Here is a 57,015-nt window from a genome sequence, read left to right as displayed (position 1 = left end):
TTCTGAAACACGCGCCCGACCATCAGAAAGAACGACAGCGGTGCGGCCAGAAGGAACCACCACTGCATGATATTGTCTGTACCCAGAACGATCTGAAAGTTTGATGCCGACAATGCCACCAGCCGTGTTGTGGTCACGATGACGATCACCGCAAAGATGAACCACAATATCGCGTCGAGTATCAGGCAAGCCAATTGCCCAGCCCTCGGCATTGCAGTGCGGAATTCGCTGAAGCTCAAATGCGTGCGCAGGCGGACATTGTACGACGCCCCAAACCACGCCATGACCATGAACAGCAGCGGGGGAATGGTGGTCGACCAGGGCTCCTGATCGTTGAACACAAACCGGTCGATCACGCCCCAGAAGATGATTAATGCGATCGCAAGGTAGGAATACACCATCACCGACCGTTCCAGATGGCGTTCGACAAAGGGCACTGCCCGGTAAATCAGCATGATCACGAACCCGCCAATTGCCGAGACTACTGCGCCCAACACCCAAGTGGCGTCGGATTCGAGTGCAGATTGAATCTCGAACGAATCCTGGCTGAGAAAGGCGCTGAAAATCGCGCCGATGTCTGCCCAAAACGACATGAACTCCGTCCTCCCAGTCGGTGTGTATTGGAACCGGCCCGCTTGAGGCCGGTTCGTCTTTTGTATCAGGCTTCGCCCTTCCACCAACGACGCGGTTCAACGTTTTCTGGCAGGGTGTTAGCCGGAATCTCGCGCGCGATGTCGTAGATTTCCTGATAGGTATCGATACCGCCCGCCCATTTGTTCAGACGTTCGCGCCACTGGGCCCAAGGTTCTGGGTTGTAGTTCGGGGCGCACATCTCTTCGGCCAGCTTGATCTGATCGTCAGCCAGGAAGGCCGGACGTACTCCATTTTCGGCAAAGATAGTATCAGGCAGCTGCGGCTCCGAGAAACCGACCGTGTTCAGCAATGCGGCTTCATTTGCACCCTGAATCAACGCCTGAGTGAAGTAGGAAGACTCCATCACAGCGTCCTGCAGCTCACCACCGAGGCTGTCGAAGACCTTTGCAGACATTGAGGTATGTTCTGTGCCGCAGAAGAACTTCAGGTTGACCGACTGTGAAACCACGGGCGCCATATTGGCGTATGCAACGGCCGACGCCCATGTTTCGGCACCGTCGATCAGGCCAGTTTTTAGCGCATCCAGCGTTTCCTCCCATGCCACCGGCACCGGATTCAGGTTCAGTAACTGCATCGCAATCCGGCCCAGTTGCGTGCCTGTCACGCGGTTCTTGGTGCCAAACAGCTCTTCTAGCTTGGTCACGGTCGGTTTGTCTGCAAAGGTCGAACCCATCTGCAGCCCGCGCAATTCGCAGTGCGTGAACAGGAACTTCAGACCATGACGTTTCTCCAACGGATCACGCAGGATGCGCTGGCTCGCGGGACTATAAAAGAAGTGATATTGCGCTGCCCGGCTAGGGAACATGTAAGCATAGTCCAGCACGTTCAGGTAGGGTGCGCCACCCGCCGAGTTCTGGGTCGAGGCCGCGTAAATGTCGACGATTCCCTGTTGGGTTTTTTCCACGCAGCTTAGCTGACCACATATCTGATTGTCGCCGATGAACTCGATCCGAATCTCGCCATCAGTGCGTTCTTCCAGATCCCGAGCGAATTCGATCGCGCCGGCGCGTTCGATCAGCAGATTGCGTGTATTAAAACCCGAAGCACCAAATTTAAGCGTGTGCTTTGGCTCTTTCGAGAAGCGCTTTTCATAGGTCGATTCGGCCGCCTGCGCCAGATTCGCCAGGCTCATCGCGCCACCAAACCCACCTGCAGCCAGCAGTGTCGAACTCATGCCATAACGCCCAGCCACGCGGAAAAAATCTCGCCGGGAAATGCCACTTAGTTTCTTACCGATCTCCATTGCTTACCTCCCTGATCGCAATTATTGAGACGTTTTGTATCAAAAAAGGCTAGTATATTTCTTGCATCTTGCATAGAGTTTTTTTCAGAGACGTTGGAAGGAGGCGGTCATGGAGGTGGATTATGCGGTTGTCGGCGCGGGGTCTTCGGGCTGTGTCATTGCTAATCGACTAAGTGCTGATCCCAATACATCGGTCGCGCTTCTTGAAGCCGGCGGTCGCGATACGAACCCATGGATTCACATCCCTGTCGGTTATTTCAAAACGATGCATAATCCGTCGGTCGATTGGTGCTATCGGACCGAGCCCGACCCAGGCCTGAATGGCCGGTCCATCGACTGGCCACGAGGCAAAGTGCTGGGCGGCTCCTCCTCGCTGAACGGGTTGCTTTATGTACGTGGCCAGAAAGAAGATTACGACCGCTGGCGGCAAATGGGCAACGAAGGTTGGGGGTGGGACGATGTCTTGCCCCTGTTCAAACGCTGCGAAGATCAAGAGCGCGGTGAAGATGAGTTTCACGGCGTTGGTGGGCCTTTGTCGGTGTCAAACATGCGCATTCAACGCCCAATCTGCGACGCTTGGGTAGCGGCAGCACAGGCCGCAGGCTACCCGTACAACCCCGACTATAATGGCGCTGAACAAGAAGGCGTGGGTTATTTTCAATTAACCACCCGCAACGGCCGTCGCTGCAGCGCTGCTGTGGCATATCTCAAACCTATTCGAAATCGTCAGAATTTGAACATCATCACCAAAGCATTGGTGGCACGCGTGGTATTGGACGGAAAAAAGGTGACTGGGTTGGTTTACCGGGACAGGTCGGGGGTTGAGCAAACTCTGAAGGTCCGGCGTGAGATCATCCTGTCTGGCGGCGCGATCAATTCGCCCCAGATCCTGATGTTGTCGGGGATCGGAGACGCGGACCATCTCAAAGAAAACGGAATAGAACCGCTTCATGTCCTGCCTGGCGTCGGTAAGGGTTTGCAGGATCACTTGCAGGCACGACTGGTGTTCAAATGCAATGAACCAACACTGAATGATGAAGTCCGAAGCCTGCTCAATCAAGCCCGCATCGCGTTGAAGTATGCGTTGTTCCGCGCAGGTCCAATGACCATGGCTGCAAGCCTAGCCACAGGATTCATGAAAACCCGGCCCGATGTTGAAACGCCGGACATTCAGTTCCACGTGCAACCCTGGTCCGCCGACAGCCCTGGTGAAGGTGTGCATCCGTTTTCTGCCTTCACGATGTCGGTCTGTCAGCTGCGCCCGGAAAGTCGAGGTGAGCTGCGCCTGAACGGTCCGGATCCGTCCAAACATGTTAAAATCATTCCGAACTACCTTTCTACGGAAACAGATTGCCGAACCATCGTCGACGGTGTGAACATCGCGCGCAGAATTGCTAAACAAAATCCTCTCGCCTCGAAGATTTCAGAGGAGTTTCGACCTACGGCAGAACTTAGCATCGACGATTACGAAGGCACACTGGATTGGGCCAGATCAAACTCCACCTCAATCTATCACCCCACCGGCACCTGCGCGATGGGACAATCAGAGAAGTCTGTAGTGGACGCGAAACTGAAAGTCCACGGCATAGCTAACCTACGGGTGGCAGATTGTTCGATCATGCCGGAAATCGTCAGTGGCAACACCAATGCGCCTGCGATCATGATCGGCGAAAAGGCAAGCGATCTAATAATCTCGGATGCTTGACACATTGCGCCGCGGTCTGAACGCCAATTAGATCTGCGAATTCTACTGCCAACCATATTCCGGTGCGCACGCAATACCGGGCTTGAATTGGTCGACTTTGAACGATGGCTAAGCCTTCGATATTGAGCCATTCAATTTTTCATAGCCGCACAGGTTTTGCCAGTTGCGACCCAAAGATTTTCCACTCAGCTATCGCTTCCGCAGCTTCAGTCCTATTCTGGCAGAAAGTAAACTAGTCTGGAACCCAGCGACTGGCAGCGCGGCGTGCAAAGCTGTCTATTTATGTAAGACCAGGAAAACATGGCGCTTGAAGAACCTTTCACAGACCTCAAAATAAGGACTCAGCGGACTGGCTTTTACAAAGGGTATAGCCTGCCGATTGCGCTGGTAAGCAAACTCTCGGTTTCGCTGCTCGTTCTCTGGGCGCTGGTTTGGCCACTATCAGCAAACGATACACTGCGATCTTGGAAGTCAGGAGTGCTGTCTGAGTTCAATGCATTCTACAACCTTTCTGTTGGATTATTTGTGCTTTTCCTTTTCCTTATCGCGCTCATTCCTTCAACTGGCCGAATGAAGCTGGGTTTAGAAGATGAGAAACCCGAATTTTCGAACTTCTCTTGGTTTTCGATGATGTTTGGGGCGGGTCTAGGCGTGGGCTTAATGGTCTACGCAACCGCTGAACCACTTGGCCTTTGGGAAACCAATGCATTGACTGTTTCCGGGGAAGTCACACCCAAAAGCGAGGACGCGATTGAAGGAGCCTACCGCTATACTTTTTTGCACACCGGATTTCACGCCTGGGCAATTTACGTCGTCACTGGCCTTAGCCTTGCCTATTACGCGTTTACAAGAGGCATGCCGCTAACAATCCGCACCGCACTGACCCCATTGCTCGGAGAATACTCAAACGGTATTGCAGGCCATGTGATCGATATACTCGGCGTCGTTGCGACAATACTCGGCGTGGCGGTAACGATCGGTTATGGCGTTTCTCAATTGGTGGATGGTGCGTTTCTAATTACCGGTGCGAAGTGGCTTGTGGAAAAAGAAGCAACCAAAGTGATCCCGTCGACCGCCGGCCTGATTGCGGCGTCGATCGTTGTTATGATGATGTCGACACTGTCTGCCGTCTCTGGCGTGGGGCGTGGTGTCAAATACTTGTCAAATATTAATCTTCTCTTTTCACTAGTATTGCTGGCGGTATTCATTGTTTTTGGCTCATTCGCGTTTGCAGCGAAAACCTATGCTACAGCGCTGGTTGACTATATCAAAAACTTTGTACCTCTGAGTTTCCAAGCTTTTCGACCGGTTTCCGAAGTCGATTTTGCCTCCGTATTGCCTGCAGAGGCGGCGCCCTTTGTCGGCGAGCTCTTTGCGGGTGCAACTGATCCATGGGGAACAAAAGCAACCTTTCTTGAGGGTTTGACCAGCGATACAGCCGGTCTTTCTGATGCGACCAAGACTGCAGTTTATGACGCGGGCACACGAGGTAGGTTGTTCGGATGGCAGGCCGGATGGACTACATTTTATTGGGCCTGGTGGATCGCGTTTTCACCTTTTGTGGGTCTCTTCTTAGCGCGTATCTCCAGGGGGCGAACCGTGCGAGAATTCATACTTGGGGCGGTCATTGCACCGTCCCTCGTTTGTTTCGCATGGATGGCCCTTCTGGGTGGGACCGCCATCGATTTGGAACTAAATGGGAATGCAAATGGATCTATCCTCGACGCATCAACGACGGCAACCCTGTTCGCCACTTTGGGGGAAATGGTATCGGGCAACTTTCTAACGATCGTGAGCATCATGTGTGTGCTGTTAACCATGACATTTCTTGTTACATCTGCCGACTCAGGCATCCTTGTGATGAACACGATCATGTCCGGTGGGTCTGAAGACACCGGCCTGCTTCATCGCATCCTCTGGGGCGTTCTTCTGACCCTTGTAATTGGAACTCTGCTTATCGCTGGCGGCGGCGGATTAGAGGCATTGACCAATTCGATGATCATCGGGGCATTGCCGTTTAGCGTCGTTTTGCTGCTCATGTGCATCTCTTTAGCCAAAGCAATGATCAACGACTTGCGCCGATTGAACCATGAAACACGGACGGGTTCGTGATTGCCCATGGTTAGTACCTAGTCACTTAGTCACCTCCACCCGCGGATCGACTAAGTGCTAAAGTGTCTAGGAAACACTGACTGCAGCACAAACAGGCAGATCTTCAAAGCCTCCGAGGGTTCGAAGATCTTTGAGTGCAAATGGTAGTCGGTCCAAAGTCCTTCCAACAAAGCAACCAACGCGTCTGTTGCAAGTTTGGCGTCTACATCATCGTACTCGCCTTCGACCTTTATTTGCTCCAACAGCTCCAGGATCACCGCGCGGAAACCTTTGTCTCGCGAGTCGATGAAAGGAAATATGTGTGGGTTCGAGAGCGCCTCAGCCCGAAAGGAAAACCAGATCGAGACGTCCCTTGCATTAAGGACCAAGGGGTCGAAATCTGCCTTTATGATAGAGATTAGTTTGTCTGCGGGGGCTAACTCTGGATTGAATGCAATGGCCTTCCACTGCCCCGCGTAGCGGACTGATAGATCCTCAGCCACCGCAAGCAGCAGCTTTTCCTTGGAACCAAAGTGTAGGTTTACCATCCCTTGCGACAATCCCGACAACTCCTGGATTCTTGCCGCGGTTGTGCCGCGAATTCCGTATTTATAGATGGCGTCCGCAGCCGATTGGATCAGCTGATTTCGGTTCTGCAACCTGCTGAGTTCCCGTGCGTTGGCTGGGGTATCGGGCTCGAGAGTAATTTTGCTTGTCCTTCGCTGGGGTGCTCTTTCTTGACCTTTTCGCACTTAACAGAGCAGAGGTTCAAGGATTGACATTGAATGAATGTTTGTTCATTTTGTGATATATGTTACATAACGGTGCCCTATGACCCTTTCGAACTCCGTCTTTCAATCCATACGCAATTGGGACAACGAGAACTTTCTGCACCCGTGGGAAGGCATGGCATATCTTGGCCAAAACGAACGGACCTTCGCCGAAAGTGGGCTTGGCGTTCACGTCGTGACAGAGGACGGAAAGCGCCTGATAGACGGCCCCGCTGGCATGTGGTGCATTCAATTGGGCTATGGAAACACCGAGATCGCCGATGCGATGGCTCAGCAGGCAAAAGAGATGGCGTATTTTTCGCCCTTCAACAACGCCAACTCAACTCCGGCCCGGTTGGCTCATGAAATCGCCAAGAGAACGCCGGGCGATTTGAACCATGTGTTCTTCACGACAGGTGGTTCAACGGCCGTGGACAGCGCACTGCGGTTTGTACAGTTTCGCAATAACCTGCTGGGAAAACCTGAAAAGAAAATCGTGATATCGCGACAGAAAGCTTATCACGGATCGACTTATTTGGCGGCCTCAGTTTCCGGAAAAGAGCGCGACAAGGGGTGGTTGGACCAGGCAAGCCACCTGACGCGCTTCCTACCGAATGTGAATCCGTATACGCGTCGCACCGATCAGACGGTCGACGACTTTCTGGACGAAAAAATAGCGGATCTGGAAAACATGATCCTACAGGCCGGCGCAGACAAGGTCGCTGCTTTTATCGCCGAACCGATATTGTGCTCTGGTGGCGTCATTGTGCCTCCGCTAGGATATCATCAGCGCTGTCTGGAAATTTGCCGGAAATACGATGTCCTATATATTTCAGACGAAGTCGTGACCGGTTTCGGGAGGCTTGGACATTGGTTTGCCTCCGAAGACGTCTTTGGAATTCAACCTGATATCATCACCTGCGCCAAGGGCATGACGTCTGGGTATATACCCATGGGAGCCTGCATCATCTCAGAACGGTTGATTGCAGATGTGAGCGGAGACAACGCACAGAACGCTACGTTTTCAAACGGCTTCACCTATTCCGGCCATCCGGTGAGTGCGGCAGCAGGTTTGAAAACCATCGAAATCATGGAGCGCGACGGCATTCTGGAACATGTCCGCGCGATCACACCGTTGTTCGAAGAGCGTCTCCAGGCTCTGGCAGACTTGCCGCTCGTCGGTGATGCGCGCGGTATGGGGTTGGTTGGCTGCGTTGAGTGCGTTGCGGATACCGAAGCTGACAATCTATTGGATCTAGACAAGTCCGTTGGTGCGATGATTGATCACCACTGTCAGGAAAATGGGCTGATCCTGCGGCCCATCATCAACATGTGTGTGTTCTCCCCTCCGCTGATCATCACGGAGGGCGAGTTAAACGAGATGTTTGACATCCTTGAAAAAGGAATCCGGCTGGCAACCGACGACCTGACGCGCCAAGGCGTATTCAATGCTTAGGCACAACCGCGAAGCCTGCCCTTCCTTTAGCAGCGCTTACCCAGCGCGCATTACCTCACGTGGCAATTTGATCGGGAACCTAGACCGAACCTCTTCATCCGCCTTGCTACCAAAGTAATTCGGGTAGTGATTGGACAGAATGTCATCCACAACGGATCGGCTACGTTCGAACATGTCCTGACGACCTGCTTTCTCCCAGGTATCAGTCAGCTCTCGGTCCAACAGGGACGGGTAGACATACTCGGTTTCCATGTACTGTAAGGTTTGAGCGTTGCCGAGGAAATGCCCGGGGTCGATTGCACATTCATGGATGACGTCGACCGAAAGCGTGTCGTCGCTCACCTCGATCCCGCGAAGCGTTCGTGAGATCATTCCAGCCGCCTCGTTGTCGATGACCATTGACTCAAAGCTACAGCCCATCAAGCTGCCGAGCATTCCGCCAAATTCGCAGAGCCGGTTGGCCCCGGCATGGGCCGCCAAAGCGAAGGTCAGCGCTTTTTCTAGACCGTATTGTGCATCGGGGATCTTGGAATCCGTCATACCACATCCGACGCTGGTCGGCAGGTTGTAGAAATTGCCCATCTGAATAGCAGCGGCTGAAATCAACGCCTGTTCGCCACTGCCGCCTGTAAACGATCCAGTGCGCAGATCAGTGATAAACGGCCAGGCTGCAAAGACCACCGGGGTCCCCGGATTGATCAAATTGGCGATGGCCACACATGACAAGGTCTCTGCCACCGCCTGTGCCAGCGTGCCAGCCAAAGGTGCAGGAGACGTAGCCCCAGCTTGCGGCGGGACCGCAAGATCGCAGACAAGCCCCATCTTCGCCGTATCAATCAGTATTTCCAGATTTTCCCGCCCGAATCTGAGTGGTGAAACGATAGGACACCCACCAAAAATCACCGAGGGTTTTTCAAGGAATTTGCCCTCCCCGCCAGACGCCAGATCGAACAGATGGATCGCGTCCTGAATATGCTCGCGCGTACGGAACGTCAGGCAAGATGGCTTCTCGCTACCCGCCAAGATGGCGTAGAGCATGCTCATATCGTGCTCGTAGTCTTGCGGCACATCCGTTGCCAGAACCGTATCACCAGTCATGTGGATGTTGTCGAGCCGGTCAACCAATCGGGTAAAGTCGTAAATGTCCTTGAGCGTTGACGGCCGGTAACTGCGAGTCTCCGCGTCGAAAGTTGTAACGGCAGTCCCGGAGTTTGCGTAATACACCTTGTCCTTGGTGCAGTGCATATCGTCCTTACCGGCCCGAGATCCGCGCGCATGGACATAAAACTCGCTGGCCGCCCTGGCCAGAAGGTCTTCCATCAACGCGCGAGGGAAGCACAGCCTACCATGCTCGTTCACCACCGCCCCTTTAGGCAGCACGAGATCAAGAACTTCCTGCGTTGGATCACCGACACCCGTACGCTCCAGAATGCCGAGGGCGGCTTCATGAATGCGCGACATGTCAGCGTCTGAAAGGGGCTTGTAGCGACCACCCGAAATGCCCGGCCAGATCGCTTGCGAAGCGACGTTGCTGGTTCGCACGGCGGCTCGTGCTTCACGTCCACCCGCGCGCCGTCTTGATCTGCGCTTCGTTAACTCTGTCATGGTATTTCTCCGAATTCTGAGCGTGTCAGATCATGCTGAAGTAATTGCGATAGAAGCCTGGAATGCTCCATTCCATCTCGGACAGCGGTCCCGGCACGAATTGGTGGGAGTTCACGCCTTCCTGATTGTGCCGTATGATCCGCTCATCATCGAGCGAAGTGACATGCCAGAGCCATGTCAACGCGTCCTTATCGTAGTCACGACCCTCTTGAGCGTCGCCGCGCACATACCAGACGATCTGAATATCCGTTTCCTGCAGGGCGCGCGGGACGAACCGGTAGCCAACAACGTGATCTGCATAAACAAGGAAATAGTTCAGTGTCCCGATCCCCAGATCAGTGGCACCACCATCGTGACCTTTCAGTTCACCCAAAGGCGGCGCCAGCGGCGCTCCATCTTTGCTGCCGGTCACATAGCCGGGAAACAGCGGATAGCGGCGCCAATAGACATCTGCACCCGGCGCGAGCGCGTTTTCTCCGGTCAGGTCTAGTTCCTCCAAGGGAACTCCGACTTCTCCCATTCGTTCATGAAGAGCCCCACCGAACTCCAGAACCTGAGCAGGATCCTTCAACGAATGACTGCGCGAATAGTCCTGATGAGACGGGGCGCAGTGATAGCATTCCAGATAATTCTCCAACGCCAGTTTCCAATTTGCTGGAACCGGGTATGAGGCTTCATGAGCGACCTTCAGGTTTTCAAAGTCGAACGGTTTTGACAGTGGGGCCAACCGCTCCAATGCAGCATCTAGCGGCGGGGCGTCTTCAGCTGCACAGACAAATATCAGGCCCTGAAATATCTGCACCTGAACCGGGAACAATCCGTATTGGCCCGGGTCGAAATCCGACCCCATTGATCGCCCGTTTCGTAGCTTGCCGTTCAAGTCAAAAGTCCACGCATGATAGGGGCATATGAAGTTGCGGGCTTTGCCTTTCTGTTCAATGCAAACCCTCGACCCCCGGTGGCGGCAAACGTTCAGATGCGCGCGCACCTCGCCCTCGCGATCCCGAACGATGATGATGGACTCGGGCCCATAGTCGAACAGGAAATAATCGCCCAGTTCAGCGACCTGACTAACATGACCGACCCAGATCCAGTTACGATTCCAGAACGTACTGATATCGTTCTCGTATACTGCCTGAGACGTATAGAAGTGACGAGGCAGGGCGAACCCTTTCCGCTGCGCGTCCATCAAGTCGCGCATTACTTGCAAGTCATCTTTTGGCATGGCGCACCTCACACAGGTTCAAGGGAAACGAGTTCCCGGCGGAAAAATTCGCGGTCGATGTCGTCTGCGTTGCGTTCGAAATTTCGAGCAGCCATGTGACCCGAATACACAGCATCCGCGATCAAGCCAGGGTTGGCGGCATCTCCGATTAATTCCAACGTATTCAGCAAACCCGCATTCGTACCGCACAGCTCGTCGTAAAGGGTGGTTTCTCGCATTCGCTGCGTCACCAGCACGACGGAGCTGCATTCAATGGAATTCTCTCGTCCCGTGTAGACGCACTGCAATGTCACCTGACCGGACGCGACATTGGCCAAGGTCTGGGACAGGTTCAGGTGAACGCCTTTTTCCAACAGACTTCGTTGCACTTTAGTCTGCTCCAACGTCAATTCGGTAAACGGCGAAACTAGTGAGGCCGGTGTTACAAAGAAAACCTCTCGCCCGGCTTGAGCTAAATGATCGGCCAAGACTCCACCGAGATAGGCTTGATCATCATCGTAGACCACAACCGGGCCGTCCTCCGGCACGACCCCGGTCATAATGTCATCTGGAGTAAAAACCCGAGAACCTAAACCGATTGATACACCGTGAAATGCAGATTTCCCGCGCCCGTCTCGTCGCCATTTTGCGCCAGTTGAAACAAAAACGTTCGGAATACCCAGCTCGACGACTTCACTGGCTGACAAAGGGCTGTCGGTGAACAGCTGAACGTTTCCGCGTTGTTGCAGGTCGTAGATTCTGTGATCTGTCACGCGCTTCCAAGCGGACAGCCCGGTCAGGCCAGCTTCCTGCAGCACACGGCCGCCAAGCTCTTGCTTTGCCTCAGCCAGAGTTACCTCGTAGCCTCGCCGCGCCAATTGCATGGCGCATTCAAGTCCGGCTGGTCCGCTGCCGACAACAAGAGCAGCTTCTTCTTTCACCCGACGCTCAATGATCTCAGGATGCCATTTCCTCCGCCACTCTTCGCCCATAGTAGGGTTTTGAGTACAGCGTATGGGGACGCCGAGAGAGTCAGATGAAACACAGATGTTACAACCAATGCATTCGCGGATTTCTTCGATGCGACCTTCCTTGATCTTGTTGGGCAGAAACGGATCAGCGATGGACGGTCGTGCCGCGCCGATAAAATCAAGGATGCCCTTCCTGACCAGTGACGCCATCAAGTCCGGAGACGTTAGACGCCCGACGCCCACAACAGGCTTGGAGGTCACTTGTTTCACAAACTCGATATATGAAGTCTGAAAGCCGTCGCGGGGCTCGAACCGGGTCGTCGCAGAATCGTTGCTCCAATCCGCCACGTTAACATCCCAAAGGTCTGGAAGCTCGGCCAACATTTCGACTACAGCACGGCCTTCTTCCTGCGCTTGCATCCCCTCTGACCCGAGCATTTCATCAACCGCAAACCGAAGGGCAATGGCGCAATCATCTCCAACCTCTTCCTTGGTTTCTTCCAGAATCTCCCGGGTCAGACGCACCCGGTTCTCCAACGAACCTCCATATTCATCCATTCGATCATTGAACTGTGGCAGCAGAAAATGATGCGGCAGGGTCATGTGATGCCCGGCATAAACATACACAATATCGAATCCTGCTTCGCGCGAACGACGAGCCGCAGCGCGATGCCACTTGCGGAATTCGCGAATGTCCGCTTTGTCCATCGCCCTGGCCTGCTTGGGATAGGCGGTTTGCAAGGCTAGTTCTGACGGCGCCAACAAAGGTGCCCGGCTCAAATGGTTTTGCGCATGATGGCCATTGTGAGCCAATTCAATGGCCGCCAAGGAGCCCTTTCCATGCACCGCATCGGTCATAAGACGTAGCGCCGGGATATCCCGTTCATCCCAAAGTCGGTTTTCGGCAAAGGGGGACAGGTCGGAAGTCGGGTGAATTTCCGTCTCTTGATTAGAAACAACAGCCCAACCACCCTCGGCCTTCATTGCCCGCATGGCGGCTTCGGCCTGCGGTCGCAGGTGCCCCATGCCGTTGCAGTGGGGCACCTGATAGAACCGGTTTCGAGCCGTCACTGGCCCAATTTGAACCGGTTCGAAGAGTACAGAGCATCCTTCAGCGCTTGACATTGCCGCGCTTCCTCCAAGAAATTCGGAAATAGTTTGGTGGGAATGGAAGGGTTCCTACGTCCCCACCATTCCCGCTATGTTGTATAGGCGTCCTTAGAAGCCAGCTTTGATGCGCTCGAACTCCTTCAACATCTTGGCTTCCAGCTCAGGGTTTACCGCGTCAAAAAACAGGCTGCCTTCAAAGAAGCTGTCCACATCCGAGAACCCGTAGGTTTCGATCAGTTCCGGGTCAGCTTGGGCAAACGCGTCCTCGTTGGCGTGGGCGTATCCCCAGCTTTCGATAATGTATTTACCGCTTGCGGCAGAGCTAAGCGCGTTCAGCATGTCATAGACTTGCTCATCCGACTGCTTGGCAGATTTCAGATGCACATAACCGCAGACCCAAGTTGCGATGCCTTTGTCCACATCACGCATCATGACCGCTGGGGTTTCGTTCCAGATCAGGTTCAGTTCCGATTGGTTCCATCCCCAACCCAGCGTGACCTCCCCGCTGGCAATTGCCTGATCCAGTTGGCCGGCGTCAGACCAATAAAAGCGCACATTCGGATGAATCGCCCGCAGATAGTCCCCTGCTTTTTGAAACTCCTCGTCACTCATATCGGTATAGCTGGAAGCGCCAGTTGCTAATGCCGCCATTGCAAAGGCACTGGAAGCGGCGTCCGGAATGGCGACTTTGCCCTGATAGGCGGGATCGGCAAGCAATTGCAGCGAAACATCGTCAGCCGAAATCATATCGGTTCGATAGATAAGGCCAGTATTGCCCCATTCGAAAGGCACCATGTAGGTCTGCCCGTCGATGGTGATGCCGTCGACCTCTTTGATCTTGGGCATCAGTTTGTCCCAATTCTCCAGCTTACTGGTGTCGATCGGCTTGATCATGTCTGCCGCTACCCATTTTCTCAGGGCGTCTGTGCAGGGGTGTGCCAAATCGGCTTCAAACCCAGACTGAAGCTTGGTGAACGCTTCTTCCACGCTGCCAAAATAGGTGTAGCTGGGCGCGCCGCCGTACTTTTCGACATAGTCGCCGTAGAAACCCTGATCCTCATATCCGGACCAGTCAAAAACGGTCAGATCAGCGGCATTGGCGAGAGCTTGACTGGCCGTAAAGGTGGCAACCAATGCTGCCGTAAGTGAAGCTGTTTTACTCATTTCTCTCCTCCCAAAGATTCACGTTTACCCAAGTCGATCACCGAAGCGCTTTGAACGCCCAGCCAGACGGTATCGCCCCGGCTGTGATCGACTGTGTGAAAGTAATTCGGTACGGCGACGGCTATGCTGTCCTTCAAACCATCGACCCGCACATAATAGTGGACGCTCTCACCATAGAAGGCGACGTCGGACACCTCGCCCTGAACAAGAGCATCGTAACCATCCGGTTTTTCCGCGCTGATCTCCAATTGCTCGGGCCGTACGCCGACCAGAAGCTCTTTATCGTGCACCTGAACGTTGGGGTTCACCCCGATTGTCATCTGCCCAAATCCTTGAACATTAACCTCCAGCGATTCAGAGTTCTCAGCTGTCACCTCGGCATCCAGAAAGTTCATTCCACCGATGAAAGACGCCACCTCCCGGTTACAGGGTTGGGAATACAGAACCTCTGGCCTATCCACCTGTTTGAGCTGCCCGGCGAACATGACGCCGATGCGGTCGGACATGGTCATCGCCTCGTACTGGTCATGCGTGACCATGACGAAAGTAATTCCAAGCTTTTGCTGCAGACGGCGCATTTCCAATTGCATCGCTTCCCGCAGATTCTTGTCCAACGCGGACAAAGGCTCATCTAGTAATAACACCTTGGGCCGCATGACGAGTGCCCGGGCGAGCGCCACTCGTTGCCGCTGACCGCCCGACAATTCGTTGGCCTTGCGGTCCTGCAAACCGCCAAGTTCAACCATCTCAAGTGCCTCGGCAACGCGTTCCTTGATTTCGTTTCGCGAGAGCTTTGTCTTGCGCAATCCGAAGCCAACATTGTCGCCGACATTCAGGTGCGGAAAGATCGCATAGCTTTGGAACACCATATTAGTGGGACGCTTGTTGGCAGGCACCTCTCCCATCGTTCGACCATTGATCCGGATCTCGCCTTCTTCGTGATCTTGAAAACCCGCGATGATGCGCAAGGCTGTTGTCTTTCCGCAGCCTGAAGGGCCAAGCAGCGAAAAGAACTCTCCCTCTTTCAAGGTCAGGTTCAGATCGGACACAGCCACAAAGGAACCAAAGCGTTTTTCGACGCCCTTGATCTCGATGATGTTCTGTTCGCTCATCTTACTTGTTTCCTTTGGCTTCAATCGGAGGATTGGATGGAACGGCGGCGGAAGTATTCGGCAATCAACAACAGCAGAACGGAAGACAGCAAAAGCAGAGATCCCAGCGCCAACGTGTTGGGCAGCTTTGCCGGAAAGCGAATTTGGCTCCAGATATAGACCGGCAATGTCGGGCTGTTCCCGGATAGGAAAAAGGCCAGGACGAACTCGTCAAAAGACACGGTAAACGTGACCAAAAGGCTGGCGATGATGCCTGGTGCGACAATTGGCAGAGTGACGCGCCGAAACGTTCCCACGACGCTTTCACCAAGATCGAATGCAGCCTCCTCCAAGGATTGGTCGAAATCGTCAAATGCAGACTTCATGATAGATACGGAAAAGGGCAACGCCACGAACACATGCCCGAGGATCACGGTGGTCAGCGATGGTTTCAAGCCGATGCTGATGAACAGAACCAACATCGAACTGGCCACGATGATGCCGGGAATGACCAGTGGAAGCATGACCAGTCCCTCAGACAACTCACGCCCCGCGAAACGATACCGAACATAGGCGCGAGCTGCGAAGAGGCCCAGAGATGTTGCCATCAGGGCAGTCACGCTGCCGACGATCAGAGAATTCACCATAGCCTGTAGCAGCGTGTCCTGCTGACCCAACTGCGCGTACCATTTCAGCGTAAAACCCTTCAGAGGGAAAGCCACGATGGTTCCGTCATTGAACGAAAACAGCGGCAAGAGCAGAACTGGCAGATACAGAAACACCAGATAGGCGATCGCGTAAACAGCCAACCATGGGATACGAATGACCTTGGTCATCTGATCCTCCGGCCCAATGCGGTGACGGCCACCACGAACACGATTGCAACGCAGCCAACCGAAAGCATGGCAAGCAGAGACAGGGTTGCACCCAACGGCCAGTTGTTGGCGGCGCCAAACTGCACCTGGATCAAGTTCGCTACCATTTTGCCCTGCGAACCTCCGACCAAGGCTGGAGTGACGTAATCGCCCACCGTGGGAATGAAAATGATCAGGCAGGCCGCGATGATACCCGGAACTGTGAGGGGCAGAGTCACGCGGACAAACCTTTCGAGTTTGCTGCAACCTAGATCCGTTGCAGCCTCCAACAGGCTGCGATCGATCTTTTGCAGCGACACATAAATCGGCAGGATCGCAAATGGCGCCCAAGCGTGGGCGAGAGTCAGGACGACGGCGAACTCGTTGTAGAGCAGGAATGTCAGTGGCTCTTGTATCAAACCAAGTGAAATCAGCGCTGAGTTCAGCACCCCGTTGAAGCCAAGAATTAGCTTCCAGCTGAACACGCGCAGAAGGTAACTGCTCCAAAAGGGAATTGTGATCAGCAACAGCCAGAGGGTCTTCTTCTGTGTCCGAAACGCGATGAAGTAGGCAATCGGATAGGCCAGACAAACCGTCGCCAATGTCACCGCACCCGCAATTGCGACCGAACGGATCATCAGATGCCGAACCAGCGGGTCGGTAAACGCCTCTTGGTAATTCGCCCACGTCAGTTTGCGGTCAATCTCGACATAGGTCTGGGTCCAAAAGCTGTAGGCGACAAGAATGCAAAGCGGAACAGCCACAAGCAGGCCGACATAAAGCGTCGCAGGCGCGCTCAGTGCCAGGCCCTTGCCCGTTTCACTTCTTAGTACTCCGGCCATGCTTCCCTGCTGAACTTCGTTTTCGGTGGCGCGACATGTCGATAACAAAATGGACAATCGTCCATTTAAATCTGGAATTTTTGGACTAGTTGTGTCAACTGATAATTTCGCCACCGGGGCTGGCCAATTTCACACCGGCCACTAAAGAACACCGCAAGAGACTGAAAACAAACAGAGACACCTGATCAAATGACTGGAAGACGACAAGAAATACGCGAACGAAATCGCCTTTCCCTGATCGAGGCAGTACTCGACTCGGTCGCAGAGAAAGGGATTTCCGAGACCTCAGTCAGCGAAATTATTCAACGTGCCGAGCTATCCCGTGGCATGATTCACCTTCATTTTGGCGGCAAGGATAACTTGGTTGACGAAGCCGCCCGCCACTCTTCCGAACAATACTACAATGGAATTTATGACTTGTTGGAAACGACCGGGCAAACCGGGCAGGAGCATATCGAGATGATTGTTCGGGGCGACTTGAGTGAGGCCATTCTCAATAAGAAAACCGTTTCCATTTGGTACGCGTTTCGTGGCGAGGCCCGAAACAGAGCAGCAATCGCTGCGTTTTCAGATACCCGCGATGCTAAGCTTCGTAATCTGGTTTTCAACGCTTTCGCTCGAATTGCGAAAGAAGCTGGAACCGAACACCCTAATCAAGTTGCTAGGGATGCCACGCACGGCACACTCGCAATGCTGGAAGGCATGTGGACCGATTACCTACTCCACCCGGATTCATTTGATCGCGACGAAGCAATGAGAATTGTTTTTCGATTTCTGCGCGCAATGTTCCCGATGCATTTTGACCTAAACGGCGCTTTGTTGTTTGAGTAGAGCTTGCGACAGGTTTCCTATCTGACTGCTTTAGAAGTGGGCAATCCTCATCTTTCAGTCAACATGATTGAAGCACAGTACGGACGCAAAAAGTTCAATTGAATCACCTGCTATCCGCAACCCAAAGCTGAGGAATGTGCCATAGCAATCCGCGAACATCGCAGTAGCGGTTTTATGTGAAGCCATCTCCGGTTGAGTGATGGCCGTTCATTGGAACGAGTGCGAAAGGCTGCCTCGCGGACATTGCCGACAAAAAAGACAAAACTAAAACTCTGGTTTGCGATAGGATAAACCGTTGCTTAGGCGGCCAGTTTTTTGATTTCAACCTCGTTCAAGCGCTCTTGGTTTTTTGCGCTACCAACTAAGTCTTCAGGGATACTTGAACCGAAGAGCTCGAACTTTCGAGTGCTACCCACTGTGATCGGTTTCTCGTTAGCAAAAAGACTGCTATCAAATGAGAACGAATTATCGGTTCCGATCATCTGAATGTGAGAATAAATGCGCTTAGCTCTTTTCATTCTCTTTCCGATTATGTTTATCGGGTTGCTTGTTTTTCTAATCTTTGGCTTGAAACCGCCCACCAGTATTAAGCTGGCTGCTGGCATAAGCGGCGGCGGATATTGGCAAGTTGGACAACTCTACAAAGCAGAACTTGCACGTGACGGCATTCAGGTAATTTTAGTTGAAACCGAGGGGGCCGTTGAGAACATTCAGAAACTTGTTTCTGGCGAAGTGGATGCCGCATTTGTTCAGGGTGGCCTGAAAATTCCTCAGGACGAAAACTTACAGTCTTTGGGCGCCATTTTTCTTGAACCTATGGTGGTGTTCCGCGGAAAGTCTAGTCCAGTCGGGGCCAATGCAGGAGAATGGGGAGACATTCGCTTAGCTGCAGGAACCAAGGCGTCCGGTACTCGCGCCGCCGCTTTAGCGCTAATTGAGGCCGCCGAGTTGCAAAATGTCGGCATAAACCTCGTCGATGTCGGGGGCAATGATGCGATAAAGGCGTTATATGCCAACGAAGCGGATGCGGCGTTGTTTGTCGCTCCACTAGATGCACCTTACCTTATGGATGCAATTTTTGATCCAGAAATCATATTCGTCCCTATGGCTTTGGTCGATGCCCTTGCATTGAAACTTTCCGGAGCGAATTCGGTAACTGTACCGGCAGGATCAATCACACTTGACCCTCCGAGACCACCAGAGGACGTCAAGATCTTAGCATTGCGAGCTTCACTTATCGCCGCATCCGATCTGCACCCTGCAGTAACCGATAGGTTAGTGAATGCAGCAAAGAACATTCACAGCGAACCTAATATTTTGCAAAGTGCGCGCGAGTATCCGAACACGGCTTCACCGCCTGTACCACTGAACAAAATTGCCACAGAACTCATAAACTCGGGGCCAAACTTTTTGCATGGCGTCTTGCCATATTGGATCGCAGCGCAGTTTGGCAGCGTACTGTTATTGCTGTTGCCTTTGTTGTTCTTAGTACCGTTTTTACGGATCGTCCCGTCCAGTTACGTGTAGTTTCAAAAGCGCCGGGTCTGGCGTTTTTATCAGCGTATCACGGCGCTTGAGGAGGAACTCAGCAAGGCACAGACCTCAACTGAGGTTGAAGAAGTCGCCAAAAATATCGAAAACGTGGACACCGCCCTTGCAAATCTGAATCTGCCGCTCGCATACCGTCAGGGAGCATATGATGCACGTTTGCACATAGACCTAATTCGACAGGAGATTGCGCGTCGTCAAACTGCAAAAAGTTGATCAAACCTCAACGTTCGCAAGCAAACCACGCTAAAATACCTTTTCAATTTGAGACTTCGATACAGGTGTGTGCTTTAGTTGTTGCGTGTACGCCGCTTTGGGGTCGCAGCCATCGTTCGCAGAGATTTATTGAGCGGCGGCCGTGCTGGACGAATAGAGTTCAGATTATGCGTCATAGTTACTTGTATTGAGCGTTGTAAGGTTTGAACAAAATATGAGGTTACGAAATGTTCCGTTTAGCATCTATTTTGACTGTTGCGTTTACTGCTGCCGCGTATGCCGAGGACGTCCCAAGCACTCAACCCGGCGAAAGAGAGTATTCCCCATACCCACAACAAAACTTCCCTAATCAGGTCTTTTTCGGCGACACCCATTTGCATACATCATACTCTGCCGATGCCGGTATGATCGGGAATGTACTTGGCCCTGATGAAGCGTACAGGTTTGCCAAAGGCGAAGTCGTTACATCCAGCACCGGTATCGAAGCGAGGTTGCGCCGACCATTGGATTTTCTGGTTATTGCCGATCACGCCGAGAACCTTGGTCTTGCGCCGCTGCTCTCAGCCAAAGACGCCACGCTGCTCTCCACGGAGTTTGGCCAGCAACTGAACGCGGCTGTCGAGGCCGGTGATCCCGTTGGCGCATGGTCGATTTGGAGCCAAGCCAAGTCCACTGGCACAGACCCATTGGCGGATTATCAGGAGATTTACCAAACAGCGTGGAGCAACATTTCCACCGCCGCTGAGGCACACAATCAACCGGGTTTGTTTACTGCGCTTATCGGGTTCGAGTGGACCTCAAACCCACAGCGGAACAACCTGCACAGGAATGTCATATTCAACGGTGGCAAAGAGGGCGCTGACAAGATCATCCCGTTCTCGAACTTTGATAGCTTCGACCCCGAAGACCTTTGGGCATGGATGGAACAAGCCGAAGAGACAACAGGCCAAAAGCTGCTCGCGATCCCGCACAATGGCAATTTGTCCAACGGGTTGATGTTTGACGAAGTGCGCTTGTCCGGCGAACCGTTCGATGTTGAGTATTTCAAACAGCGTGCCAAGTGGGAACCGATCTACGAAATCACGCAAATGAAAGGTGACGGCGAAGCACATCCCATGCTGTCGCCAGACGATGAATTTGCTGACTTCGAAACGTGGGACAAAGGACAACTTGGACCGGAGCCCAAGACACCGGAGATGCTTCCGCGCGAGTATGCACGGGCAGCATTGCGGCGGGGGCTTGGATACGAGGCGGAAACAGGGACAAACCCGTTCAAGTTTGGCGTGATCGGCTCAACTGATGCTCATACATCGCTGTCCACGGTTGGCGAGGACAATTTCTTCGGGAAAGTCGCGGCTGTTGAACCTACTGCTGACCCGATCCGATTTGAAGAGGTCGTCGGCGGTATTGGTGGTGACGAGAGTGTTGCCCAATATGCATGGCAGACTTCGGCGTCCGGTTTGGCGGCCGTTTGGGCAAGGGAAAACACCCGCGAGGCCATTTGGGATGCTTTTGCTCGGAAAGAAGTCTATGCAACCACGGGGCCGCACATGCGTATTCGCGTTTTTGCCGGATTTGAATTCGACGAAACAGACCTGCCACGTGCGGATTTTGCCGCGTATGGATATGAAAATGGCGTACCGATGGGGGCGGATTTGCCAGCGGATAGTGACGGTCGGTCTCCGCGCCTTCTCATCCGTGCGCTCCGTGACCCCGATGGGGCCAACCTCGACCGTATTCAGGTTGTCAAAGGCTGGCTGAACAGTGACGGCACAACGTCGGAACGTGTTTATGATGTTGCCTGTGGCGGGCGTGAACTTCTAAACGCGGCGTGTGACGGCCCGGTTGGCAATACGGTGGATGTAGAAAACGCGTCTTGGACAAATGACATCGGCCAGGCAATTCTCGCCGGATATTGGGAAGACCCGAACTTCGACCCGACGCAAAGCGCGTTTTACTATGTCAGAGTGCTGGCAATACCAACGCCGCGTTGGACGACATACGATGCAAAGGTGTTCGGAACGGAGACCCCAGACGAAGCACCGCGCTCGATACAGGAGCGGGCCTACACATCACCAATTTGGTACACTCCTCAGGGATGAGTGATATTAGGTTAAGACTAAATATCACTTAGTCTGCTCTGGGCTCCTTCGAGACATTCGCGGCGTCCCGGCTAAATGTCAGGTTTTGAGTTCTCAGAGGGAAGGCCTCAGATAAAAGCCATTGGACATTGCTGAACGGTTGTTACGTGAACAACTTTCTGGTTGCTTCGTCACCCATCTGGGTCCTCATCACTCCAGCGTCCAATTTCGTAAAAACTAGGCGACGCGATTGTGACTGCCGCTACTGCGAGTGACTTGATTGGTTTCATAGTCTTTCTCCTTTCTCGGATCAGCGGGGTTCATCTGATCGTGAGTACTTGCCCTTCAAGGCAGGAGACATCGAACGACGGGATTTCGGAAGAAAATATAGTTTCAATTGAACGTGTTCAAAGGATCAAACCATATCCCGAGCCTAAATTAAGCCAAGTTTTGCGTTTCATTCTTCAACCCTGAAACAAATTTCGGGTATCAGCGCTAGACTGTTACGGCTTGCAACAACCTATCGCGTGTCACGTTTTCCCTGGTGCCGTTGATTAGGACTTCTCCGCGTCGCAACGCGATAAATCTGTCGGCAAGGTCATAGGCAAAGTCAAAGTATTGCTCCACTAGAATGATTGCCATTCCGCTCTTGGTTCTGAGGTGCCGGATGACTTCGCCTATCTGTTGGATGATGTTGGGCTGAATACCTTCGGTCGGCTCGTCCAACAGCAGTAGGCGTGGTCGCGTTATCAGTGCCCGCGCGATTGCCAATTGTTGTTGCTGACCACCAGAAAGGTCACCTCCGCGCCGGTTTTGCATCTGCTTGAGAACCGGGAACATGTCAAAAATTTCATTTGGAATGAAATGCTCGCTGGCTGGCAGACAGGCGTACCCCGTTTCAAGGTTTTCGCGAACTGTGAGCAAAGGAAATATCTCGCGACCTTGTGGAACATAGGTCACACCTTTCCATGCCATTTGATGAGCAGGCAGAACGCCCAAAGTTTCCCCGTCCAGTTCCAGATTGCCAGCCGAACGCGGATGCGTACCTGATATTGCCTTCATCAGGCTGGTTTTCCCGACACCATTGGTCCCCATGACGCAAGTCACTTCACCTTGTCTGGCTTCCATGGAAACTCCGTTGAGGATTTGCGAATGCCCATAATGTAGAGTCAGATCAGTCAGCTTCAGCATTGTTTAGCGCCCTAGATATACGTCGATGACGTCCTGGTTCGATGTCACGTGATCAAGACTGCCTTCAGCCAAGACGGACCCTTCGTGTAAAACCGTGACTTTGCAATTCAGGCGCCGGACAAATTCCATATCGTGTTCCACCACGACAACGGCACGGGTTCTGGCGGCTTGTAACAACAAGTCGGTGGTGTGTTCGCGCTCCTGCGGTGTCATGCCGGCGGCAGGTTCGTCCACCAGCAAGAGTCGTGGCTCTTGGGCCAGCAACATGCCAATTTCCAGCCATTGTTTTTGACCGTGGCTCAGTTCACCAGCCTTGCGGCTTAGGTCATGATGCAGGCCGATTTCGACGGCCAGATCTTCAACTTTCTGCAAATCGTCAGTGGAGGTTCGATAGAAAAGCACACGAAGCCAGCCACGTTTGTTCTGAAGCGCCATCAGCAGATTTTCGTGCACGGTCTGGTCTTCGAAAACCGTTGGTTTCTGAAACTTCCGCCCGATCCCAGCCTGCGCAATTTTTGCTTCGGAAAGTCCCAATAAAGATAGGGATTTCTCTCCCCAAATGACACGCCCTTCATCGGGCCGGGTTTTACCTGTGATGATATCCATGAATGTGGTCTTGCCTGCCCCGTTTGGGCCGATCACGACGCGAAGCTCGGCCTCGCCGATCTGGAACGACAAGTTGTTGATAGCACGAAAACCGTCGAAAGTGACCGAAACGCCGCTAACTTCAAGCAAAGTGCTCATTCGATGGCCTCCTTCTCTCGCAGGGCTCCGTCATCCGGTCCCAGATTCGCTCCATGCCTGTCCGGGTGGCGGCGGTCGGTCCACAAGTCGAACAATCCTCCGATGCCCTGCGGGGCGAATAGCGTAACCAACACGAAAGTTACGCCCAATAGCACCTGCCACCAGTCGACCCATTTGATCGTGTAAAATCCAAGCGGAATATCCGGGGCCTGCCCGCCCGTGAACCACGTACTCAGAAGGCTGACAAAAGCTGCTCCAATCACCGCGCCGTACAAGCGGCCCCGTCCACCGATGGCGACCCAGACGGCCAGATAGATCGAGGCGATCGGGGCCATTTCCTCGGGGTTGATGATGCCTGCTTGCGGGTAATAGAGCGCACCTGCAATGGCCGCGATGCAGGCGGTAAGAGTGAAGACAGCCAGTTTGTAGACCTCGACCGAGTAGCCAAGGAACCGCACTCGCGCCTCGTTATCGCGGATGCCACGGATAACCGATCCGAACTTGCCCGACACAAGCCACACGACCAGCATATAGCCCAGCCCCAAGGCCAGCGCCGAGGCCCAGAGGAACCAGATCGACACCACGTCCTGCGAGGTGGTGACACCTGGCAGGTTCTGCAGGCCGGACAAGCCGTTATTACCGCGCAATCCGCTGTCGTTCTGGAACAGGTACAGGGCCAGTGCCAACGTCATCGCCTGTGTCAAGATCGATAGGTACACACCGGTGACGCGGCTCCGGAAGGCCAACCATCCGAAGATCAGCGCCAGAAGACCGGGGACTAGCACAATCAGGATCAGTTGCAGTGTCAGGCTATGGGAAAACGCCCAGATCAACGGAAATTCCGACGATCCGACAACGCCAAAGATTTGTATGCCGATGGCGTCCACCACCTCGGCTGAAGTCGGTGGAATTTCGGCCTGTCCCAGCGAGTCGACCACGATCAGGCGGGTGCGTTCGTACATCAACCACATGCCGATCATGTAGCCCCCCAGCCCGAAGAAGGCGAAGTGACCTAGCGACAGGATGCCGGTGAAGCCCCAGACCAGATCCATCGCCACTGCGATCAGGCAGAGGCACAGGGTCTTGCCCAGCGTTTTGACGAAACTGGTCGAAATTACGCCGATCCCGAACCCTTCGGACAGGATCGTCACGCCCAGGGTAAACAGAGACAGGATCGCCAGAAAGACCAGCACCGAGGGGTTCTTGGCGACAAAGCTACGATCCATGGCTCAATCCCCCGCGGCGCGACCTTTGAGGGCGATGATGCCCCGCGGCCGGAATTGGATGAAAATGATGATGAAGATGATTATGTAGGTTTGGGCCGCGAGAGTGTTCGACGGGTTCATCCACTCGATCCCTTTTTGCAGAAAGCCGATCATTCCGGCACCCGCCAGCGCACCCCAAATATTGCCGACGCCGCCGACAACCACGGTCATGAAGCTTTGAACGATATAGTCGCTGCCCAAGTCCGAGGTGACCTTAGCGAACAGACCAATCGCAACCCCGGCGATCCCGGCGATACCCGAGCCCAATCCGAAGGTCAGCATATTCACGCGCCCCGGATTGATCCCCATCGACCCCGCCATACGCGGGTTCTGCGTCACCGCGCGCATCTCAAGCCCCAACCGGGTGCGTTTCATGATGTACAAAAACAGCCCCAGAAAGATCATCGCCAGCACAAAGATCGCGATGCGAATGTAGCTTATCGAGACCACATCGTTCAGCACCCACGCCCCATCCAACCATCCGGGTGCGGTCAGTGGGCGGGCCTGCGTTCCAAAGATGTTCTTGGCCAGTTGTTGCAGCGCAATCGAGATACCGAACGTCGCCAGCAGCGTCTCGAGAGGACGGGCATAAAGCCAGCGGATCACCAGCCGCTCCATCGCGACGCCCATGGCGAAGGTTACGGCAAAGGCCATCGGAATGGCGACGATGACCGACAGCGTATGGTTGGGAATGAACTGCTGCACCACGTAGCCGGTATATGCGCCCATCATGATGAACTCACCATGGGCCATGTTGATGACGCCCATCACGCCGAAGGTGATCGCCAGGCCGATGGCGGCGAGGAAATAGATCGACGCCAGAGAAATCGCGTCCAGCGTCAGGTCGAGGGTCTGGTTCAGGCCGACCTTCAACTCAATCTGCTCCAATGCATGCGCGGCGGCGGCGGTCACGTCGGGCGAAGGCTCCGCGTAGGTATCAAAGAACACATGCGCGGCAAGTGCTGCATCGATGTCGGCTTCCGTGATCAAGGCCGGGACGGCCCCGGCCTCAGCCAATGCCTCATACGCCTGCGCGCGGGCAGCGGCGGAGCTCAGTTGCGCAACCGGAACACCCTCCACGCGACCTCGGTCGATATTGGCGGCCAGAGCGGCGCGAATGTCGTCTGCCGAAACACGCGGTGCGACCAGATCGCTGGCAACCAGCAGATCATAAGCCGCGTCGCGCGACAGGTCATCCGAGTCGGGTTGCAGCACGGCGGCGATATTCATGTCCGAGGGCAGCGTGGCAGCGGCCTGTCGGTTGGTCACTACCAAAGGGTTCAGGGCCGCGCGAACATCGACGCCCAGATCGTCGGACATCTCTTCAATCGCAGCCACACGCGCGCCGGTATCGGTGTCATACCCAATGGTCAACAACCGTTCCAACCGCTGCTTCTGCGCCTTCAAATCCGCATCGGGTTCGTCGTCAATTGACGCGCGAAGTGGATCCAACAATTCCCCCTCGGGATCGCGTTGGATGGATTGCAACGCAGCCTGTCGCCGAGCGCGGTCTGGATCGGTCAACTGGAACTGCACCAAAGCCGTTCCGATCATCGCGCGGATACCGCTGTTGGGTTTCAACTGCTTAAGCTCGGTTTTCTCGAACGTGCCGACGACTTCTCCGGTGTCGAAGTCGGTCAATTCATACGACCGCCCCTCACCTTTCTGGCCAGAAAAGAACAGACCGTCAGACTTGCGCATCCACATATTCTTGGCGGCCCACGTCTCAAGCATCACTTGCGCCTGAGGCAAGCCGCTCGATGCAATTGCATCGATCGCTGGTTTGATCGTCTTGCGCGAGCTTTTGGCGATGATCTCCTGATGTTCTTGCAGGATCGGTTGCAGATCGGCCTCTTGCGCGTTGGCGGTCAGGCAGGCGCACAGAATTGCGAGGCCCGCAAGGAATAGTCGTACCATGTGGTGAAACCCGAATGTCTCTTGTGGCAAGGCGGGCGAACAAACCCGCCTTGCGTGTCGGTTAGTAGTTCGACAGGGTCTGAACGCAGGTTTTGGTCTCGGTGTTGTACATACCGCAACCCAGCTCTTTCCAATCCGAGACCAGCACCGCCGACTCCGGCAGGAAGTCGGTCCAGGCGTCACCAGGCACGACGTCGGTTTCGCTGACTATATCGAACTGGCCGTCTTCCTGAATCTCGCCGATCAGAACCGGTTTGGCGAGGTGGTGGTTCGGCAACATCACAGCAGTGCCACCGGTCAGGTTCGGGAACTCCTGCCCGTACATCGCCGCGCGTACAGCATCGACTTCGGTCGTGCCGGCCTCGGTCGCGGCGTTTACCCACATGTTGAAGCCGATGTAATGCGCTTCCATCGGATCGTTGGTCACGCGTTCATCACCCATGGTGGCTTTCCATGTCTCAACGAACTCTGCGTTGACGTCAGTGTCGGCCGATTGGAAGTAGTTCCAAGCGGCAAGGTGACCGACGAGGTTCGTGGTATCCAGACCGGACAGTTCTTCCTCACCGACCGAGAAGGCCACGACCGGAATGTCATCTGCCGATACACCAGCCGCTGCCAGTTCCTTGTAAAACCCGATATTGGCGTCACCATTGATGGTCGAGATCACACCGACTTTTTTGCCATCCGCGCCCAGCGCGACCACGTCAGCCACGATCTTGGACCAGTCGGAATGGCCGAAAGGCGTGTAGTTGACGAAGATATCGTCATCAGCAATACCCTTCTGCTTCAGATAGCTTTCAAGGATATTGTTGGTAGTCCTGGGGTAGACATAGTCCGTGCCGAGCAGAGCGAATTTCTCGACCCCCAGTTCCTCCAGGAAATAGTCGGTCGCAGGGATCGCCTGCTGGTTCGGGGCCGCTCCGGTGTAGAAGACGTTTTTCGAGCTTTCTTCACCCTCATACTGTACCGGATAGAATAGAAGGCCGTTCAGTTCTTCGATCACCGGCAGGACTGACTTACGACTGACCGAAGTCCAGTTGCCAAAAATCACATCAACTTCATGCACAGTCAGAAGCTCACGCGCTTTTTCCGCGAACAAAGGCCAGTCCGATGCGGGATCCACTACAACGGCCTCAAGCTGCTTGCCCAACAAACCGCCCTTGGCGTTTTGTTGATCGATCAGCATTAGCATCGTGTCTTTCAGCGTCGTTTCCGAGATTGCCATCGTACCCGAGAGCGAATGCAGTACTCCGACCTTAATAGTGTCTTCGGCCGACAGCGCAGCGGTGGCCATGGCAGCAAATACTACTGATCCGGCGAGCGTGGATTTGAGCGATTTCATCTAATTCTCCTGGCGAGGCCAGCAGAGAAGGCTTGCGCAATTGCGCATTATTCATCTACGTGATCCCCGCAACTGTTGTTGCGTTCCGTGTGGCGGTTGTGATCGAGGTCCAATTCGCGCAGCCGTCACACACCCTACGAATTCTTTCCGCGGTGGCACCCATACGGTTTCTGCATTGCAGCATGCTTGGCAACGTACGTTTGCCTCAATTCTGGAAATCAGTGAGATGTGCCCATTTTTTGACCTCACGCTGACACCACTGTCTAAAATTTAGCCACACGACATGGAAATATACAGATTTCGACACTGTAGATTAGAGTTCCGACGCCTCAACAGAGAAACAAGTGGCACGATCCGACGCTCTAAAGGTGCCCTATTACACAAGCTGCAGTCATATTGCCCACGCACAGCGCAGTGCCGCCACGTGCTGCAGGTGCCGTCAGCCTGAGCACCAAGAAGCTGGGCAAAAAGACGGTGCTGGACACGTTTCGCCAGTCCGGGTCATTTAAATGCCTGTTTCCCAGAACCACGACGCCTGATCTTGATGCGGTTCTTCTAAATACTGCAGGCGGCGTAACCGGAGGGGATTCGTTCCGATTTTCTGGCAAGGCTGCGGAAGGTACGGCGCTGACCTTGACAACTCAAGCCTGCGAGCGGGCCTATAAGGCCCAACCCGCCGAATGTGGCCAGATTACCAATCTTTTGACGGCCGGGGCTGGGGCCCGTTTGAACTGGTTGCCGCAAGAGACCATTCTGTTCAATGGCAGCGCATTGGATCGACGCCTCAGGATTGATATTGCACCGGATGCCGAGATGCTGATGGTCGAGCCGCTGATCTTCGGTCGCGCCGCCATGGGTGAGACGCTGACCAACATTCGTTTGCGCGACCGGATTGAGATTCGGCGCGCAGGGACGCCAGTGTTTTTGGATGCGATTCGATTCTCTGGTGACTGGCACAAGCATTTGTCCCGGCCGCATATTGCGAACGACGCGGGTGCGATGGCGCTGATCGTCTTTGCGTCGAAGGCAGCGGAGGGTCATCTGGATTCTGTTCGCCAATTGCTGCCCGAGGACGCCGGGGCGACCCTGCTCGGCAGTGACCTGCTCGTCACGCGGGTTCTGGCCGAAAACAGCTTTACCCTTCGCCGGACGTTAATTCCGGTTCTTCGCAAACTGAACAAAGACACCCTCCCCCGATGCTGGATGCTCTGACATGAACCTGACACCTCGTGAAAAAGACAAACTGCTGGTCGCCATGGCCGCCGAGGTCGCCCGCAAACGGCTGGACCGCGGCGTCAAACTGAACCACCCCGAGGCTATCGCCCTGATCACCGACGCCGTGGTCGAGGGCGCGCGCGACGGCCGTTCAGTCGCCGACATGATGCAGTCCGGGGCTGAAGTGATCACCCGCGACCAATGCATGGAAGGCGTGCCCGAGATGATCCACGAGGTGCAGGTCGAAGCCACTTTCCCGGACGGCACCAAGCTTGTGACTGTTCATAACCCTATTCGTTAAACTTCAGAGGAGTTTCCCATGTACCGCATGCTGTTTCCCGCTCTTATTCTGGCTAGTCCGGCCGTGGCCCATTCGGACACCCATGTTCACGCTCATAGCAGTGACTATGCCCTGCTCGCAGCTGGGCTGGCGTTGATCGCGGTCATCGCCATCACGGTGATAATGAAGCTGCCAAAATGACCCCGGGTGAGATCATACCCGCCGAGGGTTCACTGACGCTTAACGCCGGACGCAGCAGTCGTCTTGTTGTTGTCGCCAATACCGGTGATCGGCCCGTGCAGGTCGGTAGCCATTACCATTTTGCCGAAGCGAACTCCGCCTTGGATTTCGATCGCTACGCAGCCTTAGGGATGCGACTAGACATCCCGGCAGGTACTGCCGTGCGATTTGAGCCGGGTCAGACTCGCGAGGTTATTCTGGTGCCATATGACGGGCGCCGTCACATCTACGGTTTCAATATGCACATCATGGGGGCTTTGAAAGATGCCGGGCAAGATCAGCCGGAGTGACTATGCCTCCATGTTCGGCCCCACGGTCGGCGACAAAGTACGATTGGCAGATACGGATCTGATAATCGAGGTCGAGAAAGATCTGATTGTTGAGCGCGCAACGGCTGCCCGTTTCAGCGAAACCGGCCACCGCGAAGACGTTTACGGGGAAGAGGTCAAGTTCGGCGGTGGCAAAGTCATTCGTGATGGGATGGGGCAATCTCAGTTCACGCGAGCCGAAGGGGCGGTGGATACGGTGGTCACCAACGCGCTGATCGTCGATCACTCCGGCATCTACAAAGCGGATGTGGGGTTGAAAGGAGGGCGTATCGCCAGGATCGGCAAGGCTGGGAACCCCGACACTCAACCCGGCGTGGACATCATCATCGGTCCCGGTACCGAGATCATTGCAGGCGAAGGTCGCATTCTGACCGCAGGTGGGTTCGACAGTCATATCCACTTCATTTGCCCGCAACAGATCGAAGACGCGTTGCATTCCGGCTTGACCACCATGCTGGGTGGCGGCACCGGTCCGGCGCATGGAACGTTGGCGACCACCTGCACCCCTGGCCCATGGCATATCGGGCGGATGATGCGAGCGGCTGATGCTTTTCCGATGAATCTAGCGTTTGCAGGCAAGGGCAATGCCTCGCTGCCCGCAGCTCTTGAAGAGCAGGTCAAAGCCGGTGCCTGCGCTCTGAAGCTGCACGAGGATTGGGGCACCACCCCTGCCGCCATCGACTGCTGCCTGTCGGTGGCAGACGCGATGGATGTACAGGTTATGATCCACACCGACACACTCAATGAATCAGGCTTTGTCGAAAACACCGTGGCGGCCATAAAGGGTCGCACAATCCACGCCTTCCACACCGAAGGTGCGGGCGGTGGCCACGCCCCGGATATCATCAAGATCTGCGGCGAGAACCACGTTCTGCCGTCTTCGACGAACCCGACGCGGCCCTTCACCGTGAACACGGTCGAGGAACATCTGGATATGCTGATGGTCTGTCACCACCTCGACAAATCCATCCCCGAGGACGTGGCCTTTGCCGAAAGCCGTATCCGGCGCGAGACGATTGCGGCCGAGGATATCCTGCATGACATGGGCGCATTCAGCATTATCGCGTCAGACAGTCAGGCCATGGGTCGGGTCGGAGAGGTTTTGATCCGCACGTGGCAAACCGCGGACAAGATGAAGAAACAGCGCGGGCGTCTGCCCGAAGAAACCGGTGAGAACGACAACTTTCGCGTCCGCCGCTATATTGCGAAATACACCATCAACCCGGCCATTGCACATGGCCTGAGCCACGAGATTGGTAGTATCGAAGAAGGCAAACGCGCTGACCTTGTCCTTTGGAACCCGGCCTTCTTCGGTGTGAAGCCCGAGATGGTTCTGCTGGGCGGCACCATAGCCTGCGCGCAGATGGGCGATCCCAACGCGTCGATCCCTACACCGCAGCCGGTTTATAGTCGCCCAATGTTTGGCGCTTACGGACGGTCGGTGGAAAACTCGGCGATCACATTTGTCTCGCAGGCGGCCCATGCGGATGGGATCGGTGATACACTGGGATTGGCAAAGCAGACCCTCGCCGTCCAAAACACGCGTGAGATCGGCAAGCAGGATCTTCTGCTGAACAACGCGACGCCGCATGTCGAAGTTAACCCCGAAACCTACGAGGTCCGGGCAGATGGCGAACTGCTAACCTGCCAACCCGCCGAAACGCTGCCCATGACACAGCGATACTTTTTATTCTGATCAAAAAGTGTGCTGCGTTGCGGCACATGCAAGGCAGAAATGACCAAACAAGCTCTACTAAGTGAGGCCGACATGACAAATACTAAACCCCATGGGAGGACCACCGTTTACGAGGGTTCAAATGGCACACTCAGCAACACAGACAAACTCACGCTTTTCGCTGCCCAGTCTGATCGCATCCATCGGGTCATCCATCTACTCGGCTTTGATCAGCGTGGCCCAAGCCCAATCGCGTGTCAGGCAAGTCGAATTTCTGCAGTCGCTGAGCGACGAAGAGCTGAAAAACCGTGGTCTGACGCGCGAACGGATCGTGCATCGGGTCTTTGCGGATTCGATCTGGCTCTAATCGTTCCCAATGCAGAGGAGGCGGTGGCATGACCGCCCTGCTCTGCACCGCCCGCCAATATTCGGATCACACACACGGCGATCCGACAGACTGCTTGTCTTTGACTTATGATGACCGCTTTTTACGCCGCAAGGTTCTTACCTGTGAAAGTGGCGAGCAGATCCTCATCGATCTGGCACAAACGACCTCATTGAACCACGGCGGCGCGTTAATCTTGGATGACGGTCGCGAAGTGGAAATACAGGCTGCACCCGAAGCTTTGCTGGAGGTAACTGCCCCGGACCTGACACGCATCGCATGGCATATCGGCAATCGCCATACGCCTTGCCAGATCGAAAAGGATCGCCTGTTGATCCAGGTCGATCACGTTATCCGAGACATGCTTTTCAAAATAGGGGCTACCGTGCGAGGGGTGCACGAGCCGTTTACCCCCGAAGGCGGAGCCTATGGCCACGGCAGGACCCATGGCCACACCCACTGACGCCGACATCCTGACGCTGACACAATGGTTGTCACCCGCCTATCCTGTGGGGGGATTTGCCTACTCTCACGGGCTTGAGGCAGCGATTGACCGGGGAACTGTCGCGAATTCTCAAGAAACCGAAGCCTGGATTTCAGATGTGCTGGAAAATGGCTCTGGGTGGAATGATGCTCTGTTCGTCGTGGCGGCCTTCAATGCGCTGGACAAAGATGAATTGATCAACGTCGATGTCACGGCGCGGGCTTTTTGCGCGACATCCGAAAGGCTCATTGAAACCGATTTGCTGGGACAGGCCTTCGGAAATGTCACCAAAGGTGTCTGGGAATTGGACCTTGGACAGTTCACCTACCCTGTCTCGATTGGACGGGCCGCAAGACTACAAAACCTTCCCTTGCTGTTGACGACCAAGATGTTTCTGCAAGCATTCGCAAGCAACCTTGTCGCATGTGCGACGCGCCTTGTGCCACTGGGACAGACTGATGCTCAAAGGCTGATCCGCCAGCTGACACCGCTGTGTTCCCAGATTGCTGAAAGAGCACAAAAGGCAAGTTTGGACGAGTTAAGCTCTACCACGTTTTTGGCGGACATCGCGTCCATGAAACACGAAACACAATATTCGAGGATATTCCGCACATGACGAGTATGAACGGCCCGCTTCGCGTAGGTATTGGTGGTCCGGTAGGCGCCGGAAAAACCACTTTAACCGCCGCCTTGTCTGAGGCGTTGCGCGATGTCTGCTCGGTGGGCGTTATAACCAACGACATTTATACGCAGGAAGATGCCGAAGCGCTAATGCGCATGCAGGTCCTGCCGCGGGACAGGATCATCGGCGTCGAAACGGGTGGTTGCCCGCATACAGCAATTCGCGAAGACGCCTCGATCAATTTGGCCGCAGTCGCCGAAATGCAGACACGTCATCCGGATCTCGACGTTGTCTTGATTGAAAGCGGAGGTGACAATCTTTCGGCCACATTCAGCCCAGAACTGGCGGATCTGACCATCTACGTGATCGACGTCGCCGCTGGCGAGGAAATCCCCAGGAAAGGCGGGCCGGCGATTACGAAATCGGACATCCTTGTAATCAACAAGACGGACCTTGCGCCGCATGTTGGCGCTTCGCTAGAGGTTATGGAACGTGATGCGCAAAGAATGCGTAAAGGACGGCCCTTCTTGTTCTCGTCACTTCGCCACAGAAGCGGGGTCGACGAAATTGTGGATCTGCTTGTGAAAGGGGGAGGTTTAGAGGTTTCGAAAGCGAGTTAGTCCCTGGGACGAAGAGACCAGGTTATCGATGCCCAAACCAGATTGGAGAAACCGAAAGCACGATCATCATTTTCGTATTTGTCTGGATGTTATTTTCTGTTTTTTGTTTGAAGGCAAACTGCAAACGAAATTCACCACGGCATTTTTGACAAAATTGGTAAGCAAAGTCTTTTCCTTGCCCCTCTTGTTGCGTATCCCAGTTATCAATAACCAGCGCATCAATTGGCAGGTTTTCGCAACCATTGGATGACTGGCGGCGCCACAACAAACTGTGGTCATCTTTGAATGGGTGTGATGTGAACCGCCTTCTGATTGAGTGCTGGTCGATCAGTGGGATCTTCGCAAATGGTGGCTGTCTCGCAGACAAATCCTGCTTGATTCCTGCAATGACTGGGTGCTCTAGGTGCTTCGGGTTGGCAGCGAGAGTACAATTGGATCGAGAAACCGGTGAATCAACCACGCAGCGCGCTTCAACCCCGTCCCGAGCAGCGTTAGTCTCTGATCCGAGCAACGCTGAAAGGAGGCGGTCCGTGTCACTCTTTACAAAACTCTTCGGCGGCGGCGAAAAATCGAATCCTGAGCCGGTCGGATACAAAGGATTCGATATCTTCCCCGACCTGATTGCCGAAGGTGGCAAGTATCGCCTTTCGGCCCGTATTGAAAAGACCATCGACGGAGATCGCAAAACTCATGCGGTGATCCGGGCGGATGTCTTTGAAAGCCGAGATCAGGCTGAGAGCTTCAGCATCACCAAGGCAAAGCAGGTGATTGACGAGCAGGGCGAACGCATTTTTGATACAGTAATCCGGTAGCTGTTTTGCCCGCAATGCGATCGACGATTAGCATGTGATCTGCGTTTGGCGGGCGACACACCCCCGGCTTTGTCCGCAAAGCAGCAATTAACAAAGATCCAATCGAACGTCAGCGCTGAACTGTTTCTGCACCTCTGCTGACAGCGGGACTTTGATATGCTAGCTGAAGTCAGATCAAACGAAACAGTCTGCGGGCGTATGACAAGGGGTTGTTAGGTCAGTTTATGACGCGAAAGTCAAAGCCGTCTGACGTTCAATAAAAGTGTGGAACGTCACTGATATTTGACTCAATCGACAGCCAAAACCTTAATAAATCGGTCAGTCACGTCATTCAATTCTGACCCAAACGTCAAACATTTCTGACCCAGAAGCGGCTAGCTTCTCAAATGCGTCCTTTAGAAACAAAGGCTCAAGCCATCTGGCTGGCGGCTGAATTGTGCCAAAACGAGTGACGCAGCGGAGTGACGGATTTGGGGGCTATCGCCGTAAACACAAGGTGTAGTAGGTAGAGTTTTTTACCAATATCAATCGTTTTCGATCCCTAAACTTCCGGGAAATTCGATTGGAACATGCGCGTGCAGATTTTCTTCGGAACCGGTAGTTTCATACATCGCTTAGGCTCAAGCGCGGATCCAGATCAGGGTCCAACAGTCGTTTCTTTCTTTAGTCTAGAACGGATTTCGGAAAATAGAACGACACTGTCCAGTTCGGAATATCCACGATCTCACTGATCCGGAGATCGCCGCACACCGAGCAGAGCATATAGGCGTCGAGCGCAGACATCCCCGTCGTGGCCGCGATCCAATCGACCATTCCCGAGACCGCATCGCGAGCAGCTTGCATCAGGTCCTCGCCGATGCCGGTTGTCGCCTTGTACCCGGCAGCATCGAAATGGCGAGTGACGGGGCCATTGGTTTCAAATCTTGGGAAAGGTAGGTTTTCGCCTTTGATGAGGTCGACCTTAAGTGCCACGTCCATTGGGCTTTCAATGGCAGTGCCGCAAATCTCTCCATCACCTTGCGCGGCATGGGTATCTCCCAACGACAGCATCCCACCAGCCACTTCCACCGGCAGGTATAGCGTTGTGCCCACGCAATTGTCGCGGATGTCCAGATTGCCGCCCACCCGACGCGGCGGAACGACAGAATGTAGACCCGGCTCGGCCAGCGCCAACCCGATTGTGCCGACGAAAGGTTTCAGCGGCACCTTCCCGCCCGGGCCAAACAGGGCGGGTGTCATCGCATCGGCGTCATAATTCCAGATACGCAGGGCTGCCTCGGGAAACTGATCGGTCAGCAGGCCAAAGCCGGGGATGTTGGCGGTCCAACCCCAGCCCGAGGGTTTGAAATCCAGGAAGGTCACAGCAACCGTGTCGCCGGGCTGGGCCCCTTTGATGTGGATCGGCCCTGTGACCGGGTTGACCGCGTCGAAGGACAGCGTACCCAGGTCGGCCACTGTCGAGGAAGCGTTCAACTGCCCGCCCGAGCTGTCGATGGTTTCGACCTCGACGGTCTCGCCGGGGTCGACGCTCAGAACGGGTTCGATGGAGTTGTCCCAGCCGAAATGATGGTTGTGTTTGTGAATAGTGTGGTTGCAACCCATGACTTACTCCTGTTTTTTGAGAACCAGGTCTTCGATTTCTTGATCACCCATGATCCCTCCGGGGCGCAGGGCCATAGTCAGTACGATGACCGTTCCCAACGCAATGCCTGACAAGCCCAGCACTTCGGGCAGGTCGATGCCCAAAAGGACTGGGCCGGTTTCCAGCCAGCGCACGCATTCCAACCCGAACGAGATCAGAAGCGTGCCCAGAACCGCACCTGTAACCGTTCTCATTCCCCCAAGGATCAGCATGGCGAGTGTCAGGAAGACGTGGTTGAAATAGAAGGGCCGCGCGCTAATCGTGCCAAGGAAATAGGCGTAAGCAATCCCGGCGACCGCAAGCAGGATGGCCGACAAGACCCAGGCAATCAGGCGCAACCTGCGAATGTTCACACCCATCGCGGCGGCTCCGACCTCATCATCGGCGCAGGCACGCAGCTGGATACCCCAACGGCTTTCGCGAAACAGGCGCACGATGAACACAACAAACACGGACAAGATCACGATAGACGTCAGTGAAAACACCTGTGGAATGCCGAAAAACGCCTGGTTCCCTTTGAAAATGTCGGTGCGGTACAGGAATACCGAATGCACGATGACCAGTACGGCAAGGGAAAAGATGGTCACGCCGGACCCTGTCAGGCGCACGACGAACAGCCCGACGATTAAGGCCAGAACGGCGGTGATCGCAATGGCAAGCAAGGCCGAACTGACCGGATCCAGCGAAAAGGCATTCAACCCCCATGGCGCATCCGGCAGAGAGATGGATTTGACTGTTACCGGCGTTACGCAAATTGCGGCCACATAGGCACCGATCCCCATGAAGGCACTGTGGCTGAGGTTGGTTAGGCGCGCATTGCCCATGAACACCTGCATGGCCAGAACAACCAATAGGTTCACGTAGGCGCTGTAGACCAGCCGAAGCTGATAGCGAGAGCCGAAATAGGTCACGACCAGCCCAATCGTGATCAATACTGCGGCCAGGATCGCAGCGCCCACCAGTCCGCGTTTCTGACTGGGATTCAGGATCATATCTTGTCCCCTTTCTCAGTCGGAGGCGACAGGATGCCATCGGGCCTCCAGACCAGGACAAGGGCGATGATTCCAAACACAAAAGCGTCTTTCATACCGCCATATTCCTGCGGTAGCAGGACTAGCATGGCAACCTCGATCGCGCCGAGAAGAAAGCCGCCCAGCACGGCTCCGGGCAGGCTGCCGAATCCTCCGACGACGCAGGCCACGAAGGCCTTGAGGACTGGGTTAAACCCCAGATGCGGATCAACCGACCCACGCCGCGCCATAATGAAAATACAGGCCAGCCCAGCCAGAAGGCCCGACACCATGAAGGCCACCGCAAACACCCTGTTGGATCTGACGCCGACCATGCGGACCATCTCAAAATCCAGCGAGGCAGCGCGCATTGCCAGACCCAGTGTCGTGCGCTTGAGAAACAGCATCAGCCCGACGATCACCAGCACCGTTGTCACCGCCTCGAACACCTGAAGGGAAGATACTTGAACGCCCAAAAGCTGCACGGGCCAGTCTAAGAAATACAGCGACGTCACGGCCACTGGGCGAGGTGAGACGGCAAGCAGAAACACATTCTGTAGAATGATCGAAACACCAAAGGCGGTCAGCAGGCCGGTTGTCGGATCTGCGTATCGCACGGGTCGGAACGCCACGCGTTCCAGCAACAGGGACATCAGGATCGCAGCCGCGATAGCTCCGCCTATGACGATAAAGGGGTTGTTCAACGCCAGCGCAGCAAAGGCCACCATCGTGTAACCGCCAACCGCGATCACCTCACCATGGGCAAAGTTCACCAGCCCCATGATAGAAAAGACAATCGCCAGACCGAGTGCAATCAGCGCATATTCCGCACCAAAGGCAAGCGCGTTCATCATCTGCTGGGCCACGTATTCCATGTCAGGCGATCCCCGTCAGTTCCGCCATAAGCGCGCTGCTTTGGCCCAGTGTTTCCTTCGTCCCCTCGGCCACGATCCGCCCGTTGTTCAGTAGGTAGGCGTAGTCCGACAGGCGCAACGCCTGCGTTGCGTTCTGTTCAACCAGCAGGATCGTAATTCCCTGTGCTTTCAGCCGTTCGATCATCTGGAAGATCTGGCTTACGATTTTTGGGGCCAGACCCAGGCTGGGTTCGTCCAGCAGCAGGATTTTTGGTCGTGTCATCAAGGCGCGGGAAATGGCCAGCATCTGCTGCTCTCCGCCCGACAAGGTACCGGCTGGCTGGTCCCTTCGTTCGCCAAGGATTGGAAAGGTCTCAAGCCAGTGGGCGATATCGGCGTCCTTAGCCGTGCGGTCAGAGCGCGTGGCGCCACCGAGAACCAGATTTTCCTCGACGCTCAGGTTCGAGAAGATGCGGCGTCCTTCGGGGGCCACGGACATGCCCGCCTGCACGCGTGCTTCCACAGGCAGCGAAGAAACATCGGCCCCGTCAAAGGTGATCCGGCCGGAGGACTTGACCACACCCATCAGCGCCGAGATGGTCGAGGTTTTGCCCGCGCCATTGGGACCCAGCAAGGACACACAGCGGCCCTTGTCCACGGCGAAAGAGATGCCGTGCACGGCCTCGATCGGACCGTGAGAAACTATCAGGTTTTCAACATTCAACATGGGTTTGGAAACGGGGGCTGGAACCGCCCCCGTCTTTTGACTCAGTTCCAGTCTTTCGGTGTGTTTTCGGGAATTTCGTTCGAGATCAGAACCCGCTTGCCATCTTTGTAGCCAATCACAGGGATCGTGCGTTGGGCATAGGTTTTCGTGTCCTTGAACGAAATGCTGTCGACTGTCAGAACGGGGATCGACTCCGCTGTGCGGATCGTTTCCGCAATCACCGCCGGGTCACTGCTGCCCGAGGTTTCAACCGCCCAGGCAACGGCCTTGACCGTGTCGGCACCGGTGGCCGGGAACAAACCGGGGACGTCGTGGCCCAACTCCTTGCAATCGGCCATGAACTTAACCACGGCGCTTTCGTTATGGCTGGGGGCCAGCGTGGCAAAGAAAACCTTTTCGAGGATCGCAGGATCATCAGCCGCGACTGCATCCAGGGATGGATCGTCAAACCCATCCGAGCCGACCACCCAGGCGTCGATACCAGCGCTGCGCAGCTGCCGCACGAGTACACCGATATCAGGCATGATCGACGAAATATAAACGGCATCGATCTCTTCACCCAGTGCTTTCATGTCCGCGATCTGAGGCGACCAGTCCGATGTGCCAAAGCTGAAATTCATCTTGGCCAGCACCTTGCCGCCGCCCTCTTCGATCACTTGACCGAACCACAGCGGGGTACGCGCGGACCATGACCCGCCTTCGTCCGAGGTCAGCAGAACCACGTTCTTAACCCCTTCGCTGAGCGCGTGGTTCGCAGCCGCCGTTGCCGTGAATGGATCAGGTGAGACGCCAGTAAAGAAGTTGTCGACGATGCCCGCGTGCATCTCGACCTGCGTGGATTGCGGCTGGAAGATGGAAACGCCGTAAGGTTGGGCGATCTGAGCCACCGGGATCATCGTGTCCGAGAACGGCGTGGTGCCCAGCATAACGACCCCTTCGTCCAGAAACTTCTGCGCCAATGAAATGGCGGCCTGCGTGTCGCCTGCGGAATCCTGCACCAGAACTTCGATCTTCTTGCCACCTGCGCCGCCTTCGGCGTTGATCATATCCGCCATGCAGCGCGCGCCCAGGTATTCGGAATAGATAGCCAGATCACCAGTCATCGGTACACCCAGTCCGATCTTGATCGTATCTTCGGCGACCGCGGGTAGGGCCAGGCTCATGGCGGTCAGAGTCGTAAGGGTCAACTTTTTCATACTTGTTCTCCTGTTGAAAGCCGCCTGCGTCACGCGGCACGTTCATCGGTTTCGCCAAGATAAGCGTCGATAACCTCTTGGTTCTTGGTTATTTCTTCGGGTGCGCCTTCGGCAATGATGGCGCCCATATTCAAAACGGTGATCTTGTCACAAAGCGACATGATGAATTTCAGATCGTGGTCGATTACCAAAATCGCGCTGTCCGAATGTGTTCGAACCCATGTCAGAGACCTGCCTAAAGCTTCCGTTTCCTGTTCGTTCATCCCCGCGGCGGGTTCGTCCAACATCAGGACACGTGGGTTCAGCGCCAGCGCGCGAACGATCTCTAACCGCCGGAGTTGACCATATGCCAACGACCCGGCGTTCTGGTTGAGCTTGTCCGAAAGACCGAACTCCGGGATCGCGGCCTCGACGATTTCAGCGCCCCGGCCGGAATAGCGGGCGACGTCGATGTTCTGCGCGACGCTGAGGCTTGGAAAGACCCGCAGGTTCTGAAACGTCCGCGCCACGCCGCGCGCCGCGCGTTCGTGGGCGCGGAGGTGGTCCAGCGGCTCGCTATCCAGCAACAGGCTTCCTGCCGAATGGGTCAGCAGACCAGAGATCAGGTTGACCAGCGTTGTCTTGCCCGCACCATTGGGGCCGATCAGACCACGCACCTCGCCTGGAGCGACGGACATGGTCACATCCTCGACGGCGTGGATCCCCCCAAAAGTCTTGGTGATGCCGTTCAGTTCAAGCACCGGCCAGTTCCTCGACCAGTTCCTTTGTGGTGATCTGTCGGCAATAGCCCTTGATCGCACGCAGAGAATTATCGTGCCGATCCTGCGTGTGGGTTAGGCAGGCATCTTCGACCTGAGTGACAAGGTAGCCCAGATCACACGCGTCCCTGATGGCGCTTTCCACGCATTGGTCCGTCAAAAGACCGGACAAAACGATCTGACGGACTCCAAGGTTGCGCAGGATATAGTCAACATGCGTGGACACAAAAACCGACGAGGACGTCTTCGGCAGCACGATCTCATCCCTTTGGGGCGCGATCTGGTCAATGACCATTCCATCCCAGCTGCCCTTGGGAACATGAAACCCCGTAATTTTGTAGTCCAACGACCGGTCGCGCCCGTCGAGTGTCAGGCTTTCGATATTGGTATACATGACCTCGACACCGGCGGCGCGGCAGGCAGTTTGTATGGCCTGCATGTTCGGGATCACGCGGGCGTCCAGTTGGTCGAAGAACCAGCCGTATTTCTCGTTGAATTCAGCTTCGGGAAGGTCCTTGAATTCGGCACCTTCGCGATGTGCCGAATAATTCTGCACGTCAATGAACAACAGCGCGGATTGCGACGGGATCAGTGGAACATTGCGGGTCAAGGTCACGTCTTGGTCTCCAATATCCGGGTAAAGGCCTCGGAGAGAAGCTGCGCCCAATCCTCGACGCCTTTTGCATCGCGGATCAGGTCATTGCGGATTTCGACCAGCGAATGCGCCAGTCCGCGCGGTTCGGCGAAACGCGGTATGAACCAGTCGCTTTCACTGTCGATCTGATAGGGCTGGTTTAACGCCATGTGCAGTTCGGGACGTAGGGCCGAGATATGGTCGATAGCGGCTTGTCCCGTGGTCGGGTCAACGCGGGTCAGAAATCCAGCGTGCCAAGGTCGCGTCTCACCATCGACCTGTGCGGCGAAGGAATGGATCGACACCGCAAGCACGCGCGGCGCCCGGTCCAGCATATGTTCAATGGCACCGTTCAGAGGGGCCATAATCTCGCGCTGGCGCGCAGCGCGATCCGCAGCCGTCAAGTTCAGATTGGCTGGGATCTGCTCTCCGAAGCTGTTTGGCGGAATTGAATCCGGGGCATCGATCGGGCGGTTGCAATCAATCACAAGCCGGGAATAGCGCTGCAAGATCAAAGGGGCCCGTAGGCGGTCAGCCAATTGCCGGGCCACGGCCTCGGCCCCGATGTCCCAACCGCGATGGCTGGCTTGCACCTCTTCCGAGACACCCAGATCGCCTAGCTTTTGCGGGATTGCGCGCCCGGCGTGTTCGCAGAGTAGCGCGATCTTCGCATCACTGTCACGATTCACCCATTCTACCGGGGCCGGATCCCCGGTGACCAGCAGTTCTTGGGTTGCGACTGATGTCTTCATGCGGCCTACGTTAGAGAACAAGTTTTTTCAGAGTCAATGAAAAATAGATTGACTGAAATTTTTATTCCATGCGATCCATTCAGATCAGGAGGTGCCGCTTGCTTGTTAGGCAGAGAATTGAAGCGAAGGCTGAACGCATGACCGCGAGCGAGCGCAAGCTGGCCGCTGCTTTGCTGAGCGACTACCCCTATGCGGGTCTGGTCACGATCCAGGAACTAGCCCGGCGCGCCGAGGTCTCGGCCCCGTCGATCTCTCGGTTTGTTACCAAGATCGGATTGGGGGGCTATCAGGAATTCCAGCGTGCCCTGTTGTCCGAGCTGAAAGAGGGCCAACGCTCGCCTACTGATCTGCACGGCGAAGGGCGCAGAGTCGATGGCGGGTTCTTACGCGACTTCATCGCGCGGGCCTCGTCGCAGATGGCGCTGTCGGCAGAAGGTATCACCGAGGCACAGTTTCAGCGCATATGCTCGGTACTGAGCCAACCTAAGAACGATGTCTATATATTGGGCGGTCGGATCAGTGACACCATCGCGCAGCATTTGTCTTTTCATCTGCGCCAAACCCGCAGCGGCGTGTATCATCTTCCGGCCAACAATGAGGTCTGGCCGGAATACCTGCTACGGATGAAGCCTGCGGATATCCTCTTTCTGGTCGATTTTCGCCGTTACCAACCTGCGCTGGCGCGATTGGCCGCGACAGCCGCGCAGGATCGAGGGGTTCGCGTTGTCCTCATGACAGACAAATGGTTGTCGCCCATATCCCGGCATGCGGCAGAAATCTTGCCAGTTCCAATCGAAAGCGGCACGCTCTGGGATACGTACACAGCGGCCCTTGCCGTCACCGAGGCGCTGGTGACCCGCATCGCCGAAGACAACTGGGACCAGACGAAATCCCGCATCGAAGCCTGGGATGCCATGCGATCCCACAATCAGGACCCTAACCCATGATGCCCAAAACCCCCTTGATGTTTGTCGCCACCTCAGACCTTGCCGGGAAATTGCGGGGCAAGGCCTTTCCGGCGGATCAACTGAACAAGCGGTTGCAGCGCGGGATCGGGTGGACACCCACCAACGTTCAGATCAACTGTTTTGACGGAATTGCTGAAAGCCCGTTTGGCGCGCTGGGCGATCTTCTTCTGATCCCGGACGCCACGGCCGAGGCAAAGGTCGAGTTCGGCGAAGACTCTGGTCTGCACTTTCTTATGGGCGATATCGTCACGCTGGACGGAGACCCGTGGGACTTCTGCACGCGCAGTCTCTTGAGGGCGGCGCTGGAGCGGCTGCACGAGGTCTCAGGAGCAAATTTGCTGGCCGCCTTCGAGCATGAGTTCCAGTTGAAAGATCCGCCAACTCAGGCCAACGAAGCCTATGGCCACCGGGGCTTTGGCCTGCAGCGTGATCTGTGTGAGACTTTGATCAACGCAATTTCTCAGGTCGGTCTGAAACCGGATTCGATCATGAAGGAATATGGCCCAAACCAATATGAGGTCGTCATCGGCCCCGAACTGGGGGTGCGCGCGGCGGACGCGGCCGTCATGGTGCGCGAACTGACCTATGCGACTGCGCAGGTCTATGGCGAGCGGGCCACCTATACCCCTATTCGCGATGTCGCGAGTGTTGGTAACGGAGTCCATATCCACATGAGCTTTGTGGATGATCAGGGCGCGCCGCTGACCTACGCCAAAGATGGGCCGTGCGGCATGTCGGACCTGACGAGTGCTTTCGCTGCCGGAGTTCTGAAGTATCTGGATGCGATTTTGGCCCTGACTGCGCCTTCGGTGATCTCGTATGAACGCCTGACACCGCATCGTTGGTCTGCTGCTTTCAACAATCTGGGATTCCGCGACCGCGAGGCGTCGTTGCGGATTTGTCCTGTGACGGCCAAGGATCCGATCTCAATCGCTCGGCAATTCAACATCGAATACCGTGCTGCCGACGCGGCAGCCTCACCCCACCTGGCATTGGCAGCTATTGTTTTCGCCGGAGCACAAGGCATCGAAGAAGGCTTGGCTGCGCCGACGCCGACAGAAGATGATTTATCGCTGCTGAACGCCTCTGAATTGGCCGAAAATGGCATCGTGCGGCTGCCGCAAACCTTAGAAGAGGCGCTGGACCGGTACGTGAGCAACCCAGTGGCAACAGGTTGGTTCCCGGACGGTTTTGCGCAGGTCTATCGCACACATAAACAGTCTGAGATTACAAGAACTGCAGAATTGGAAACGGATGCTCGCTGCCGTTTGTATGAGGAGACGTATTGAGGAAAAAAGGAGAACCTTAGTTTAGTATTATCCGTGTTTTAAGGCGTACTGGGTTTAGGGTCGACAGTCCTTCACTATCACCGCATATACATCTTCATCGATCAAACCTTTGGGATCAAACATTGGCATGGCAACGCATACGTATTCGAAAATAGAGGTCGCGTAGAAAACACTCTTGATCTATACGGTGCTGTCAGACGAATTCGAACCAGTCTCAGTTTGCCTGGGAAACCGCGAACCTATCCGGAACAAAGTTGACGCCACTCGGCGAGAGCAGCGGCGCGGGTCAGCTTGAAGGTGTCTCAGCTGGCTAGCGATCAATCCTGATTGAAGTGGTTGTAGACGGAGGAATGGACGGAGGCGAATTTCTGCAAACTACGCATACGCCTGAAACATTGCATCGCGCGCTCGGAGGTCTCCGGAATTCGGTCAAATATCGAATAACCAGTTTTTCATGTTCACCTTGAACAAATACTTTCCCTGAAATTTCGTTGGTGCCGGCTAATATGAGCGAACGAATGCCACTAACGTTCACCGCGTCGGTAGGGTGCCATCAACGCTGCGGGTACTTCGGCTCTGCGGGCGACAAGGACGAGCGCAACGATCGAAAGTACATACGGCGCCATTAGGAACAACTGATATGGCACACCCTCAACCGTTGTCTGCAATCGCAGTTGGAATGCATCGAAGAAAGCGAACAACATCGCGCCAATCAGAGCCTTACCGGGCCGCCAGCCAGCGAAGACTACCAATGCAATGCAGATCCAACCGCGTCCCTGCACCATACCCGGGAAAAAGCTGTTGAACGCCGTTGTGGTCAGGAAGGCCCCGCCCACCGCCATCAAAGCCGACCCGACAACAACTGCGCCGATACGGATACGGATCGGGTTCAGCCCCTGCGCCTCAACCGCATGAGGGTTCTCACCGGTCATACGAATGGCCAACCCCAATGGCGTGCGGGCAAGAACATAGGCCATCACAGCCACCGCAGTGAGCGCCAGATAGGTCGGCAAAGCTTGGGAAAACAGGATCGGTCCCAAAACGGGAAATTCTGACAGGACCGGAAAATCGAGCGGCTTAAAAGCCTCGATCGTAGGGGGAAGATCTCCTACCTCAACAAGCAACCTGTACAGGTAATAGGCTAAAGCGGATGCAAACAACGTTATGCCCAGCCCTGAGACGTGTTGCGAAAGTCCAAGTGGAACTGTCAGTATGGCATGAAGCAATCCCATCATCGCGCCGCAAAGCGCTGCAAAAATGAGGCCTACAAGCAAGGGTGCGCCCATGTAAACGACAAGCCAACCGCTCATCGCCCCCATGGTCATGATCCCCTCGATTCCCAGGTTGAGCACGCCCGAACGTTCGCAAAGCAACGCGCCAAGAACACCAAATATGAGCGGTGTCGCAATACGCAGCACCGAAGCCCAAAGACTGGTATTCAGCAGCAGATCAATTGCATCACTCATCGGCGCACCCGGTAGGTTGTGAAAAGAAGGGCCACGATCATGGTGAGTAGGCACAGCGCCACAATCACATCGGCAATGAAACTGGGAACACCCGTCGCACGGCTCATGGCGTCGGCCCCGACAAAGACGGTAGCGACGAAAACAGCGGCAGCGACCACTCCGGCCGGATGTAAAGCCGCGAGCATAGCAACGACAATGCCCGCATAACCAAATCCGGGGCTCATAGTGGTGGTGACACCCGCAGTGACACCCATGACTTCGACAGACCCGGCAAGCCCTGCCAGCGCGCCCGAAAGCAGGGCCACACCCATGATCGTTTGGGGCAGAGAAATTCCGGCAAATGCGGCGGCACTGGCGTTTAAGCCTGCGGCGCGTGTTTCAGCCCCAAAAACAGTACGCGCAAGGATCAGCCAAACAGCACCTGCTGCAGCAATAGCAACAAGCAGCCCGATATGAAGACGTGTACGGGGGATCAGATCCGGAAGGCGGTAATCCCCGTCTACGGGCACCGAAGAGGGCCACCCAAAGGCCAGCGGATCGCGCATAGGACCCTCAATCATGAGGCCAACGAAAAGGATCACGATGAAGTTGAGCAGCAGGGTTGTCACCACCTCATCTACGCCGAAACGCAAGCGTAAAAAGGCAGGTCCTGCCAACAGGGCCGCTCCCGCCGCCATGCCTGCGAACATCAAGATCGGAACACCGATCCACCCTGGAACTTCGAGTGAATGACCGATCCAAGCGGTGATCAGCGCCCCAACAAAGAACTGTCCCTCGCCCCCAATGTTCCAAAGCCGCGCTCGGAAGGCGACAGCAGCGGCAAGCCCCGTAAAGACAAGCGGAGTAGCGCGGGTCAGCATCTCGGCGATGGAAAGGCGCGAGCCGAATGCGCCATTCACCATTTCGCCATAAGCCGTTAGCGGATTTACATCAGCAGCAGCGATGAGACCTGCGGCCAAAAGCAATGCCGTTAAGATCGCGGCCAGTGGCGCAATGATCGCAAGGTGCAGCGGCACATGCGAGCGTCGTTCAAGCCGCATCATCATTTTCCTTCCAGACACCTGCCATCATTAGGCCAAGGCGTTGTGGGTCGGCTTCATCAGCCGATATCGGTTCTGACAAGCGACCTTTTACGATGGCCTGTATTCGGTCTGACAGGGCCACAGCTTCTTCCAGTTCTTCCGAAATGAGCAGGATCGCGGCACCTTCGGCCCGTGCTGCCAAAAGCTCGGCATGAACCGAAGCAATTGCCCCTTCATCAAGACCTCGCGTCGGCTGGTTTGCGAGCACAAAGCGCGGCCCGTTGGTCAGGACCCGACCAAGGATCAGCTTTTGCATATTACCCCCGGACAATAGCCGCGTTCGCGTATCAGGAGCGGCGCCTCGGATATCGAAACGTTCGATCAAGCCCGAAGTGTATTCGCGGGCCGCGCGTTGCCGAACGAAGCCCCTACGCGAAAATTCTGGTGTGCGCAGACGTTCAAGCACCGCGTTTTCCCACAGGCTCAACTCACCCACGACACCTTCTGCGTGCCGGTCTTCCGGCACCCGGCCTGCGCCAGCGCGGATCATGCCGCGCGGCCCCAGATGGCCGATATCTTCGTCCAGCAGTATCAATCTTCCGGCGATTGGGTGAACCAACCCAGACAGCAATCCACCAAGCGAGGCCTGCCCATTGCCTGAAACACCGACGATACCAAGGATCTCACCAGCATGGACGGTGAATGACACTTCATCCAGCCGTACCTCACCACCCTCTTCCACGCGCACATTGTTAGCAACCAGAACCGGCGCGCCGATCTCGTGGTCATGACGTACAGGCCGTTCCACCTTGCGACCAACCATGAGTTCCGCCAATTCTTCAGGTGTGGTTTCAGGTGTATTGCGTTCTGCGACCATCTTACCGCCACGAAGCACCGCCACACGGTCAGAGGCTGCCATGACCTCATGCAGCTTGTGGCTAATGAAGATAAGCGAGAGGCCCTCTTTCGTCATATCGCGCAGCGTCTCGAACAGGCGCATCGCCTCGGGCCGGGCCAGAACGGCTGTAGGTTCATCCAAGATCAGTATGCGCGCGTCGCGATAGAGCGCTTTCAGAATTTCGACGCGCTGGCGCTCACCCACGGACAGTGACCTGACCTTGGCTTCGGGGTTCACGGGCAGGCCGAACCGCTCTGCGATTTGCAACAATTTCTTGCGCGCCTCACTCCGGGCAGAACGTGCGCGCGTCAGGGGTTCGGAACCAAGCATAACGTTTTCCAGAACCGAGAGGTTGCCCGCAAGCGTAAAGTGCTGGTGTACCATCCCCACACCCACCTCGATCGCTGCGCGCGGCAGGCCCGGGGGCAGCTCTTTTCCAAATACCCTGACCGAGCCTTCGTCGGCTGCGTAATGGCCGAACAGGATATTCATCAGAGTCGTCTTACCCGCACCATTTTCACCCAACAGCGCAAGGATTTCCCCTTCCTCCAGTGTGAGGGTCACATCGTCATTTGCAGTAAGCGCACCAAAACGCTTGGTAATGTCGTGTAGTTCCAGAACTTTAGTCATGCGGGCAACCCTGCGATTGGGTGCGGAAAAGGAATTGCGGGCGCGCGGGCCTCGATCAATGCACCAAGTTTCAGCAACGCGAAATCAGCACCGGGTGGACCTACCAGCTGAACACCAAGCGGCAAGCCGTTGGCCATGCCAAAAGGCAACGCCAAAGCAGGCAGGCCCGCGACATTGGCAATTGCCGCGTTCGGTGCAAAAGCCTCCAGCTGCGCCATGTGTTTATCGGGAGCAGTGCCAGACAGGTCCAAAGCACCAACTACGGGCGGCGCAGACGAAAGGACCGGCATCAGGATGGCATCAGCAGACCTGAAAAGTTTGTTAGCGCGATTTGTCAGACGTGCGAGCTGTCGTGAGGCCGCAAAAAGCGCTGTGGCAGGTGTTGCCCAGCCCTCGGCAGCCATGGCCGCGGCAAGCGGTGGAATCTTATCATCAGGGATCCTGAGCGCTGTCAGCCACTCGGCCAACGAAACAGCCAGTATGGTTCGGGCAATTGCATGAGCTTCGGCCCCCAGCCGGTCGGGGGCGCGAACTTCATACACCTCACAACCTGAATCGCGCAGCGCGTCTGCAGCAGCTTTCGCGGCCTGGCACTGGACTGCTCCGCAACGCTCTGGCAATGCCACTGCGACACGGGGGCGTTCCGGCAGATGGACCGGGGCCATGGGCTGGGCTACCGCGTCAAAGGCGGTCTTCACATCGCGTACTGACCGCGCCAGGACCAATTCAGACGCGATCCCCATCAGGTGATTGGCAAAATCAGGGCCACCGGGCACCGCACCACGAGAAGGCTTGAGTCCGGTCAATCCACAGCAAGCAGCGGGTACCCTGATAGACCCGGCTGCATCCGTGGCATGCGCAATGGCAACGATTCCCGCAGCAACTGCCGCCGCGGCACCACCGGATGAACCACCGGGCGTCAGCGAGGAATTCCATGGGTTGCAAGTCGCAGCCATACCATCTGGCTCGCATGTCAGGGATAGGCCAAACGGAGGTGTTGCGGTCAGGCCGAACGGGATCAGCCCGGTCTGGCGGAGACCTTGCAGCAGATGGCTGTCATTCTCGGGTTTGCGCCCCTGTGCACGGATTGCCGAGGACCCCGCCGTCGCAGGAAGATCTTTGGCAAAACCACCAAGATCTTTTACCAAGAACGGAACCCCGTGAAGTGGTCCGCGTTGGTCTGGCGGCAATGCGTCTGCCGCCTTTGCCCCGGCGCGCGCCATATCTTCGTCCAGATAAACCACGGCCCCCAAATCCGCCCGTTCGTAGCAGGCGGCAAGACCGGCTTCCATCACGTCGTAGGCAGCGATCTGCCCCGCCGAAATGGCCGCTGCAAGAGCCGTGGCATCGGTCACGTCAAAACCCTCGGGATCAGGAGGGTTCGCTTTCGTCAATCGGCACGTCCCATTCGCCGGATTGGATCGCGGCTTGTTTGGCCTCCATCCTAGGAATGGCGTCGGCAGGTACTTCGTCGGCGACATAAATCAGCTCATTGCCGCCATGGGCCATAAAGGAATATTCCGTGTAATTGCGCCCGGTTGGATTGCCGGCCTGAACATCAGCCACGATTGCCTCAATGGTAGGACCGTAGTTCCAGATCGCATTGGCAAAGACCGTACCCGGGTAGCGCGGCGTATAATCGATAAGCGAACCGATGGCCTTCACACCTCGCGCTTGGGCCGCATCCGCAGTACCAATGCGTTCGCCAAACAGGATATCCGCACCCGCATCGATTTGGGCAATCGCAGCTTCCTGCGCACGGGCCGGATCAAACCACGCACCTATGAAGCCATTGACGAATGTGGCGTCCGGGTTCACTTCACTCACGCCCATGCGGAAAGCGTTAATCAGCAGGTTCACCTCGGGGATCGGATAGCCACCGACCGAGCCATAAACGTTGCTTTCTGACATTTGGCCCGCGAGCATCCCGGCAAGATAGGCTGCCTCGTGATTGCGGGTCCCAAAGACACCAAAGTTGTCACCTTCCGGCCCGCCGGAAGACCCCATCAGAAACGCAGTGTCGGGGTAATCACCCGCCACTTCGCGTGCTTCGCGTTCCACGGCGTAGGACTCGCCCCAAATGATTTGCGCACCACCTTCGGCATACTCACGCATCGCACGGGGATAGTCAGTCGGAGCCACCCCCTCTGAGAACTCATACTCGATCAGACCAGCATCGGCAGCCTCCTGCATCGCCATATGGATACGGCTGTTCCATGCGTTTTCAACCGGAGACATATGCACGCCTGCGACTCGGGTCGCTGATTGTGCATTCACGCGGCGGACATAAGCCGGCAGGGCCAGCGTGGCCGCAGCGCCGACCATCAGTTGACGGCGGGTTGTAGTGAGTTTCATTGGTGGATCCTCTTCTGTTGGTGGCAATTGTTCTTGTTATTTAGCTTCCTGAGTATTGGGCCTGGGCGCATAATCGGCGGGGTCCAGGGTCGTGGGGCGACCGGGCAACGAAAGCGCGGCCATTCGGGGTTCTGTGCGGGCCAGCACCTTTCCGTTTTTGATGACGGCAAGGCGGGTGGCTTTCATGCGAACAGCTTCAATCGGGTCACGCGCTTGCAGTACAACCAAATTGGCAGGGCCGCCCTTGCGGATTGTGGGATCAGGCAGGCCCATAGCCTTGGCGCCGTTCTGGGTGACGGATGTAAAAGCCCCCTCCATCGCCTCTCGGGATGTCATGGGCACTGCATGTACGCCCATATGGGCCACTTCCAACATGTCGGCAGACCCAAGCGAATACCATGGATCCATTGTGCAATCTTGCCCGAAGGCGACGTTTACACCTGCCGCGCGCAGCTCTGGCACTCGGGTCAGCCCCCGACGGCGCGGATAGGTGTCTGAGCGACCTTGCAGCGTTATGTTGATGAGCGGGTTGGGCACCACGTTCATGCCGCTTTCCGCAATCAGAGGAATAAGCTTCGAGGCATAATAGTTGTCATAGGAATGCATTGCCGTGACATGGCTTGCTGTAACTCGCCCGCCAAGCCCAAGGCGCGTGGTCTCATAGGCCAAGGTTTCCACGTGTCGCGACATTGGATCGTCGCTTTCATCGCAATGCAAATCCAGCATCAGGCCACGGTCCGCCGCTATCTCGGCCAGCCTCCTGACCGACCGGGCACCTTCCGACATCGTACGCTCAAAATGCGGGATGCCACCTACCACGTCGACACCCATATCAAGGGCTTGGATCAAGTTTTCTTCCGCATTTTGTGCTCGGTAAAGACCATCTTGCGGGAATGCTACCAGTTGCAGATCAATATAGGGGGCGACCTGCTTGCGGACCTCCAACAGTGCTTCAACGCCAACCAAAGGTGCGGATGAAACATCCACATGCGAACGGATAGCCAATAACCCTTGCGATACGGCAAGGTCGCAATATCGCATGGCGCGGTCAATCACTGCTTCAGGTGTCAGCAGGGGCTTCAGCTCACCCCAAAGCGCAATGCCTTCCAATAGAGTCCCCGAGACGTTCATGCGAGGCGATCCAAGGCTCAGGGTCGCATCCATATGGAAGTGTGGGTCGGTAAAGGGGGGTGAAACCAAGCGCCCAGCCGCGTCGATTTCTTCGCCCGCCTCAGCCTCGATCTTGGTGGCAATTTCTGCGACGCGGTCACCCTTGATCGCAATATCCAGCGGCCCTCGGCCATCTGGCAGGTGGGCTTGTCTGATGATAATGTCGAGCATTCATCCTCCCCCAAATTTGACCACATGGTAAAAGCATTCTGATAAAATGCTATATATTTTTGAGTTTTTCAGAAGCCAGCGCATCGGATAGTCTGACGCAATTCGGATTCCTGTGGACGCGAGACCGTGAGGCGTCGATCGAATACAAACAACTGCAAGGCGGAATACGGACGCAGCAATTCATCGTATCGATGGATGACGGCTATGGGCCGTTTGGATAAGTCGTGGAGAACTCGGCAGGCACTTGTGCTGCTTCAGCACCGAGGTCTGCAGTGAGCCCAAAACAGACAACTTGAATAGGCAATTTCAGGTTTGAAAACCAACCACCCAGAGCTAGCCTACATTGAATTAGGTAAGAAGAGTACAAGCCAAGGAAAAATGACGATTATCAGCAGTCGAAGGATATCCACTAGCCAGAAAGGGGTGACGCCTCGAAAAATTATTGATGTAGGGACATCCTTAACGACACCTTTTAGTACAAAGACATTCAAACCGACGGGCGGGGTGATCAGGCTGATCTCGGTGACTACGACGACGACAATACCAAACCAAACCGGATCAAACCCGAGACTGGTCACTACCGGAAAGAAGATGGGCACCGTAAGCAGCAGCATCGACAAGCTTTCAAAAACGCAACCAAGAAGAACGTAGACCAGCAGGATCAACACAATGACCAGTGTCGGCGATAGCCCCTGGGAAAGAACGAAGTTGCTAAGTGCCTCGGGCAGCCCCGCAAGATTGACAAAGTTCGAGAATATCCACGCCCCGATCAAGACCGCAAATAGCGTGGCGGCTGTCTGCACAGTTTCGATCAATACCTCCATGGTCGATGAAAAACTCAAGGCTCTTCTGGACAATGCAATCAGGAAAGCGCCAGCGGCCCCCATTCCTGCAGCCTCGGTCGGGGAAAATGTTATGAAGAAGGGCCAGACATCCAACACACCGTAGAGCCCGCCAATCACAAGGAAGAACAGTAGCAGCACTGCCCAGATATCCCTGAGCGACAAAAGCCGCTCTCGCCAGGAAACCCATTCGCCCGCTGGTCCGGCGTCAGGGTCCCGGGTCACCGAGAACCTGACGGCCACAAGATAAAGCAAAACGCCTAGCAACCCTGGAATAACACCGGCGATAAAGAGCTTTCCGATGCTTGTTTCCGTCAGCAGGCCATAGATGACCAGGATTACCGAGGGTGGTATCAGGATGCCCAAGGTGCCGCCCGCCGCGATTGAGGCTGTCGCCAAACTGTCTGAATACCTGTATTTTCGCATCTCGGGCATGGCAACCTTCGACATTGTCGCCGCGGTGGCGAGGGAAGAACCGCAGATAGCCGAGAAGCCAGCGCAGGCCACGATCGTCGCCATAGCCAATCCACCGCGCATATGGCCGAGAAATGCGTAGGACGCACGATATAGCTCTTTGGAAAGGCCGCCCTTGTTCACGAAGAGACCCATCAGGATAAAGAGAGGCACCACCGACAACCCGTAATCCTGAGCCGTGTCAATTATCAGTCGGCCCACCATCGAGATAGCAGCGCGAAACCCGCGTAACTCCACAAAACCCAGGAAGCCAACAAGCCCCATGGCTATGGCAATGGGCATACGCAAGAAAACGAGTATTAAGACCGCTCCGAGCCCCAATAGCGACAAAGTCATTCGGAGGCCTTGTTTTTTAGGAACAGGCGCACAACACTACGCGCCAGAAAGGCAATTGAGGTGAGACCAACAAAGATCGCGATAAACCACCCAACATAAAACTGTGGTAGCTTCAGGTACTCTGTGACATCGCCATATTGACGTGACCGTTCCGCAAGTTCCCAAACCCGAATTGCCGGCCATATCAGAACGATCCCGCAGATTGCATCGATCAGACTATCGCGCAACCGGGCCATTCGTGCGCTGAAGAAAGGGTCAAGCAGGTCCACAACAATGTTCTCACCCTTCCATGACACCAGAGGTAATGCAGAAAATACGATGACCGCCATAAAAAGCCGGGTCAGTTCGGTCGCACTTTCGATAGGATTGTTGAAAGCGCTCCGAAAAACCACGTCCAGAAATGTCATGCACATCAGGACGAATAAGGTGCCCGCTGCGATCCATGTAGGCAGATTGAGAACAACGTACCAGGGGTCGCGCAGCTTCAGTTTCTGAATGTCAGCCATGCCTGCCTCGCAAAATTGCGGTCCCTAAGCCAGGGCCCGCAGAGTTTCTTATTGTGGTTCAGTTGCCTGTCATCTGCTCGGCAATAAAGGCTTGCACCGTCGCCGCGTCAATTCCCTTGTCAGACACCTCGGCCAGAACGCTTTCGATGATTTGACCCGTCATTTCGTTCCAGGCTGCGACGTCAGCTTCGCTGGCTTCCGTCCAGGAATTGCCCTCGTTGCCGTCAATGGTTTCGATGCCGATCTGGTCAATCTCGTCCCACATGCGCCCGGCCACCTGAGAAAGCGCTTCGCCTGCTATTGTATCCAAAGCAGCACGATCTTCATCTGACAAGCTGTCGTATTTGTCCTGGTTCATCACGATTGCAAACGAGCCGCGATAGAACCCGCCAGGTACAGAATAACTGTGCGGGGCAACTTCAAACAGCTTGAAGCCCGCGCGGGCTTCCATGGGCATCATGACACCGTCGGCCGCCTTGGACGCCAATGTTTCATAAACTTTCGGTGCTGGCACACGGATACCGGTGGCACCGAGCGCTGCGCCCACGTCCCCAGAAACCCCGCCACCAAGTCGCAACTTCATGCCAGAGATATCATCCAGCGATGTCACCTTGGTTTCGGAATGCAGGATGCCGGGACCGTGGGTCATCATGGCGAGAACCTTTACCCCGTCATGCTCGTTTGCCGTGGCAAGATACTCTTCGTATGCCCGCCAATAAGCCACCGATGCGGCCTCGGCGTTGCCTTCGTAGCCAGGCAGCTCGATAATTTTGGATGCCACAAAGCGCCCGGGATTGTAGCCGTGAAAAATCCACGTGACATCGGCCACCCCGTCGAGAATAAGGTCGAACTGCGCTGGCGGCGCACCCAATCCGTATTTCACCTCTGCGCTCACACGACCATCTGAGGCTTCTTCGAGCATTTTCGTGAATTCAGGCCATAGCTTGGCGTTCATGCCATGCGTTGGCGGCGCCCATGATGAGATTGTAAGAACAGTATCCGCAGCCCAAGCTGCGCCGACGGTCAACGAAATTCCAAAGCTCAGCACCGTTGATCTGATGAGATGTTTCATGATTCCTCCCGGTTTTTCCTAAACCTACCGCTTCCGAGGAATTGCTTACTGTGCTTTAGATCTTTTTGTCCGCTTGGCGGACAGGTGCACCTTTTACCATCTGCGCCGCGATCTGATTGGCCAATTCCTTCATCGGGCTCGCATAACGGTTGATTGCTTCTGTCATGGAAAACGCACTGGCGATCCAAATGATCGACAGGCATCCCAGAACGCGATCCTCACAGATGATTGGAACCGCCAAACTGGATGTGTCGGGTCGAAAAGTGCGTGCACTGCGCGTAGCGTATCCTTGTTTGCGATATTGAACCAGACGCGAGGCGATCCAGCTTTCCAGCAAAAACCGCTCGTCCTCGGGGTCGTTATTGTTGCGCAGCAGGTCCAGAATGATGCTTCTTTCCTTGTCTTCCAGAAAGGCCAAAAAGGCACGCCCGGCCGAAGACCTTAGTATCGGCAGGGACAGTCCGGCCATGTTCCGATCAATCGAGAACGGGCTGCGCCAGTGCGTTGTTTCTTCGATGACCATGTGCAGATCTCGATAAACCGAAAAATCAAGCGGCCATGAATGCACATCGGTGAATTCCGCAATGCCCGGGGCCGCGACGCGGCAAATGTGCGAGTGCGCAGCATAGTTGTCGCCCAAGCCGGAGGCGCGCGGCGAAACTCTGACCCGAGTGTCGGACGCCGACATCAGAATGTACCCTGCTTCCTCAAGAGTGTGGAGCAACCGATAGACAGTTGGTCTCGGCACGCCAATCGCGGTAGCGATTTCGGCAGGCTTTGCCGAACCCTGACTGTTCACGAACCGCAACAAGTCCAGACCGCGTAGCAAGGCACGAATGTTGGGTTGGTTGTCTGCCACCATCCTCATCCTTCAGACCGTCCTATTGCACATTCTCAGGCGGCGACGACCTTTTGGTCAATAGCCCCAAAAACTGACTGCCCTGATGGGTCGTGCATCTCGAATCTGACGGTGTCTCCAGGCTCCATGAATCGCGTCTCCGCCCTGCCATCAGCAATGATTTCGATCATCCGCTTTTCGGCCAGACATGACGACCCGACACGTTCGTGATCAGTGTTCGACACCGTGCCCGATCCGATGATAGTGCCTGCGCGCAATTCTCTGGTCTTTGCGGCATGCGCAATCAACTGGGCGAAATCAAAATTCAGGTCATTGCCAGCTGGCACCCTGCCAAAGGTTCTGCCGTTGTAAACGGTTTCGAGCGGCAGAGTAACTTTTGCTCCGGTCCAGTATTCACCCAGTTCATCCGGAGTTACGCAAACAGGCGAAAACGCACTTGCAGGTTTCGACTGGTAAAAGCCAAACCCCTTGACCAGTTCAGGTTTCATAACATTGCGCAACGAGACATCATTGCACAGCATGATCAGTTTGATATGGCCAACCGCCGCCTCGGTAGAACATCCGATAGGCACGTCATCGGTAACCACGGCAATCTCGCCCTCAAAATCCAGTCCCCAGTCCACGTCAATGCAGGGAATGTCATCGGTCGGTGCCAAAAAATAGTCACCGCCCCCCTGATACATCAGTGGATCCGTCTCAGCTCCGGGGGGCATGTCAGCCCCGCGGGCTTTGCGTACCAGGCGCATATGGCTGAGATATGCACTTCCGTCGGCCCATTGATACGATCTCGGCAACGGACTGGCCAATTGGTCCACGTCATAGGCCAT

The 57,015-nt window shown here is 55.4% G+C and carries 55 protein-coding genes and 1 pseudogene (2 of these 56 cut by a window edge); 19 read left to right on the top strand and 37 right to left on the bottom strand.

Annotation, left to right across the window (positions count from 1 at the left end; all coding sequences use genetic code 11):
• Both G7G_RS0101200 and G7G_RS0101195 read right to left on the bottom strand, forming a co-directional pair.
• Positions 1-593, bottom strand: the 5' portion of a protein-coding gene (locus tag G7G_RS0101200) for a TRAP transporter small permease (protein ID WP_010437484.1). The gene continues 73 nt to the left of window position 1, outside the view; only the first 593 of its 666 coding nucleotides appear in the window; the start codon lies at positions 591-593; the stop codon falls past the left edge of the window.
• Positions 594-658: 65 nt separating this feature from the next.
• A complete protein-coding gene (locus G7G_RS0101195) occupies positions 659-1,897 on the bottom strand; it encodes a TRAP transporter substrate-binding protein (RefSeq protein WP_010437483.1) in 1,239 nt (412 codons plus the stop codon).
• 109 nt (positions 1,898-2,006) lie between these two features.
• Here G7G_RS0101195 and G7G_RS0101190 point away from each other — a divergent pair, with 109 nt between their 5' ends.
• Entirely contained in the window at positions 2,007-3,602 is a 1,596-nt protein-coding gene (locus G7G_RS0101190) for a GMC family oxidoreductase (RefSeq protein ID WP_010437482.1), read from the top strand.
• 300 nt (positions 3,603-3,902) lie between these two features.
• Positions 3,903-5,714, top strand: coding sequence for a BCCT family transporter (locus tag G7G_RS0101185; protein ID WP_010437481.1), 1,812 nt, complete (start codon positions 3,903-3,905; stop codon positions 5,712-5,714).
• A 50-nt stretch (positions 5,715-5,764) separates the two neighbouring features.
• Here the strand turns inward: G7G_RS0101185 and G7G_RS0101180 are convergent, their stop codons facing one another.
• Positions 5,765-6,352, bottom strand: a complete 588-nt coding sequence (locus G7G_RS0101180) for a TetR/AcrR family transcriptional regulator (RefSeq protein ID WP_010437480.1) — start codon at positions 6,350-6,352, stop codon at positions 5,765-5,767.
• 172 nt (positions 6,353-6,524) lie between these two features.
• Between G7G_RS0101180 and G7G_RS0101175 the strand changes: the two genes are divergently transcribed.
• Positions 6,525-7,919 carry an aminotransferase gene (locus G7G_RS0101175; RefSeq protein WP_029621596.1) on the top strand — a complete coding sequence of 465 codons (1,395 nt, stop codon included), beginning with the start codon at positions 6,525-6,527 and terminating at the stop codon, positions 7,917-7,919.
• Between the two features lie 36 nt (positions 7,920-7,955).
• Here G7G_RS0101175 and G7G_RS0101170 read toward each other — a convergent pair whose 3' ends face one another.
• The 7 genes from G7G_RS0101170 to G7G_RS0101140 all read right to left on the bottom strand — a co-directional run bounded on the left by G7G_RS0101170 (position 7,956) and on the right by G7G_RS0101140 (position 16,760).
• Entirely contained in the window at positions 7,956-9,524 is a 1,569-nt protein-coding gene (locus G7G_RS0101170) for a trimethylamine methyltransferase family protein (protein ID WP_010437477.1), read from the bottom strand.
• 25 nt (positions 9,525-9,549) lie between these two features.
• Positions 9,550-10,749, bottom strand: coding sequence for an aromatic ring-hydroxylating oxygenase subunit alpha (locus G7G_RS0101165; RefSeq protein ID WP_010437476.1), 1,200 nt, complete (start codon positions 10,747-10,749; stop codon positions 9,550-9,552).
• 8 nt (positions 10,750-10,757) lie between these two features.
• The gene (locus G7G_RS0101160) at positions 10,758-12,824 is read right to left on the bottom strand and encodes an oxidoreductase (protein WP_010437475.1); all 2,067 of its coding nucleotides are present in this window, start codon (positions 12,822-12,824) and stop codon (positions 10,758-10,760) included.
• A 93-nt stretch (positions 12,825-12,917) separates the two neighbouring features.
• Positions 12,918-13,973: an ABC transporter substrate-binding protein gene (locus tag G7G_RS0101155; protein WP_010437474.1), complete on the bottom strand. Its 1,056-nt coding sequence runs from the start codon at positions 13,971-13,973 to the stop codon at positions 12,918-12,920.
• Positions 13,970-15,085 (bottom strand): ABC transporter ATP-binding protein, encoded by a 1,116-nt coding sequence (locus G7G_RS0101150; RefSeq protein ID WP_010437473.1) that lies wholly within the window; start codon positions 15,083-15,085, stop codon positions 13,970-13,972. Before G7G_RS0101150 ends, G7G_RS0101155 begins: the two co-directional genes overlap by 4 nt.
• A 20-nt stretch (positions 15,086-15,105) precedes the next feature.
• Positions 15,106-15,900: an ABC transporter permease gene (locus G7G_RS0101145; RefSeq protein ID WP_010437472.1), complete on the bottom strand. Its 795-nt coding sequence runs from the start codon at positions 15,898-15,900 to the stop codon at positions 15,106-15,108.
• Positions 15,897-16,760 (bottom strand): ABC transporter permease, encoded by an 864-nt coding sequence (locus tag G7G_RS0101140; protein WP_010437471.1) that lies wholly within the window; start codon positions 16,758-16,760, stop codon positions 15,897-15,899. Before G7G_RS0101140 ends, G7G_RS0101145 begins: the two co-directional genes overlap by 4 nt.
• Positions 16,761-16,949: 189 nt before the next feature.
• On the opposite strand from G7G_RS0101140, the gene G7G_RS0101135 reads away from it, so the two are divergent.
• Complete coding sequence (locus G7G_RS0101135) at positions 16,950-17,591, top strand: TetR family transcriptional regulator C-terminal domain-containing protein (protein WP_010437470.1); 642 nt, start codon at positions 16,950-16,952, stop codon at positions 17,589-17,591.
• A gap of 299 nt (positions 17,592-17,890) precedes the next feature.
• Here the strand turns inward: G7G_RS0101135 and G7G_RS0101130 are convergent, their stop codons facing one another.
• Positions 17,891-18,073 carry a hypothetical protein gene (locus G7G_RS0101130; RefSeq protein WP_029621594.1) on the bottom strand — a complete coding sequence of 61 codons (183 nt, stop codon included), beginning with the start codon at positions 18,071-18,073 and terminating at the stop codon, positions 17,891-17,893.
• Positions 18,074-18,089: 16 nt separating this feature from the next.
• Here G7G_RS0101130 and G7G_RS0101125 point away from each other — a divergent pair, with 16 nt between their 5' ends.
• Both G7G_RS0101125 and G7G_RS0101120 read left to right on the top strand, forming a co-directional pair.
• The gene (locus G7G_RS0101125) at positions 18,090-19,118 is read left to right on the top strand and encodes a TAXI family TRAP transporter solute-binding subunit (protein ID WP_010437467.1); all 1,029 of its coding nucleotides are present in this window, start codon (positions 18,090-18,092) and stop codon (positions 19,116-19,118) included.
• Between the two features lie 464 nt (positions 19,119-19,582).
• The gene (locus tag G7G_RS0101120; protein WP_010437465.1) at positions 19,583-21,457 is read left to right on the top strand and encodes a DUF3604 domain-containing protein; all 1,875 of its coding nucleotides are present in this window, start codon (positions 19,583-19,585) and stop codon (positions 21,455-21,457) included.
• Between the two features lie 474 nt (positions 21,458-21,931).
• Here G7G_RS0101120 and urtE read toward each other — a convergent pair whose 3' ends face one another.
• The 5 genes from urtE to urtA form a co-directional block, all read right to left on the bottom strand.
• Positions 21,932-22,627: an urea ABC transporter ATP-binding subunit UrtE gene (urtE, locus tag G7G_RS0101115; protein WP_010437463.1), complete on the bottom strand. Its 696-nt coding sequence runs from the start codon at positions 22,625-22,627 to the stop codon at positions 21,932-21,934.
• 3 nt (positions 22,628-22,630) lie between these two features.
• Positions 22,631-23,371, bottom strand: a complete 741-nt coding sequence (gene urtD / locus G7G_RS0101110) for an urea ABC transporter ATP-binding protein UrtD (RefSeq protein ID WP_010437462.1) — start codon at positions 23,369-23,371, stop codon at positions 22,631-22,633.
• Positions 23,368-24,597 carry an urea ABC transporter permease subunit UrtC gene (gene urtC / locus G7G_RS0101105; protein WP_010437461.1) on the bottom strand — a complete coding sequence of 410 codons (1,230 nt, stop codon included), beginning with the start codon at positions 24,595-24,597 and terminating at the stop codon, positions 23,368-23,370. The genes urtD and urtC overlap by 4 nt, the downstream gene beginning before the upstream one ends.
• Positions 24,598-24,600: 3 nt before the next feature.
• The gene (gene urtB / locus G7G_RS0101100) at positions 24,601-26,553 is read right to left on the bottom strand and encodes an urea ABC transporter permease subunit UrtB (protein ID WP_010437460.1); all 1,953 of its coding nucleotides are present in this window, start codon (positions 26,551-26,553) and stop codon (positions 24,601-24,603) included.
• A 61-nt stretch (positions 26,554-26,614) separates the two neighbouring features.
• Positions 26,615-27,895, bottom strand: coding sequence for an urea ABC transporter substrate-binding protein (gene urtA, locus G7G_RS0101095; RefSeq protein WP_010437459.1), 1,281 nt, complete (start codon positions 27,893-27,895; stop codon positions 26,615-26,617).
• 414 nt (positions 27,896-28,309) lie between these two features.
• On the opposite strand from urtA, the gene G7G_RS0101090 reads away from it, so the two are divergent.
• The 9 genes from G7G_RS0101090 to ureG all read left to right on the top strand — a co-directional run bounded on the left by G7G_RS0101090 (position 28,310) and on the right by ureG (position 33,745).
• Positions 28,310-29,107: an urease accessory protein UreD gene (locus G7G_RS0101090; protein ID WP_010437458.1), complete on the top strand. Its 798-nt coding sequence runs from the start codon at positions 28,310-28,312 to the stop codon at positions 29,105-29,107.
• 1 nt (position 29,108) lies between these two features.
• Positions 29,109-29,411: an urease subunit gamma gene (locus G7G_RS0101085; RefSeq protein ID WP_010437457.1), complete on the top strand. Its 303-nt coding sequence runs from the start codon at positions 29,109-29,111 to the stop codon at positions 29,409-29,411.
• An 18-nt stretch (positions 29,412-29,429) separates the two neighbouring features.
• Positions 29,430-29,591 carry a hypothetical protein gene (locus G7G_RS24330; RefSeq protein WP_010437456.1) on the top strand — a complete coding sequence of 54 codons (162 nt, stop codon included), beginning with the start codon at positions 29,430-29,432 and terminating at the stop codon, positions 29,589-29,591.
• Entirely contained in the window at positions 29,588-29,920 is a 333-nt protein-coding gene (locus G7G_RS0101075) for an urease subunit beta (protein WP_010437454.1), read from the top strand. Before G7G_RS24330 ends, G7G_RS0101075 begins: the two co-directional genes overlap by 4 nt.
• Positions 29,895-31,655 (top strand): urease subunit alpha, encoded by a 1,761-nt coding sequence (ureC, locus tag G7G_RS0101070; RefSeq protein ID WP_010437453.1) that lies wholly within the window; start codon positions 29,895-29,897, stop codon positions 31,653-31,655. The genes G7G_RS0101075 and ureC overlap by 26 nt, the downstream gene beginning before the upstream one ends.
• Positions 31,656-31,776: 121 nt before the next feature.
• Complete coding sequence (locus tag G7G_RS0101065) at positions 31,777-32,001, top strand: hypothetical protein (RefSeq protein WP_010437452.1); 225 nt, start codon at positions 31,777-31,779, stop codon at positions 31,999-32,001.
• Between the two features lie 28 nt (positions 32,002-32,029).
• Positions 32,030-32,482: an urease accessory protein UreE gene (gene ureE, locus G7G_RS0101060; protein ID WP_010437451.1), complete on the top strand. Its 453-nt coding sequence runs from the start codon at positions 32,030-32,032 to the stop codon at positions 32,480-32,482.
• Positions 32,466-33,119: an urease accessory protein UreF gene (locus G7G_RS0101055; RefSeq protein WP_010437450.1), complete on the top strand. Its 654-nt coding sequence runs from the start codon at positions 32,466-32,468 to the stop codon at positions 33,117-33,119. Before ureE ends, G7G_RS0101055 begins: the two co-directional genes overlap by 17 nt.
• Positions 33,116-33,745 carry an urease accessory protein UreG gene (gene ureG / locus G7G_RS0101050; protein ID WP_010437448.1) on the top strand — a complete coding sequence of 210 codons (630 nt, stop codon included), beginning with the start codon at positions 33,116-33,118 and terminating at the stop codon, positions 33,743-33,745. The genes G7G_RS0101055 and ureG overlap by 4 nt, the downstream gene beginning before the upstream one ends.
• A 22-nt stretch (positions 33,746-33,767) precedes the next feature.
• On the opposite strand, the gene G7G_RS0101045 is transcribed toward ureG, so the two are convergent.
• Positions 33,768-34,205 carry a hypothetical protein gene (locus G7G_RS0101045; RefSeq protein ID WP_010437447.1) on the bottom strand — a complete coding sequence of 146 codons (438 nt, stop codon included), beginning with the start codon at positions 34,203-34,205 and terminating at the stop codon, positions 33,768-33,770.
• Between the two features lie 70 nt (positions 34,206-34,275).
• On the opposite strand from G7G_RS0101045, the gene G7G_RS0101040 reads away from it, so the two are divergent.
• The gene (locus G7G_RS0101040; RefSeq protein ID WP_010437446.1) at positions 34,276-34,557 is read left to right on the top strand and encodes an HlyU family transcriptional regulator; all 282 of its coding nucleotides are present in this window, start codon (positions 34,276-34,278) and stop codon (positions 34,555-34,557) included.
• Positions 34,558-35,220: 663 nt separating this feature from the next.
• Here the strand turns inward: G7G_RS0101040 and G7G_RS0101030 are convergent.
• From G7G_RS0101030 to G7G_RS0100995, 8 genes are read right to left on the bottom strand one after another with little or no spacing between them, the layout of a single operon-like run.
• On the bottom strand, positions 35,221-36,159 hold the full coding sequence (locus G7G_RS0101030; RefSeq protein ID WP_010437445.1) for an acetamidase/formamidase family protein: 939 nt from the start codon (positions 36,157-36,159) through the stop codon (positions 35,221-35,223).
• A gap of 3 nt (positions 36,160-36,162) precedes the next feature.
• Positions 36,163-37,191 carry a branched-chain amino acid ABC transporter permease gene (locus G7G_RS0101025; protein WP_010437444.1) on the bottom strand — a complete coding sequence of 343 codons (1,029 nt, stop codon included), beginning with the start codon at positions 37,189-37,191 and terminating at the stop codon, positions 36,163-36,165.
• A complete protein-coding gene (locus tag G7G_RS0101020; RefSeq protein ID WP_010437443.1) occupies positions 37,188-38,084 on the bottom strand; it encodes a branched-chain amino acid ABC transporter permease in 897 nt (298 codons plus the stop codon). The genes G7G_RS0101025 and G7G_RS0101020 overlap by 4 nt, the downstream gene beginning before the upstream one ends.
• Position 38,085: 1 nt before the next feature.
• Positions 38,086-38,790, bottom strand: a complete 705-nt coding sequence (locus G7G_RS0101015) for an ABC transporter ATP-binding protein (protein WP_010437442.1) — start codon at positions 38,788-38,790, stop codon at positions 38,086-38,088.
• A gap of 41 nt (positions 38,791-38,831) precedes the next feature.
• Positions 38,832-39,986: an ABC transporter substrate-binding protein gene (locus G7G_RS0101010; RefSeq protein WP_010437441.1), complete on the bottom strand. Its 1,155-nt coding sequence runs from the start codon at positions 39,984-39,986 to the stop codon at positions 38,832-38,834.
• 29 nt (positions 39,987-40,015) lie between these two features.
• On the bottom strand, positions 40,016-40,726 hold the full coding sequence (locus G7G_RS0101005) for an ABC transporter ATP-binding protein (RefSeq protein ID WP_010437439.1): 711 nt from the start codon (positions 40,724-40,726) through the stop codon (positions 40,016-40,018).
• A complete protein-coding gene (locus tag G7G_RS0101000; protein ID WP_010437438.1) occupies positions 40,719-41,360 on the bottom strand; it encodes a cysteine hydrolase family protein in 642 nt (213 codons plus the stop codon). The genes G7G_RS0101005 and G7G_RS0101000 overlap by 8 nt, the downstream gene beginning before the upstream one ends.
• Positions 41,357-42,130, bottom strand: a complete 774-nt coding sequence (locus tag G7G_RS0100995; RefSeq protein ID WP_010437437.1) for an N-formylglutamate amidohydrolase — start codon at positions 42,128-42,130, stop codon at positions 41,357-41,359. The genes G7G_RS0101000 and G7G_RS0100995 overlap by 4 nt, the downstream gene beginning before the upstream one ends.
• Positions 42,131-42,198: 68 nt before the next feature.
• Here G7G_RS0100995 and G7G_RS0100990 point away from each other — a divergent pair, with 68 nt between their 5' ends.
• Together G7G_RS0100990 and G7G_RS0100985 are read left to right on the top strand one after the other, a co-directional pair.
• Positions 42,199-43,077, top strand: a complete 879-nt coding sequence (locus G7G_RS0100990) for a MurR/RpiR family transcriptional regulator (RefSeq protein ID WP_050806425.1) — start codon at positions 42,199-42,201, stop codon at positions 43,075-43,077.
• Positions 43,077-44,387 carry a type I glutamate--ammonia ligase gene (locus G7G_RS0100985; RefSeq protein ID WP_037320573.1) on the top strand — a complete coding sequence of 437 codons (1,311 nt, stop codon included), beginning with the start codon at positions 43,077-43,079 and terminating at the stop codon, positions 44,385-44,387. Before G7G_RS0100990 ends, G7G_RS0100985 begins: the two co-directional genes overlap by 1 nt.
• A gap of 239 nt (positions 44,388-44,626) precedes the next feature.
• Here the strand turns inward: G7G_RS0100985 and G7G_RS24885 are convergent.
• The 7 genes and pseudogenes from G7G_RS24885 to G7G_RS0100955 form a co-directional block, all read right to left on the bottom strand.
• Positions 44,627-44,797 (bottom strand): annotated as a pseudogene (locus tag G7G_RS24885) (IS6 family transposase); the annotation flags it as partial.
• Positions 44,798-44,911: 114 nt separating this feature from the next.
• Complete coding sequence (locus G7G_RS0100980; RefSeq protein WP_010437434.1) at positions 44,912-45,853, bottom strand: ABC transporter permease; 942 nt, start codon at positions 45,851-45,853, stop codon at positions 44,912-44,914.
• Complete coding sequence (locus G7G_RS0100975) at positions 45,850-46,893, bottom strand: ABC transporter permease (RefSeq protein ID WP_010437432.1); 1,044 nt, start codon at positions 46,891-46,893, stop codon at positions 45,850-45,852. Before G7G_RS0100975 ends, G7G_RS0100980 begins: the two co-directional genes overlap by 4 nt.
• Entirely contained in the window at positions 46,883-48,403 is a 1,521-nt protein-coding gene (locus G7G_RS0100970) for an ABC transporter ATP-binding protein (RefSeq protein ID WP_010437431.1), read from the bottom strand. The genes G7G_RS0100975 and G7G_RS0100970 overlap by 11 nt, the downstream gene beginning before the upstream one ends.
• Entirely contained in the window at positions 48,400-49,797 is a 1,398-nt protein-coding gene (locus tag G7G_RS0100965; RefSeq protein ID WP_010437430.1) for an amidase, read from the bottom strand. Before G7G_RS0100965 ends, G7G_RS0100970 begins: the two co-directional genes overlap by 4 nt.
• Entirely contained in the window at positions 49,775-50,758 is a 984-nt protein-coding gene (locus G7G_RS0100960; RefSeq protein ID WP_010437429.1) for a BMP family protein, read from the bottom strand. Before G7G_RS0100960 ends, G7G_RS0100965 begins: the two co-directional genes overlap by 23 nt.
• Positions 50,759-50,794: 36 nt before the next feature.
• A complete protein-coding gene (locus G7G_RS0100955; protein WP_010437427.1) occupies positions 50,795-52,099 on the bottom strand; it encodes an amidohydrolase family protein in 1,305 nt (434 codons plus the stop codon).
• Between the two features lie 59 nt (positions 52,100-52,158).
• On the opposite strand from G7G_RS0100955, the gene G7G_RS24325 reads away from it, so the two are divergent.
• Positions 52,159-52,320 (top strand): hypothetical protein, encoded by a 162-nt coding sequence (locus tag G7G_RS24325; RefSeq protein WP_158005265.1) that lies wholly within the window; start codon positions 52,159-52,161, stop codon positions 52,318-52,320.
• Between the two features lie 117 nt (positions 52,321-52,437).
• Here G7G_RS24325 and G7G_RS0100950 read toward each other — a convergent pair whose 3' ends face one another.
• The 5 genes in view from G7G_RS0100950 to G7G_RS24605 are tightly spaced (at most 58 nt apart) and all read right to left on the bottom strand, a layout consistent with a single transcriptional unit that may run on beyond the window.
• The gene (locus tag G7G_RS0100950; RefSeq protein ID WP_010437425.1) at positions 52,438-53,751 is read right to left on the bottom strand and encodes a TRAP transporter large permease; all 1,314 of its coding nucleotides are present in this window, start codon (positions 53,749-53,751) and stop codon (positions 52,438-52,440) included.
• Entirely contained in the window at positions 53,748-54,257 is a 510-nt protein-coding gene (locus G7G_RS0100945) for a TRAP transporter small permease (protein WP_010437424.1), read from the bottom strand. The genes G7G_RS0100950 and G7G_RS0100945 overlap by 4 nt, the downstream gene beginning before the upstream one ends.
• 58 nt (positions 54,258-54,315) lie before the next feature.
• Positions 54,316-55,329: a TRAP transporter substrate-binding protein gene (locus G7G_RS0100940; RefSeq protein ID WP_010437423.1), complete on the bottom strand. Its 1,014-nt coding sequence runs from the start codon at positions 55,327-55,329 to the stop codon at positions 54,316-54,318.
• 55 nt (positions 55,330-55,384) lie between these two features.
• Entirely contained in the window at positions 55,385-56,191 is an 807-nt protein-coding gene (locus G7G_RS0100935; protein WP_010437422.1) for a DNA-binding transcriptional regulator, read from the bottom strand.
• 32 nt (positions 56,192-56,223) lie between these two features.
• Positions 56,224-57,015, bottom strand: partial view of a bifunctional 3-(3-hydroxy-phenyl)propionate/3-hydroxycinnamic acid hydroxylase gene (locus G7G_RS24605; RefSeq protein ID WP_010437421.1) — the final stretch only. Its footprint extends 1,656 nt past the window's final position; 792 of the gene's 2,448 nt are visible here — the last part of the coding sequence; its start codon lies off the right edge, out of view — the gene reads right to left on this strand; it ends in the stop codon at positions 56,224-56,226.

The organism is Ruegeria conchae (assembly GCF_000192475.1).
In the GTDB taxonomy this organism is placed as follows: Bacteria; Pseudomonadota; Alphaproteobacteria; order Rhodobacterales; family Rhodobacteraceae; genus Ruegeria; species Ruegeria conchae.
This window is presented reverse-complemented; position numbering and strand designations above follow the sequence as displayed.

What these genes read in the sequence shown, in the direction of transcription:
- G7G_RS0101020 (WP_010437443.1), bottom strand. Translation starts at nt 38,084, where the DNA reads ATGGAATACGTGGCCCAGCAGATGATGAACGCGCTTGCCTTTGGTGCG.
- ureE (WP_010437451.1), top strand. Translation starts at nt 32,030, where the DNA reads ATGACCGCCCTGCTCTGCACCGCCCGCCAATATTCGGATCACACACAC.
- G7G_RS0101195 (WP_010437483.1), bottom strand. Translation starts at nt 1,897, where the DNA reads ATGGAGATCGGTAAGAAACTAAGTGGCATTTCCCGGCGAGATTTTTTC.
- G7G_RS0100960 (WP_010437429.1), bottom strand. Translation starts at nt 50,758, where the DNA reads ATGAAACTCACTACAACCCGCCGTCAACTGATGGTCGGCGCTGCGGCC.
- G7G_RS0100940 (WP_010437423.1), bottom strand. Translation starts at nt 55,329, where the DNA reads ATGAAACATCTCATCAGATCAACGGTGCTGAGCTTTGGAATTTCGTTG.
- G7G_RS0101010 (WP_010437441.1), bottom strand. Translation starts at nt 39,986, where the DNA reads ATGAAAAAGTTGACCCTTACGACTCTGACCGCCATGAGCCTGGCCCTA.
- G7G_RS0101145 (WP_010437472.1), bottom strand. Translation starts at nt 15,900, where the DNA reads ATGACCAAGGTCATTCGTATCCCATGGTTGGCTGTTTACGCGATCGCC.
- G7G_RS0101190 (WP_010437482.1), top strand. Translation starts at nt 2,007, where the DNA reads ATGGAGGTGGATTATGCGGTTGTCGGCGCGGGGTCTTCGGGCTGTGTC.
- G7G_RS0101175 (WP_029621596.1), top strand. Translation starts at nt 6,525, where the DNA reads ATGACCCTTTCGAACTCCGTCTTTCAATCCATACGCAATTGGGACAAC.
- ureG (WP_010437448.1), top strand. Translation starts at nt 33,116, where the DNA reads ATGACGAGTATGAACGGCCCGCTTCGCGTAGGTATTGGTGGTCCGGTA.
- urtC (WP_010437461.1), bottom strand. Translation starts at nt 24,597, where the DNA reads ATGGATCGTAGCTTTGTCGCCAAGAACCCCTCGGTGCTGGTCTTTCTG.
- G7G_RS0101135 (WP_010437470.1), top strand. Translation starts at nt 16,950, where the DNA reads ATGACTGGAAGACGACAAGAAATACGCGAACGAAATCGCCTTTCCCTG.
- G7G_RS0100945 (WP_010437424.1), bottom strand. Translation starts at nt 54,257, where the DNA reads ATGGCTGACATTCAGAAACTGAAGCTGCGCGACCCCTGGTACGTTGTT.
- ureC (WP_010437453.1), top strand. Translation starts at nt 29,895, where the DNA reads ATGCCGGGCAAGATCAGCCGGAGTGACTATGCCTCCATGTTCGGCCCC.
- G7G_RS0101155 (WP_010437474.1), bottom strand. Translation starts at nt 13,973, where the DNA reads ATGAGTAAAACAGCTTCACTTACGGCAGCATTGGTTGCCACCTTTACG.
- G7G_RS0100975 (WP_010437432.1), bottom strand. Translation starts at nt 46,893, where the DNA reads ATGCGGCTTGAACGACGCTCGCATGTGCCGCTGCACCTTGCGATCATT.
- G7G_RS0100955 (WP_010437427.1), bottom strand. Translation starts at nt 52,099, where the DNA reads ATGCTCGACATTATCATCAGACAAGCCCACCTGCCAGATGGCCGAGGG.
- G7G_RS0101030 (WP_010437445.1), bottom strand. Translation starts at nt 36,159, where the DNA reads ATGGGTTGCAACCACACTATTCACAAACACAACCATCATTTCGGCTGG.
- G7G_RS0101130 (WP_029621594.1), bottom strand. Translation starts at nt 18,073, where the DNA reads ATGATCGGAACCGATAATTCGTTCTCATTTGATAGCAGTCTTTTTGCT.
- G7G_RS0100950 (WP_010437425.1), bottom strand. Translation starts at nt 53,751, where the DNA reads ATGACTTTGTCGCTATTGGGGCTCGGAGCGGTCTTAATACTCGTTTTC.
- G7G_RS0101055 (WP_010437450.1), top strand. Translation starts at nt 32,466, where the DNA reads ATGGCCACACCCACTGACGCCGACATCCTGACGCTGACACAATGGTTG.
- G7G_RS0101140 (WP_010437471.1), bottom strand. Translation starts at nt 16,760, where the DNA reads ATGGCCGGAGTACTAAGAAGTGAAACGGGCAAGGGCCTGGCACTGAGC.
- G7G_RS0100985 (WP_037320573.1), top strand. Translation starts at nt 43,077, where the DNA reads ATGCCCAAAACCCCCTTGATGTTTGTCGCCACCTCAGACCTTGCCGGG.
- G7G_RS0101170 (WP_010437477.1), bottom strand. Translation starts at nt 9,524, where the DNA reads ATGACAGAGTTAACGAAGCGCAGATCAAGACGGCGCGCGGGTGGACGT.
- G7G_RS0100995 (WP_010437437.1), bottom strand. Translation starts at nt 42,130, where the DNA reads ATGAAGACATCAGTCGCAACCCAAGAACTGCTGGTCACCGGGGATCCG.
- urtE (WP_010437463.1), bottom strand. Translation starts at nt 22,627, where the DNA reads ATGCTGAAGCTGACTGATCTGACTCTACATTATGGGCATTCGCAAATC.
- G7G_RS0101160 (WP_010437475.1), bottom strand. Translation starts at nt 12,824, where the DNA reads ATGTCAAGCGCTGAAGGATGCTCTGTACTCTTCGAACCGGTTCAAATT.
- G7G_RS0101075 (WP_010437454.1), top strand. Translation starts at nt 29,588, where the DNA reads ATGACCCCGGGTGAGATCATACCCGCCGAGGGTTCACTGACGCTTAAC.
- G7G_RS0101150 (WP_010437473.1), bottom strand. Translation starts at nt 15,085, where the DNA reads ATGAGCGAACAGAACATCATCGAGATCAAGGGCGTCGAAAAACGCTTT.
- G7G_RS0100970 (WP_010437431.1), bottom strand. Translation starts at nt 48,403, where the DNA reads ATGACTAAAGTTCTGGAACTACACGACATTACCAAGCGTTTTGGTGCG.
- urtA (WP_010437459.1), bottom strand. Translation starts at nt 27,895, where the DNA reads ATGAAATCGCTCAAATCCACGCTCGCCGGATCAGTAGTATTTGCTGCC.
- G7G_RS0101120 (WP_010437465.1), top strand. Translation starts at nt 19,583, where the DNA reads ATGTTCCGTTTAGCATCTATTTTGACTGTTGCGTTTACTGCTGCCGCG.
- G7G_RS0101165 (WP_010437476.1), bottom strand. Translation starts at nt 10,749, where the DNA reads ATGCCAAAAGATGACTTGCAAGTAATGCGCGACTTGATGGACGCGCAG.
- G7G_RS0101065 (WP_010437452.1), top strand. Translation starts at nt 31,777, where the DNA reads ATGGCACACTCAGCAACACAGACAAACTCACGCTTTTCGCTGCCCAGT.
- G7G_RS0101015 (WP_010437442.1), bottom strand. Translation starts at nt 38,790, where the DNA reads ATGTTGAATGTTGAAAACCTGATAGTTTCTCACGGTCCGATCGAGGCC.
- G7G_RS0101085 (WP_010437457.1), top strand. Translation starts at nt 29,109, where the DNA reads ATGAACCTGACACCTCGTGAAAAAGACAAACTGCTGGTCGCCATGGCC.
- urtB (WP_010437460.1), bottom strand. Translation starts at nt 26,553, where the DNA reads ATGGTACGACTATTCCTTGCGGGCCTCGCAATTCTGTGCGCCTGCCTG.
- G7G_RS0100980 (WP_010437434.1), bottom strand. Translation starts at nt 45,853, where the DNA reads ATGAGTGATGCAATTGATCTGCTGCTGAATACCAGTCTTTGGGCTTCG.
- G7G_RS0100935 (WP_010437422.1), bottom strand. Translation starts at nt 56,191, where the DNA reads ATGGTGGCAGACAACCAACCCAACATTCGTGCCTTGCTACGCGGTCTG.
- G7G_RS24330 (WP_010437456.1), top strand. Translation starts at nt 29,430, where the DNA reads ATGTACCGCATGCTGTTTCCCGCTCTTATTCTGGCTAGTCCGGCCGTG.
- G7G_RS0101125 (WP_010437467.1), top strand. Translation starts at nt 18,090, where the DNA reads ATGCGCTTAGCTCTTTTCATTCTCTTTCCGATTATGTTTATCGGGTTG.
- G7G_RS0100990 (WP_050806425.1), top strand. Translation starts at nt 42,199, where the DNA reads ATGCGATCCATTCAGATCAGGAGGTGCCGCTTGCTTGTTAGGCAGAGA.
- urtD (WP_010437462.1), bottom strand. Translation starts at nt 23,371, where the DNA reads ATGAGCACTTTGCTTGAAGTTAGCGGCGTTTCGGTCACTTTCGACGGT.
- G7G_RS0101025 (WP_010437444.1), bottom strand. Translation starts at nt 37,191, where the DNA reads ATGATCCTGAATCCCAGTCAGAAACGCGGACTGGTGGGCGCTGCGATC.
- G7G_RS0101185 (WP_010437481.1), top strand. Translation starts at nt 3,903, where the DNA reads ATGGCGCTTGAAGAACCTTTCACAGACCTCAAAATAAGGACTCAGCGG.